The 55677-nt window shown below is 72.6% G+C and carries 54 protein-coding genes (1 of these 54 cut by a window edge); 12 read left to right on the top strand and 42 right to left on the bottom strand.

What is annotated here, in order from left to right; genetic code table 11:
• Positions 1–10 precede the first annotated feature (10 nt).
• The 16 genes from ACA514_RS08775 to ACA514_RS08700 all read right to left on the bottom strand — a co-directional run bounded on the left by ACA514_RS08775 (position 11) and on the right by ACA514_RS08700 (position 16770).
• Positions 11–2332 carry a hypothetical protein gene (locus tag ACA514_RS08775; RefSeq protein ID WP_375040518.1) on the bottom strand — a complete coding sequence of 774 codons (2322 nt, stop codon included), beginning with the start codon at positions 2330–2332 and terminating at the stop codon, positions 11–13.
• A gap of 20 nt (positions 2333–2352) precedes the next feature.
• Entirely contained in the window at positions 2353–3423 is a 1071-nt protein-coding gene (locus ACA514_RS08770) for a hypothetical protein (protein WP_375040517.1), read from the bottom strand.
• Between the two features lie 49 nt (positions 3424–3472).
• Complete coding sequence (locus ACA514_RS08765) at positions 3473–4093, bottom strand: hypothetical protein (RefSeq protein WP_375040516.1); 621 nt, start codon at positions 4091–4093, stop codon at positions 3473–3475.
• Entirely contained in the window at positions 4086–7220 is a 3135-nt protein-coding gene (locus ACA514_RS08760) for a LamG-like jellyroll fold domain-containing protein (protein ID WP_375040515.1), read from the bottom strand. Before ACA514_RS08760 ends, ACA514_RS08765 begins: the two co-directional genes overlap by 8 nt.
• The gene (locus tag ACA514_RS08755) at positions 7217–8524 is read right to left on the bottom strand and encodes a baseplate J/gp47 family protein (RefSeq protein WP_375040514.1); all 1308 of its coding nucleotides are present in this window, start codon (positions 8522–8524) and stop codon (positions 7217–7219) included. Before ACA514_RS08755 ends, ACA514_RS08760 begins: the two co-directional genes overlap by 4 nt.
• Positions 8525–8531: 7 nt before the next feature.
• Complete coding sequence (locus ACA514_RS08750; RefSeq protein WP_375040513.1) at positions 8532–8966, bottom strand: hypothetical protein; 435 nt, start codon at positions 8964–8966, stop codon at positions 8532–8534.
• A complete protein-coding gene (locus tag ACA514_RS08745) occupies positions 8963–9289 on the bottom strand; it encodes a hypothetical protein (protein ID WP_375040512.1) in 327 nt (108 codons plus the stop codon). Before ACA514_RS08745 ends, ACA514_RS08750 begins: the two co-directional genes overlap by 4 nt.
• On the bottom strand, positions 9289–11013 hold the full coding sequence (locus ACA514_RS08740; RefSeq protein WP_375040511.1) for a hypothetical protein: 1725 nt from the start codon (positions 11011–11013) through the stop codon (positions 9289–9291). Before ACA514_RS08740 ends, ACA514_RS08745 begins: the two co-directional genes overlap by 1 nt.
• A 40-nt stretch (positions 11014–11053) precedes the next feature.
• Positions 11054–11422 (bottom strand): hypothetical protein, encoded by a 369-nt coding sequence (locus ACA514_RS08735; protein ID WP_375040510.1) that lies wholly within the window; start codon positions 11420–11422, stop codon positions 11054–11056.
• A gap of 33 nt (positions 11423–11455) precedes the next feature.
• The gene (locus tag ACA514_RS08730) at positions 11456–11962 is read right to left on the bottom strand and encodes a hypothetical protein (protein WP_375040509.1); all 507 of its coding nucleotides are present in this window, start codon (positions 11960–11962) and stop codon (positions 11456–11458) included.
• A gap of 9 nt (positions 11963–11971) precedes the next feature.
• Positions 11972–12175: a hypothetical protein gene (locus ACA514_RS08725; RefSeq protein ID WP_375040508.1), complete on the bottom strand. Its 204-nt coding sequence runs from the start codon at positions 12173–12175 to the stop codon at positions 11972–11974.
• A gap of 5 nt (positions 12176–12180) precedes the next feature.
• A complete protein-coding gene (locus ACA514_RS08720; RefSeq protein ID WP_375040507.1) occupies positions 12181–12573 on the bottom strand; it encodes a hypothetical protein in 393 nt (130 codons plus the stop codon).
• 10 nt (positions 12574–12583) lie between these two features.
• Positions 12584–13720, bottom strand: a complete 1137-nt coding sequence (locus ACA514_RS08715; RefSeq protein WP_375040506.1) for a hypothetical protein — start codon at positions 13718–13720, stop codon at positions 12584–12586.
• 70 nt (positions 13721–13790) lie between these two features.
• The gene (locus ACA514_RS08710; RefSeq protein WP_375040505.1) at positions 13791–14621 is read right to left on the bottom strand and encodes a hypothetical protein; all 831 of its coding nucleotides are present in this window, start codon (positions 14619–14621) and stop codon (positions 13791–13793) included.
• A 116-nt stretch (positions 14622–14737) separates the two neighbouring features.
• A complete protein-coding gene (locus ACA514_RS08705; RefSeq protein ID WP_375040504.1) occupies positions 14738–15745 on the bottom strand; it encodes a hypothetical protein in 1008 nt (335 codons plus the stop codon).
• A gap of 203 nt (positions 15746–15948) precedes the next feature.
• Complete coding sequence (locus ACA514_RS08700; protein WP_375040503.1) at positions 15949–16770, bottom strand: ATP-binding protein; 822 nt, start codon at positions 16768–16770, stop codon at positions 15949–15951.
• Positions 16771–17042: 272 nt separating this feature from the next.
• On the opposite strand from ACA514_RS08700, the gene ACA514_RS08695 reads away from it, so the two are divergent.
• Together ACA514_RS08695 and ACA514_RS08690 are read left to right on the top strand one after the other, a co-directional pair.
• Entirely contained in the window at positions 17043–17759 is a 717-nt protein-coding gene (locus tag ACA514_RS08695) for a GAF and ANTAR domain-containing protein (RefSeq protein ID WP_375040502.1), read from the top strand.
• A gap of 110 nt (positions 17760–17869) precedes the next feature.
• Positions 17870–18646 (top strand): GAF and ANTAR domain-containing protein, encoded by a 777-nt coding sequence (locus ACA514_RS08690; RefSeq protein WP_375040501.1) that lies wholly within the window; start codon positions 17870–17872, stop codon positions 18644–18646.
• Positions 18647–18712: 66 nt separating this feature from the next.
• Here ACA514_RS08690 and ACA514_RS08685 read toward each other — a convergent pair whose 3' ends face one another.
• Together ACA514_RS08685 and ACA514_RS08680 are read right to left on the bottom strand one after the other, a co-directional pair.
• A complete protein-coding gene (locus ACA514_RS08685; protein WP_375040500.1) occupies positions 18713–19432 on the bottom strand; it encodes a GAF and ANTAR domain-containing protein in 720 nt (239 codons plus the stop codon).
• 58 nt (positions 19433–19490) lie between these two features.
• Complete coding sequence (locus tag ACA514_RS08680; RefSeq protein WP_375040499.1) at positions 19491–19868, bottom strand: STAS domain-containing protein; 378 nt, start codon at positions 19866–19868, stop codon at positions 19491–19493.
• Positions 19869–20605: 737 nt separating this feature from the next.
• Between ACA514_RS08680 and ACA514_RS08675 the strand changes: the two genes are divergently transcribed.
• Positions 20606–22510, top strand: a complete 1905-nt coding sequence (locus tag ACA514_RS08675) for a hypothetical protein (protein WP_375040498.1) — start codon at positions 20606–20608, stop codon at positions 22508–22510.
• A gap of 30 nt (positions 22511–22540) precedes the next feature.
• On the opposite strand, the gene ACA514_RS08670 is transcribed toward ACA514_RS08675, so the two are convergent.
• Positions 22541–24976 carry a glycoside hydrolase family 2 TIM barrel-domain containing protein gene (locus ACA514_RS08670; protein ID WP_375040497.1) on the bottom strand — a complete coding sequence of 812 codons (2436 nt, stop codon included), beginning with the start codon at positions 24974–24976 and terminating at the stop codon, positions 22541–22543.
• 136 nt (positions 24977–25112) lie between these two features.
• Here ACA514_RS08670 and ACA514_RS08665 point away from each other — a divergent pair, with 136 nt between their 5' ends.
• On the top strand, positions 25113–25688 hold the full coding sequence (locus tag ACA514_RS08665; RefSeq protein WP_375040496.1) for a TetR/AcrR family transcriptional regulator: 576 nt from the start codon (positions 25113–25115) through the stop codon (positions 25686–25688).
• 57 nt (positions 25689–25745) lie between these two features.
• Here ACA514_RS08665 and ACA514_RS08660 read toward each other — a convergent pair whose 3' ends face one another.
• The gene (locus tag ACA514_RS08660) at positions 25746–26708 is read right to left on the bottom strand and encodes a MerR family transcriptional regulator (RefSeq protein WP_375040495.1); all 963 of its coding nucleotides are present in this window, start codon (positions 26706–26708) and stop codon (positions 25746–25748) included.
• Between the two features lie 82 nt (positions 26709–26790).
• Between ACA514_RS08660 and ACA514_RS08655 the strand changes: the two genes are divergently transcribed.
• Both ACA514_RS08655 and ACA514_RS08650 read left to right on the top strand, forming a co-directional pair.
• The gene (locus tag ACA514_RS08655) at positions 26791–27195 is read left to right on the top strand and encodes a hypothetical protein (protein WP_375040494.1); all 405 of its coding nucleotides are present in this window, start codon (positions 26791–26793) and stop codon (positions 27193–27195) included.
• A 58-nt stretch (positions 27196–27253) separates the two neighbouring features.
• The gene (locus ACA514_RS08650; RefSeq protein WP_375040493.1) at positions 27254–27919 is read left to right on the top strand and encodes a metallophosphatase domain-containing protein; all 666 of its coding nucleotides are present in this window, start codon (positions 27254–27256) and stop codon (positions 27917–27919) included.
• Between the two features lie 23 nt (positions 27920–27942).
• On the opposite strand, the gene ACA514_RS08645 is transcribed toward ACA514_RS08650, so the two are convergent.
• The 17 genes from ACA514_RS08645 to ACA514_RS08565 form a co-directional block, all read right to left on the bottom strand.
• Positions 27943–29838, bottom strand: coding sequence for a hypothetical protein (locus ACA514_RS08645; RefSeq protein ID WP_375040492.1), 1896 nt, complete (start codon positions 29836–29838; stop codon positions 27943–27945).
• 76 nt (positions 29839–29914) lie between these two features.
• Positions 29915–30994 (bottom strand): ABC transporter substrate-binding protein, encoded by a 1080-nt coding sequence (locus ACA514_RS08640; protein WP_375040491.1) that lies wholly within the window; start codon positions 30992–30994, stop codon positions 29915–29917.
• 103 nt (positions 30995–31097) lie between these two features.
• Positions 31098–32249, bottom strand: coding sequence for a lactonase family protein (locus tag ACA514_RS08635; RefSeq protein ID WP_375040490.1), 1152 nt, complete (start codon positions 32247–32249; stop codon positions 31098–31100).
• Positions 32250–32349: 100 nt separating this feature from the next.
• Positions 32350–33204 (bottom strand): ABC transporter permease, encoded by an 855-nt coding sequence (locus ACA514_RS08630; RefSeq protein ID WP_375040489.1) that lies wholly within the window; start codon positions 33202–33204, stop codon positions 32350–32352.
• A 97-nt stretch (positions 33205–33301) separates the two neighbouring features.
• Positions 33302–34888 carry a carboxylesterase/lipase family protein gene (locus ACA514_RS08625; RefSeq protein ID WP_375040698.1) on the bottom strand — a complete coding sequence of 529 codons (1587 nt, stop codon included), beginning with the start codon at positions 34886–34888 and terminating at the stop codon, positions 33302–33304.
• Positions 34888–35604 carry a GntR family transcriptional regulator gene (locus tag ACA514_RS08620; RefSeq protein WP_375040488.1) on the bottom strand — a complete coding sequence of 239 codons (717 nt, stop codon included), beginning with the start codon at positions 35602–35604 and terminating at the stop codon, positions 34888–34890. Before ACA514_RS08620 ends, ACA514_RS08625 begins: the two co-directional genes overlap by 1 nt.
• A 93-nt stretch (positions 35605–35697) precedes the next feature.
• Positions 35698–36558 (bottom strand): amidohydrolase family protein, encoded by an 861-nt coding sequence (locus ACA514_RS08615; protein WP_375040487.1) that lies wholly within the window; start codon positions 36556–36558, stop codon positions 35698–35700.
• A gap of 19 nt (positions 36559–36577) precedes the next feature.
• A complete protein-coding gene (locus ACA514_RS08610; protein ID WP_375040486.1) occupies positions 36578–37558 on the bottom strand; it encodes a hypothetical protein in 981 nt (326 codons plus the stop codon).
• Between the two features lie 30 nt (positions 37559–37588).
• Entirely contained in the window at positions 37589–38455 is an 867-nt protein-coding gene (locus tag ACA514_RS08605) for a hypothetical protein (protein ID WP_375040485.1), read from the bottom strand.
• A 10-nt stretch (positions 38456–38465) separates the two neighbouring features.
• Positions 38466–39602 carry a DUF3500 domain-containing protein gene (locus ACA514_RS08600; RefSeq protein WP_375040484.1) on the bottom strand — a complete coding sequence of 379 codons (1137 nt, stop codon included), beginning with the start codon at positions 39600–39602 and terminating at the stop codon, positions 38466–38468.
• A complete protein-coding gene (locus tag ACA514_RS08595; protein ID WP_375040483.1) occupies positions 39590–40429 on the bottom strand; it encodes a hypothetical protein in 840 nt (279 codons plus the stop codon). Before ACA514_RS08595 ends, ACA514_RS08600 begins: the two co-directional genes overlap by 13 nt.
• Positions 40429–42069: a thiamine pyrophosphate-binding protein gene (locus ACA514_RS08590; protein ID WP_375040482.1), complete on the bottom strand. Its 1641-nt coding sequence runs from the start codon at positions 42067–42069 to the stop codon at positions 40429–40431. The genes ACA514_RS08595 and ACA514_RS08590 overlap by 1 nt, the downstream gene beginning before the upstream one ends.
• Complete coding sequence (locus ACA514_RS08585) at positions 42066–43094, bottom strand: amidohydrolase family protein (RefSeq protein ID WP_375040481.1); 1029 nt, start codon at positions 43092–43094, stop codon at positions 42066–42068. Before ACA514_RS08585 ends, ACA514_RS08590 begins: the two co-directional genes overlap by 4 nt.
• Before the next feature lie 11 nt (positions 43095–43105).
• On the bottom strand, positions 43106–43960 hold the full coding sequence (locus tag ACA514_RS08580) for an HpcH/HpaI aldolase/citrate lyase family protein (RefSeq protein ID WP_375040480.1): 855 nt from the start codon (positions 43958–43960) through the stop codon (positions 43106–43108).
• A complete protein-coding gene (locus tag ACA514_RS08575; RefSeq protein WP_375040479.1) occupies positions 43957–44550 on the bottom strand; it encodes an SRPBCC domain-containing protein in 594 nt (197 codons plus the stop codon). The genes ACA514_RS08580 and ACA514_RS08575 overlap by 4 nt, the downstream gene beginning before the upstream one ends.
• A 16-nt stretch (positions 44551–44566) precedes the next feature.
• Positions 44567–45361: an ABC transporter ATP-binding protein gene (locus ACA514_RS08570; protein WP_375040478.1), complete on the bottom strand. Its 795-nt coding sequence runs from the start codon at positions 45359–45361 to the stop codon at positions 44567–44569.
• 207 nt (positions 45362–45568) lie between these two features.
• Entirely contained in the window at positions 45569–46816 is a 1248-nt protein-coding gene (locus ACA514_RS08565; RefSeq protein WP_375040477.1) for an MFS transporter, read from the bottom strand.
• Positions 46817–47220: 404 nt separating this feature from the next.
• Between ACA514_RS08565 and ACA514_RS08560 the strand changes: the two genes are divergently transcribed.
• The 4 genes from ACA514_RS08560 to ACA514_RS08545 all read left to right on the top strand — a co-directional run bounded on the left by ACA514_RS08560 (position 47221) and on the right by ACA514_RS08545 (position 50071).
• Positions 47221–47601 (top strand): VOC family protein, encoded by a 381-nt coding sequence (locus tag ACA514_RS08560; RefSeq protein ID WP_375040476.1) that lies wholly within the window; start codon positions 47221–47223, stop codon positions 47599–47601.
• Positions 47602–47639: 38 nt separating this feature from the next.
• The gene (locus tag ACA514_RS08555; protein ID WP_375040475.1) at positions 47640–48101 is read left to right on the top strand and encodes a pyridoxamine 5'-phosphate oxidase family protein; all 462 of its coding nucleotides are present in this window, start codon (positions 47640–47642) and stop codon (positions 48099–48101) included.
• A 512-nt stretch (positions 48102–48613) separates the two neighbouring features.
• A complete protein-coding gene (locus ACA514_RS08550; protein ID WP_375040474.1) occupies positions 48614–49261 on the top strand; it encodes an ATP-binding cassette domain-containing protein in 648 nt (215 codons plus the stop codon).
• 549 nt (positions 49262–49810) lie between these two features.
• A complete protein-coding gene (locus ACA514_RS08545) occupies positions 49811–50071 on the top strand; it encodes a hypothetical protein (RefSeq protein ID WP_375040473.1) in 261 nt (86 codons plus the stop codon).
• Between the two features lie 76 nt (positions 50072–50147).
• Here the strand turns inward: ACA514_RS08545 and ACA514_RS08540 are convergent, their stop codons facing one another.
• Together ACA514_RS08540 and ACA514_RS08535 are read right to left on the bottom strand one after the other, a co-directional pair.
• Positions 50148–50468 (bottom strand): DMT family transporter, encoded by a 321-nt coding sequence (locus ACA514_RS08540; protein ID WP_375040472.1) that lies wholly within the window; start codon positions 50466–50468, stop codon positions 50148–50150.
• Positions 50468–51196, bottom strand: coding sequence for an SDR family NAD(P)-dependent oxidoreductase (locus tag ACA514_RS08535; protein WP_375040471.1), 729 nt, complete (start codon positions 51194–51196; stop codon positions 50468–50470). The genes ACA514_RS08540 and ACA514_RS08535 overlap by 1 nt, the downstream gene beginning before the upstream one ends.
• Before the next feature lie 108 nt (positions 51197–51304).
• On the opposite strand from ACA514_RS08535, the gene ACA514_RS08530 reads away from it, so the two are divergent.
• Positions 51305–51922 (top strand): TetR/AcrR family transcriptional regulator, encoded by a 618-nt coding sequence (locus ACA514_RS08530; RefSeq protein WP_375040470.1) that lies wholly within the window; start codon positions 51305–51307, stop codon positions 51920–51922.
• Positions 51923–52350: 428 nt separating this feature from the next.
• Here the strand turns inward: ACA514_RS08530 and ACA514_RS08525 are convergent, their stop codons facing one another.
• Positions 52351–52653 (bottom strand): hypothetical protein, encoded by a 303-nt coding sequence (locus ACA514_RS08525; RefSeq protein ID WP_375040469.1) that lies wholly within the window; start codon positions 52651–52653, stop codon positions 52351–52353.
• A 262-nt stretch (positions 52654–52915) separates the two neighbouring features.
• Between ACA514_RS08525 and ACA514_RS08520 the strand changes: the two genes are divergently transcribed.
• A complete protein-coding gene (locus ACA514_RS08520; protein WP_375040468.1) occupies positions 52916–53299 on the top strand; it encodes a hypothetical protein in 384 nt (127 codons plus the stop codon).
• Between the two features lie 900 nt (positions 53300–54199).
• Here the strand turns inward: ACA514_RS08520 and ACA514_RS08515 are convergent.
• Positions 54200–54556 (bottom strand): VOC family protein, encoded by a 357-nt coding sequence (locus tag ACA514_RS08515; RefSeq protein WP_375040467.1) that lies wholly within the window; start codon positions 54554–54556, stop codon positions 54200–54202.
• Between the two features lie 693 nt (positions 54557–55249).
• Positions 55250–55677: the 3' portion of an AraC family transcriptional regulator gene (locus ACA514_RS08510; RefSeq protein ID WP_375040466.1), read on the bottom strand. 517 nt of this gene lie beyond the right edge of the window; the window shows 428 of its 945 coding nt (coding positions 518–945); its start codon lies off the right edge, out of view; its stop codon occupies positions 55250–55252.

Raw genomic sequence — 55677 nt, 5'->3', positions numbered from 1 at the left:
GGTGCCGTCCTCACAGGAACGGGGAGAGCAGGTGCAGGAGCCGCAGCACGACCGAGTTCTCCCGGGAGAAGGCCAGTCGCAGGTTCGACGCGGTCAGGGCGAGGCCGGGGTCGGTCTGCCGCTCGACGACGTGGTCGATGGTGATGACGACCCGCTGACCGTTCAGCATCAGGTAGGGGGCGCCGCCGGCGAAGACGCAGCCCGCGTCCGTGAACAGCGCGCGGGCGACGGGGTCGGCGGCGACACGGCGCCAGAAGCGGTTCCGGTGGAGATCGAAGAGGGCGCGGCTGTTGCCCGCGGTGAGGACGGCGGTGTCGCCGGTGCGCGCCGCCGCGTCCCACAGCCGCGCCAGAACATCGATCGCGCTGTCGGTGAACCTCTTCGCCAGGAGCCGTCCCAGCGCCGTGACCTGGGTCTGCGTGAGACCGGTCGCCGTTTCGGGCGACGTGGTGACGACGCCCTGGCCCGGCGTGATCGCGACGGTGGACGGCGACTCGTCGAACGTCCCCGCCGAGAAGCCCGCGTCGTCGGTGGGTTCGGCATCGGTCCGGCCCGCGCCCGGGACGGTAGCGCCGCCGATGCGCGCGCCCGACTGATCGACCACCGTGACGCCGACCACGCGTGCCGCGGCGCGTCCGGCCTGAGCGGCCGCTCCCGTCCTTGACACCGCCGCCCGACCCGCCGTGGCCGAAGCCGAAGCACCGGTGGCGGGCGCCCGGGCCGCCGAGCGGGTCGCGGACGGCAGCCGGGTCTCCGCCGCGGCGGGCGGAGCCGGGGGCGGAGTCCGCGGCACGGTCGGGGAGCCGAACCCGCCGGGCGCCTCCAGTACACCAGCGGACGATTCGCGTGCCACGAGCGCGACTCCCGGACGTCCTGCCCCGATCCCCGGCACGCCGAGCCCGGAGTCCACGCCCTCCATCACGGCGGACAGCGGCCGTCCGAGACGGCGCGTGGTCAGCGCCAGCTTGAGCACCACCCTCTGCGCGGCCTCGCTGCCGGCGGTCACCGCGATGCGCGAGACGGCCCGCAGCAGCACGCCGCCGAGCTTGAGCGCGGCGTGCGCGAGGAGCAGGTACTCGATCGGCCCGAGCCCCTCGTTGACGAGCCCCTCCTCGCTGTACCAGAGGCTGACGGCATCCCCGTCCGGGCCGTGGATACGGTGCTCGCGGAGCCCGCTGGACCCGGAGACCAGGTAGTAGGCGATGACCTGCGCGCCGTCGAACTGCGGGACGGGCTCCAACTCGTTCCAGTTGGCGACGAGGTACTCCTCGAAGGGCGTCAGCCGTCCTCCGACCATCTGCGTGAGCCAGGCGTGCAGGGCCTCGCGCGTCATCTCCCACCTGTTGTCGGGGACGGAGAAGCGCTTGTCGGCCTGGTCCCCCGGGCCGGGGATCACCACGGTCCGGTCGCGCAGCACGGCTCGGGTCCGGTCGCCGACCGTGATCGGCCTGCGGCGCTCCTCGAAGCTCAGCGTTCTCCAGTAGTCCGGCTCCTCGGGAACCGGGCCGAACAGCATCCGGATGGTGTCCGCGCTGAGGTGGGCCGAAGGAGCGGGGCGAGGCATGCCCGGCACGGGGCGCACTCGGTCGAAGAAGCGATCGAGCCCGGCCCGCCGCAGCCCGTCGAGGAACGCGGCGTAGCCGGTCGTGGAGCCGTACTGGTCCACCACCTGCTTGAGCAGGGCGAGGTCGCGGTCCGAACCGATCTTGAGGAAGAGGATCGCCTCCACCAGCACCCGCACCTCGAACGGCACCGCGGCGGCGGTGCGTGCGCGCGGAGGCCCCGCCCCGGGGCCGGCGGCCGGGGGCACCGGTCCTTTGGCATCCGGCGGACGGGCCGGCGGGTTCGCCGAGCCCGCCGGACGTGGAGGCGCAGGAGTCCCGGCACGAGCGGCACCCGCTGCGCCGGTCGGGCCCCGGGCCCCGGCCGGACTCCCGGTCGAGCCCGCCGCCCCAAGCACGGCCGGCGCGGCCGTTGGCCGGGGTGCGGGTGCCGCGACGGGAGTGGTCGCCGAATGGAGCGGGATTCCCGCGATGCCGGACGGGGCCCCGAGGTCCGGCAGGCGGTCGGAGCCGCGCGGGTCCGGCCCGGCGGGCGCGGCGTGGCCCGAGAACCGCGCCGCGCCGCTGCCCGCGGTGTCCGCGCCGGGCCAGGGCCACGCCTCCGGCTCCGCATGGGAGCCGGGCGGGTGGCGGTCGGCCAGGAGCCGTTCCACCTTCGCGATCCGCACCGCGACGGCCCGTGCCAGGGCGTGGCCGAGCGCGTCCAGCCGGTCCGGCGTCGGCTCGCCCACCACGTGCACGGCGACCGGGACGTGGCAGTTGATCTCCATGTCACCCCCTCGGGCGCGGCCTACAGGTGCAGGTTGATCGACGCGGACGCCGAGCCGGTGCCGCCGCGGGTGTCCGTGGCGGTGATCGTGAAGTCGAACCGGCCGGTGGTCGGCAGCGGGATCCGCGCCTGCCAGGTCGACCAGTCGCCCGCGGCCGCGGTGTCCTGGGCCTGCCCCGAAGGACCGGAGGAGACCGCGTACGACACCCCGGTCACCCCCGACTGCGCGCCGGACGTCGTGCCGTTCAGCGTGAGGAGGAAGGGCAGCGAGGTGACCGTGACATCGGTCGGGAACGCGCCGATCGTCACCGCCGGCGGCGTGCCGTCGTGCGCGACGATCGTGCGGGTCTGGCTCGACGTGCGGCCGTCCGGGTCGGCGCACTGCACGGTGATCGTACGGGGGCCGAGCGGCGCGGGGGCGAGTACCAGCGTCGTGACCAGCCGGGACCCGGTGAACGACTGGGTCGTGGTCGTCCCGTCCTTGGTGATCCCCACCGCGAGCGGGTAGTACTGGTCGGGCCCCGTGGCCAGCTCGACGGTGACCTGGCCGCCGCCGGGGCCGAAGTCGACGACGGTCCCGTCGGCGGGCGACACCCAGTTGAACACCGGAGGGCCGGCCGGGGTCACGTGGACGGTCACCGGCGGGGCGCTGATGTGCGCCCCCTCGTCGGTCACCCCCGCCGCCGTCAGCGCGTAGTCGCCGGGGTGCGGGAACCGCACCGGGTAGGTGCCCCCGCCCCCGGTGTGGTCCCTCATCGACTCGACGCCGGCGACGTCGAGCAGGGTCTCGACGTAGCGGACGACCTGCTCCTCGTCCCAGCTCAGGTCGGCCGGCAGCCACGTCCACTGGACGCCGGCGTCCGCGTTCACCGTGATCGGGGCGGGTGCGGCCGGCGTCACGATGGACGGCGGCCGGATGGTCACGCTCGGCGCCCGGTTGGGGCCGGGCTGCCGCGGCGTGCCCAGCTTCGGCGCGGCCGTCCGGGCCCGCGAAGGCGCGGGCGCCTTGGCTCCGGAAGGCGCGGGCGCCTTGGCCGCGGCGGGCGCGGGCTGCGCGCCGTCCGCCGTCGTCGTGGTGTTCTTCTTGACCATGAGGACTCCATTCGAAGGGGCGGCCCGGGGCCGCCCGGCACGTGCGGGATCAGTTGTTGTAGGTGATCTGGAACGACACGAGGGTGACGGGATCGCCCGTCCCCACCCCGCTGCTCGCCGCGAGGACGTAGCGGAAGTTCGCGAGGTCGACGAGGCTGACCGCGCTGTTGGGGATGGACTGGGCGGTGTTGAGCGGGACGGTGCTGGTGTCGAAGGACGTCACGTTCTGCAAGGTGCCGTCGGACACCGAGATCCGGCTGAAGAAGAAGGCCGTGTTCTGCCCGGCGGGCGGGGAGCCGTGGCCGCGGACGCGGAGCGAGGTCAGCCGGACGTGGTCGGGCAGCGTCAGCGGCACCACCCCGTTCGGGCCGCCGGCCTGCGGCGCGACGGCGATTCCGGAGGTCTGCAGGGCCCACGGCGTCGCGGTCCCGACCGGCTGGAGTGTCGGCGCGACCGAGAGGGTGACGCTGGGCGGGACGGTCGGCACCCGCGCGCCGAGCTGGTCGAGTTCGGTGCCGATCTGCGTGACCACGGTGGACACGCCGTGCAGGTCGCTCTCGATGGTCTCGAACCGGATGTTGAAGCCGTTCGTGCCGCCGGCCTCGACGCGGTCGACGTTGTCCACCCAGTCGAGATGGTGGAATTTCGGCGTGTAACTGAAGTCAGCCACGGCTGTTGCCCCTTCGCGTGGGTGGCGTCGCGCTGCGGACGCGGAACTTGGGAAAGGTGAAGTCGGGGTTGACCGCGGCCAGATCGCCCCGGACCTCGACGGTGTGGTCCCGGATGATCTGGGTGCTGACCTCGATGCCCACCGGGTGCAGGGCGTTGAGGATGTTGAGGATCAGGTCGTACTGGTCTTTGGAGATCACCGTGCCGGGGTCGTCCAGCTCGGGCCGCAGGCCGACCCGGAAGGTGTACGGGGCCGGCAGGTCGCCGAGCAGGTAGTCGGCCTGCACCCAGGCGAGGCCGGCGGCGTCGCCGCGCAGGGTCGTGGACGGCTGCCGGGGGTTGCCGAGGGTGACGCGGGCGGTGTCGAACGCGCCCCTCGCCCAGCCGAGCCTGACCTGGCCGGCACCGGTCGCGGCGCCGGTCAGCGCGGGCTCGATCGTGAGGCCGAGCGTCGCGCCCTCGTCCAGCTCCATGACCAGGCCGCCGTCCGTGCCGGCAGGGCCGCGCACGACGACCAGCTCGCCCGGCGCCTGCCGGACGATCACGTTGGCGCCGTTGTGCTCGACGTGCCCGAACCCCACGGCGTGGGCGATCGCGGCGAGGGGGCCGGGCGCGAGGACGGTGTGGTGCAGGGTCAGCGTCCTGCCGTGCGCGGCGAACTCGTCGCCGCCCGGCTTGAACGCCGAGGTCACCGCGAGCTGCCCGCCGGGTGAGAGCCGGGCCAGTTCGGCGAGCAGGGTGTCCAGCAGTTGCGCCACCGCGGGTTGCATCAGGTGGTTGTTCGGATCGGTGCCGTAGTTCACCTGCTGTTCGTTGTGCTGCCTCAGGAACCGCTGGTCGAAGGACTCGCCGATGTCGCTCACCACCGCGACGGGCGCGCCGAGCGCGCCGTCGCCGGCGATCGTCTGCTTGTCCGGCAGGTCGGGCAGGCCGAGGCGCAGCGGCCGGCTCGCCGCCGCGGTGCGCCTGCCGAGGCCCACCTCCGCCTTGACGATCAGGCCGCCGGGCGCGGTCGCGGTCAGCGTCGTGGTCGAGGCCGGGTTGCCCGGCGCTCCCGTCGTGGCCAGGGTGCCGCGGCCGGGCCCGTCCGGAACGGTGCGCCAGCGCAGCGTGGACCCGGGGGGCGGCGCGGGCCGCAGCGACAGGGTCACCGGGGACCCGACGTCCAGGTCGGCCGGGCCGCCCTGGACCGGGTCGATGTCCACGGCGAAGTAGTCGCCCGGCGCGTTGGCGGCGTAGACCTGCGCCCCGTCCGCTTCGGCGTCGGGTCGGAAGCACACGTAATCGAATCCGGCGCGGTGGGCCAGCGCGGCCAGCCGTCCCGGCGCGATCGTGCCGTGCCCGAGCAGGACGGCGCGCCCGGTGGCCCGCAGGTCGCCCGCCCGGGGGTCGAACGCGACGCTGACGCGCAGGCGCCCGGCCGGGCCCGGCTCGGCGGCCGCGAGCGCGACCAGCCGGTCCAGCGGCGCGGCCAGGCCGACCTGGACCAGGTGCGGGTCGGGCGGGAGCTCACCGGGGGCGAGGTCGCGCGGCGGCGGAGCGGTGAAGTCGACGTCGCCGCGGTCGTAGCGCAGCAGGAAGGCCGGGTCGAACGCCTCCTCCTGCGCCGCGGTGCCGACGGCGTCCGCCTCGTCGACCCGGCGGCGGCCCGCCGCGTCGATGCGCTCGCCCTGGAGGAGCGCGACCGGGCGGACGTGCACGAGCCTGGTGCCGCGCGCCAGCGGCGCGTTGGCGTCCTGGACGACCAGCGGGTCGTCCAGCCCGCCGATCCTGCCGACCAGCTCGTTCAGCGTCGCCGTCAGGTTGGCCGGGGTGGGCAGCGCCCAGCGCCGGAACACCCGCAGGCGCCTGCGGTAGTGCTCGTCCGCCTCGCCGAGCACCGGCGCGAAACCGGTCCTGGCGGTGGCGGAGATCCGGACCTCGTCCACCACGCCGCGGAAGCCGCTGCCGCCCGGCCCGATCCGCAGCGGCGCCGTGTTGTGCACCCCGCCGGACGGGGTGAACTGCGCGCTCGCCCGCTGCACGCCGTCGACGTAGAGCCGGACCGCCTTGGCGGCCCCGTCCACCACGCCGGCGAGGTGGGTGAACGCGTCCGTCGGCAGGCTCACGTCGGCGAACAGGGTGACCGGCGTGGTCCCGTCGGTGACCAGCAGCCGGGGGTTGCGGGCCACGCCCCGGCCGAACGCGCCGACCGAGAGCACCCAGCCCGCCCCCGCGCCGCCCGGGGCCGGGTGCCGGAACAGCACCTGGCCGTCGTCGGCGCCGGCGTCGGGCCGGACGAAGCACTCGAACGTCGCGCTGCCGTTCGCCGCGATGTCGAACGCGGGATCGGTGGCCACCTCCACGACGGCGTCGGCCGAGGCGAAGCCGAACGCGGCGCCGTACCGTCCGGCCGCGCCGAACCGCACCGTTCCGTGCGGCACGCCGGGGTGGCCGGTACGGCCGGGGTACTGGCCGGTGACGTCGCGCGCCTCGGTGGCGCCGCCGCCCGCGTTCCCGGCGGCGTCGTCGAGGTGGTAGAGCGCGACGGTGTCGGCGTCGAACCCGTAGGGCAGCGGCGGGAACCGCGGGACGCCGAGGTCCGCGCCGATCAGGTCGAGGCTGCGGCCCGTCGCCGACGGCAGGTGCCGCTGGGCGACCGTGCGGGCGAGCCGCTCGCGCAGCTGGTCCCGCTCGCCGCCGAGCACCCACAGCACCTTCGCCGTCGTGCCCAGCAGGACGGTCAGCCGCAGCGCCTGGTCCGCGGGACGGTCCGCCGAGGCGGGCGTCACCGTCAGCCCCGTCACCCGGACCCCCGCCGAGGCGGGCACCCCGAGCACGACGGACGTGCCGGCCGGTGCACCCGCCGGGAACGCCGCCTTCGCCTTCCCCGGCGGGCCGCCCTGCTGGGTGAAGGCCGCCTCGACCTGGAGGCCGGCCGGCACGTCGGCGGTGACGGCCAGCACGTGGGCGGGCTCCGGGGTCCGGCCGAACGCGGCCTGGTGGTCGGTGTAGTCGTACGGCGCGACCACCGCCTTCGACGGGTCGGCGCCCGGCGCCAGCGCCAGGTCCAGAGTGTCGGCGCCGCGCCCGAACGGCGTGGTCAGCCGCCGCGCCATCCGGGTCGCGGCGAACGCCGGCGCGGTCATGAGGACACCAGCGTGAGGTCGATGGCGTCGCCGCCCGGCGAGAAGACCGCCAGCTCGGTCGGGCCCATGGGCAGGTTGTCGCCCACCGCGGCCTCGGCGACGGCGCTCTGGTGCGGCACGCCGCCGAAGGTGATCCGGCCGAACGCCGGCGGGACCCGGCGCAGGTGCAGCCGCTGCACGTCCACGACGCCGGGCTGCTCCACGAACGCCCGCACGACCTGCGAGTACAGCACGTCGCCGCCGAGCCGCCCGCCGCCGATGTCGGTGGCGAGCCGCTGCCTGATCTGGGCCAGCAGGGCCGCGCCGTCCGATCCGGGCTGGACGACCACGGTCGCGCGGACGCCGACCTCGATGTGGTCGGCCTCCACGATGTTCGGGTGGATCCCGACCGGCCGCACGGCGTCCACGGCCGCGCGGACCCGTTCGAAGATGCCCTGGACCGGGCCGACGGTCCGCCAGGGCGCGCGGAAGTCGTGCGCGACCACGACGTCGAAGAAGTACGGCTCGCCGATCCGCCTGGCCTCCGAGCTGAACGCGCGCTGGTCGAAGGCGAACGTGGCGAAGTAGCTCTGCGAGACGTCCACGCCGCCGAGCGGGTCGGACAGCACCACGTCCAGGACGCCGCTGACGCCGAGCGCCGCCTGCGCGACCGCGTCCACGGTCCACAGGTTGCGGGCGAGCCCGGCGAGCCGGGCGCGGTAGACGTCGTCGGGCTCGGTGCGGGTGCCGCCGGTCGTCGCGGCGGGGTTCGTCACGGTCAGCGTGGCGCCGCCGAAGTCGGCGAGGAAGATGGCGCGGTACGTCGGATCGACGTCGACGATCGCGTTCTTCGGGACGTCGCCGCCGTGCCCCGGCTCGAAGGCGACCACGCCGACCGGGACGTTCGTGTTGTCGTTGTCGAGCGTCACCGTGGCGGTCGTGCCGAACGCGCGCACCGGCGGCGCGGTGACCACGATGGTGCCCTCGGGCACGATGTACCGCCTGGCCTGCGCCGGGGCGGTCAGCGTGAACAGCACCTCGCCGGTGCTCGGCAGCGACGGCCTGGGCAGCCCCACGTCCTCGCCGAGCAGGTCGAGGTCGTGGCCGAACGCGGTGGAGACGAAGTTGCCGTAGTAGAGGTCCTCCATCCGCTTCCACAGCTCGCCGTCCTCGGCGGCGGTCACCTCGAGGATCTTGCGCAGCGGGCTCGTGTTGGTCAGGTCGATGTCGCCGAAGACCGCGCGGGCCCGGTCGAACGACTCGCCGAGGATCTGGTCGAACGGCTTCAGCACGAAGCCGTCGTCGGTCACTCCGAAATCGGTCATCGCCGGTTCACACCCCCACGTCCACCAGCAGCGTCAACGGGTCGCCCGCCACGGTGTCCAGCGCGACCCGGACGGTCCGGACGCGGCGGCGGCGCGCGTCGTCCGCCGCCGGCGCCAGGGCCGGGTCCGCCGCGAGCAGGTCGGGGTCGTCGTCGAAGACGACCTCCCGGATGTCGCGGACCCGCGGATCGGTGCCGAGGGTCCGGACCAGGTTCAGTTGCACGAGTTGCTTCACCCGCGACACGGGGTTGGCCTGGGTGAACGCCTGCGCGATGTCGAGCCCGTACCCGGTGTTGAACGGGTCGGAGCCGAACGGCGTGAGCACGCGGAGCGTCAGGGCCTGGCTGAGGTTGGCCACCGACTCGACCTCCTGGAGCCGTCCCGCCGTCACTACCAGGTCGCCGTCGTCGAGCAGCAGGCTGCGGCCGAACGAGGTGGTCATGCTGCCTCCAGTTGTGTTTGGCCCGCGTCGGTCGCCAGCCACTGGCCGGCGTTCGTCGACCCCTGCGCGGTCGCCAGCATCACGGGCTGGCCGCCGAGCGCGAGCGTCGTGCTGACGCCCGCCGCGATCACCGTGATCTGCGTGCACGGGACGGGTTTGAGCTGGCAGCCGAGGAACGCGCCCGCCAGCAGGTCGCCCCGCACCAGGACGGCGGCCCCGCCCACCGTCAGCGCGCGCTGGCTCGCGTGCGCGACCAGGACGCCCTGGTGGACGCATTTCACGGTGGACGCCTCGGTCAGCACGGCGCTCGGGAACCCGGGCATCACGTCACCGCCACCGAGGAGCCGTCGAGCTTCATGCTGACGCTGCCGTTGGTGAGCGTGATGGGCTGGTTCGCGGTGCTGATGGTGACCGCGCCGCCGGAGTCCACGGTGATCGTCGTTCCGCTCTGGTGCTCGATGGTGATCGAGTCGTCGGTGGGCGGGTCGGGCCGCTCGCCGACCTCGGGGAGGGCGTCGCCGCCCACCAGCACGCGGAGCGCGGCGACCTGGATGATCCGGTGGCCGGCGGCGTCGGTGAGGTCGTTGGCGCCCTTGCCGCGCGGCAGGCCGTCCTCGCCCAGTTCGGTGGGGAGCGCCAGCCAGTGGTCGCCCGCCTGGTTGGCTGGCCGCTGCTGGACTGGGTTGTCGGGCCAGACGAAACCGGTGACGACCGCGTCGTTGACGTCGCCCCGGTTGTGCGCCAGGACGGCCCGCATCCTCGGGTACACCGGGGTCATCAGCCCGGTGCGGTGGAACGCGAACGGCGACGCGATCGGCTTGCCGAGCAGGTCGACGTCGGTGCCGACCGGGCTCGCGACGCTGGGCGCGCTCACGCCGTCCTCGGGCGCCTGCCCGTAGTGCAGTGAGGCCAGGTGCTTGCCGTCGGCGCCGGGGGCGTACGCGGTCACCTCGCCGAGGTCGACTGCGGGATGGTCGTCGCGCTCGCGTTCGACGGCGTCCAGCAGGCGGTCCACCACGGCCTGCACGCCGGTCGCGACCTCGGCCCGCTCGCCCGGCGCGGCCGCGATCAGCCGCAGCTCGGCGGTGTAGCCGGAGTCCGCCCGGAAGCGGTGGACGACCCGGGCGAGCCGCAGCGGACCCGCCGGCACGCCGGACAGGCCGGTGACGGCGGCGGCCTGCCCGACCCGCAGCCGGGGATGACCGAGCACGGTCAGGTCGAGCGTGGTGCGGACCGGCGGCGTCGGCGCGGGCGCGAGCCCGGACGCCGGGCCGGAGGCACCGCCGGGGCCCGGCGGTGGGAAGGCCGCGCGGACCGCGGTGTCCTCGGCGGTCGAGCTGCTGAGGGAGACCAGGTTGGTGTCCGGGTCGAACACGACCGGCGCGGGGTCGGTGGGCGCGCCGACCGCGCGGCCGAGGAAGACCTTGCCGTCGCGTACCACGAGCGGTTCGCCCGCGCGGGCCGCGAGCGCGCCGAGCGCCTCGAGGACGGACCCGGTGCGGACGGTGAAGTCCGCCAGGTCGCCGCCCAGGGTGGAGCCGTCGGCGAGCGGGACGCCCGCCGACGCGGCCAGCGCCCCGGCCAGCTCGACGGCCCTGCCGCCCGCGGGGCGGTCCAGCTTCGCGGGCGCGTTGCGCAGCAGGTAGCCGCCCTCCTCCTGGCCGCGCAGCACGGTGCGGGACAGGCCGTCGTCGCCGACGCTCCCCGTCACCGACATGACCCGTCCGACCAGCACCTCCCCCGGGCCCGTCCGGGTGGACGGCTCGTCGAAGTAGCCGAGGTGGACGGTGGCGTTCAGCGCCCCGGCCGCGTGCGTGTTCTTGATCAGGTCGGTGATCTGGGCGGGCAGGTTGACCAGGCCGATCTCGAAGGTGTCGGCCGCCGCGCCGTCGGCCATCGTCACCGTGATGTCCGCGTCGATGATCAGCGACCCGCTCAGCACGTCGTTGGACACCGTCAGCGGCAGGCCCAGCCCGGTCCGGCCCGCGACCGCGCCGGCCGCGCCCGCCGGGCCGATCTCGACCTTGTACCAGAGCACGAAGCTCATCCGACCTCCCCCGTCCGCCCGGCGGCGGTCGCCGGGGCGCTCATCTCGGCGCCACCCCGCCGACCACTTCGGACCCGAACGCGCCGGCCCCGTTGAGGTTGCGCGGGTCCAGCCGCAGGGTCGTGAACGTCAGCGCCAGCTCGGCCGCCAGGTACTCCACCCCTGGCACCAGCTTGCGGCGCAGGATCGGGACGGCCCCGTCCGCCTCCTCGCGCTCGACCGCCAGCACCAGGAAGGCCTTCGCCGCCGGAAGCTCCAGCGGCCCGGCCCGCGGGCCGTCGAGGACCTCCTCGGCGACGTTCGCGTACAGCCGGAACCCGTAGTCGCGGCCGGCCAGGGCCAGCCGGAACGCCTGCGGGAAGCCCTCGTCGGCGTCGATCGGCAACCGGAGGAACGTACGCGTCGCCACTGCCGCCTCCTTTCTCGTCCATGTCCTGGACGGCTACAGCGCGCCCAGCACGGTGCGGGCGACCGGATTGGGCGCCACGGACCCGGGCACCAGCGCCGTCCCGGCGCCGACGGCCAGGTCGGCCACCTCGCCGAGGACCGCGGTCAGGCTCGACCTCGGCACCTCGAGCAGCGTGATCGACACGTCCAGGGCGTCGCGCTTGGCGACGCTCTGCGTGAAGTGCAGCTCGGTGATCTGCATGTCCAGGCTGATCGTCAGGCCGGACACCACCGGGATGCCGGAGGGCAGCAGCGCGGCCGAGGTCGCCACCAGCGCCCGGGACGTGAGCGCCAGGGCCTCCAGCAGCTTCTTGGCCGCCAGCCGGCCCGGGCCGGTCAGCAGCGCCTCGATGGCGATCTTCTTCTTGGTGGGCTGGGTGGCCTGCAGGAACCGGCTGCCCATGATCCGCTCGATCTCGTAGCCCTCGGTGATCGTCATGCTCTGCACGAAGAGCAGCGGCACCGGTCCCACCAGTACGGGAACGTTCGTCCCCACCGTCATGCCTCCTCCTCACAGCCGGCTGGCGAGTTCGGTGTCGAGCCGCTGGAACACCAGGTCGGCCAGCCGCTCGCCCTCGCCGTCGGGCAGCGACCCCACCGCGTGCATCTCGACCGGGAAGTAGTAGTTGACGACGCCCCCGGCGTCCGGCCCGGACCCCTGGTCCTCGTCCCGGCCGCCCGCCTCCCCGGTGGCCGCGGCGTCCGCGGCGTCCACGGCGGCTACGCCTCCAGCCCGACGTCCAGCGCCAGGCAGGTGAAGCTGGCCTGCGGGATGCCGTCGATCACCACGTTGCTCGGGTTGGCCGAGGTGACGACGCAGCGGGCGAACTTGATCGAGTTGAACGACCAGTCGGTGCCCTTCTTCTCGGCGACGACCACGGCGAACTCCCGCCCGCTCGTCGCCAGCTCCGTCAGGTCCGCCACCGCCGTGGCGGTCGCGGGCACCGCCATCACGAACGTGAAGGTGAACGGCTGGCGGACGAAGCCGACGTTGTCGGCCTCGATGCTGTGCAGCACCGTGTGCGGCACGTTGAACGTCGGGGTGAAGCTGGAGATCGGCGTGATCGTCGCGTCCCCGAGCTTGACCTCGAGCCGTGTGTTCCAGTCCGGCATCGGTGCTCCCCTAGTCGAACTTCAGCGTGATGGAAAGCCGGTGGATGGCACCGGCGTACTGGATCGCCACCAGGATCTGGACCAGCCGCTGCACCTCGGCGTTGTGGATCTGGTCGGCCTCGGACGGGCTGAGCGTCGCCGGGTCCTTGTCCAGCAGGGCCAGCAGCGGCAGCACGATCTCGAAGCCGTTCAGCACGTCGCTCTGCACCTCGGGGGTGAGGATCGCCTCCAGCTGCGCGATCAGCGCGCGGAGCCCGGAACGGCTGATCCGCACGTTGCCGATCGTCTTGATCAGCTGCGCGTTGATCCGGAAGTTGAGGTCGTCGACCTTGCGCACGATGTCGACGTACTTCTTGCCGCCGGGGTTCGCGGTGTAGCCCTCGCCCAGGTAGACCCCGCCGCCCGGGATGATCGACGGGCTGGTCAGCCAGTTCACCCCGTGCCCGGCGGGGCCGGACTTCGGGTCGTCCTCCGAGCCGTTCAGGGCGTCGATCTGGGCCTGGGTGAACGACGGGCTGGTGATGTTGACCGGCTTCAGCAGCAGCGAGATGTGCGGCTCGTAGCCGGCGATCGTGCCGGCCACGGCGGCCGCGGCGTCCTGCGTGCTGCGGTGGGCGACGTACACCATCCGCTCGCTCGCCAGGGTGCCCGTGACCGGGGCGGGGTCGGCGGAGTCCTTGGGCAGCATGGCCACGCCCATCCGCTGCCTGCCGTCCCCGCCGGTCTCCGACACCGCGACGACGTGCTTGGCCAGCGAGACCAGCGCGCCCTCCGGGGCGTCCACCTTGCCGGTGGTGGCGTTCAGGGGCGTGTTGGCCAGCACGACGAGCTGGACGTCCAGGCCGGCGACCACGTCCAGCGCGGCCTTCCAGTCCGGGGTCTGCTCGTTCACCCGCACGCCGGTCACGCGCGACGGGCCGGGCGACTGCCCGAAGGCGAGCGCCACGGCCTCGCCGAGCTCGCCGGGCGCGCGCCGGCGCGCCTCGGCCGGGTCGGTGAAGTCGACCGGCACGTTCACCACGAGCGCGTCGGACGGGGGCGTCTGGGGCAACGCGACCTTGCCGATCACGGCGACGTTGCCGAATGCCCGCACCGCCGGTGCGAACAGGTTGACCAGCGGGTTCACTCGAATGTAGCGGACCGTCATCTGCCTCTCTCCAATCTCTGTCGAGCTGATGGGCGATGGCGTTCAGTGGGTCTGGCCGGTGCGCCGGGGCTCACGGGGCCGCGTTCAGGAACAGCGCGGCCACGCCCGCCCTGGCGAAGAGCTGCTCGACCGCCGCGGCGGTCGTCCCGTTGTCCGCGGGGCCCGACGCGGTGAAGACGACGGCGAGCGCGTACGGTGCGGTGCTCTCCACCGGGACCGCGGTCGTCGTGGCGCCGGTGAGCGACCTGCTCGCCGCCCGCACCGCCTGCGCCGCGCGCAGGCCGGCGGCGAGGTCGAACGGATCGACGGCCACCGCGGCGAGCGTGACGTCGAGGACGTGCCGGTTGGCCGGGTCGGCCGGGTCGAACGGGCCGGCCGCCCGCAGGCGCACGGTCGTCAGCAGGTACCGGAACGCGTCGCGGAGCTGCTCCACCGTGCTGATGCCGTGCTCGGCCATGAACGCGTCCAGGTCGACGAGCGGGAAACGCCGGCGGAACTCCTCCAGCGTCGCGAACCCGTCGGCCGACTCGGCCGAGACCGACTCGGCGCCCGCCGGATGGGTCTCGCCCACGACCGTCACCCGCAGCCGGGCCAGGATGTCGATCCACGCGGGATCGCGGGTCCTGGCCTCGTCCAGGGTGAGTTCCGTCCGGGTGTAGCTCGGCACCGTCCGCGTCCAGGCGCCCACGGTGCGGTCCGTCGCGAACAGCGGGCGCTGGAGTTCCAGCTCGCCGACCGCCAGGTCCCCCACCTGGTCGATCCGCGCCGCCGACAGGTCGTAGGTCGCGGCCAGCAGCGTGCGGAGCGTCCGCCCGGTGGTGTCCCCGGCGGGCTTCAGCAGCGTCCCGAGCGCGGCCGGGTCGCTCAGTGCCAGCATCACCCGGTCCCGGAAGGTCGTCATGCGCGCGTTCCGATCGGCTCGCCGCGCGTCCCGGGACCGGGACGCGGGCGCGGCACCGGGGTCCGCGGCGGAGCGGCGGGCCCCGGTGAACCGTTCTCGCTCACTGGGGTCCCCTTCTACAGGTGCAGCGTGATGGTCGAGCTCGCGGAGGCGGTCCCCCCGCGGGTGTCCGTCGCGGTGATCGTGAACGGGAACGTGCCGGTCGTGGGCAGCATCACGTTCGCCCGCCAGGTCGACCAGTCGCCGCCGGGCCCGGTGTTCACGGCCGCGCCCTGCGGGCCGTTCGTGAACGCGTAGGAGACCCCGGTGACGCCCGACAGGGCGCCCGGCGTCCGGCCGGTCACGACGAACTCGAAGGGCAGCGACGCCACGGTCATGGGGTCGTCGAAGTGGTCGATCGTCACGGTCGGCGGCGCGCTGTCGCGGCCGACGACCGTCCGGGTCTGCGTCGTCGAGCGGCCGCCCGGGTCGGCGCACGTCACCGTGATCGACCGCGAGCCCGCCGGCGTCGGGCCGAGGGCGATCGTCTTGAGGTACCGGGTGCCGCTGTACTGCTCCATCGTGGTCACGCCGTCGCGGGTGATGCTCACGTTGAAGGGGTAGAGCTGGTCGGTCCCGGTCGCCAGCTCCACGGTGACCTGGCCGCCGTTCGGCCCGAGGTCCACCGGGGCCCCGTTGGCCGGCGCCACCCACGTGAAGGCCGGGTTGCTGGGGGCGGCCACCGGCACGTTCACGGGCCCCTGGGCGTGGATCTGGGTTCCGCCGGTCGTCACCCCGGTCGCCGTCATCGTGTAGGTGCCCGGGTTCGGGAACGTCACGGGGAAGACCACCCGGTTGTTGTTCACCGAGGCGCTCTGGTCGTGGATCTCCTGGTAGTTCTGGATGCTGAGGATCATCTGGTTGAACGCGACCGCCGGGACCGCGTTCCAGGTGTTGTTCCTCCACTGCCAGGCGGTGCCGTGGTCGACGAACACGGTGACGTTGGCCGGCGTGCCCGTGACGGTCGGCCCCGTCGGCCGGTCGAGGGAGATCGACGGGGGCACGTCGTCCGGCGGCGTCGTGATCGACTCGTCCGGGATCGTCGCCGTCTCGTTGCCGAGGTGCGGCAGTTCGTTGATGGTCACGGATGCTCCATTCGGCTCACGGCGGCCGGTCACGACGCCGCCCTACTCAGGAAGGCGTTCCATCCCGTTCCATCCCGGTCCACCCGGTGTCACATGAGCAACGCGGCCATGTCCCACGACCGGAGCGGCTCCCGCGCCACGCCGGCCCGCGGGCTCTACGCCCGCACCGCGGGCCTCCCTTTGCGCCGACCGCGGCCGTGCCGTCAGGTACTGGTGAGCATCGGATGCGGCGGGCCGGCGGTGGCGGGGAAGGCGGTCTGGGTGCTGTCGGCGTCCGGTGCGCCATTTGCCGGGGGTCGCAGAGGCCGGCGGAACCAGACGGCCTTCCCGGTACTGGTCAGGTACCAGCCGCAATCGGTCGACAGTGCCACGAGCAGCGCCAGACCCCGTCCGCCTTCGTCGTCGGCCCCGGCGCTGCCGGGCACCGGTGGGACGGGGCTGGTGTCGCCCACCCCGCACACCAGCTGGCGGTCGTCCAGTATCAGCTGCACGGTGACCGGGCCGCGGCCTCCATGGCGAACGGCGTTGGTGACCAGCTCGCTGATCAGCACCATGCAGACGTCACCGTGGCCGTCCAGACCCCTGTCGCTCAACGCCGCGCGGACCAGCGCCCGCGCCCGGGCGGGCAGCCGCTCCGCCTGGTCGGCGGGCCGGTGCTGGGACAGTTCCCACCGCCATGACGCCACCGTGCCGCCGGCCGCCGGGGCCGTCGGCACCGCGGCCGCCGCGTCGGGCGGCGGATGCTCCGGCGGTGCTGCCGCGTCCTGCGGCGTCGCCTGGCTCTCGTGCGGCGCGGCGGGGTCGGGCGCGGCGGGGTCGGGTGCAGCGTTCAAGTCGTGGTGGACGCGGACCATGACCGCTTGGCGCAGATAGGCCTGCACGCTCATCGCGCTCAACGCCGCGGCCTGGACCAACGCCGCGAGCTGCGATCTGGAGACCGGGATCGAGGTGGCGTTCCCCCGCTCGTCCTCGGCTCGGACCGGGGCGGGGGCGGTCGGCGTCGTGGGGTGATGTTGGCGTCGCATATCAGCAGCCCAGTGGAGGGAGCGCGGGAGCCACCGGGGTCTGGAGCGATCACCCACCGCAGCATCACGCCCCGCCATCCGGCTTCGATGGCGGACAGGCATGCGTGGTGCCGCCTTGAGCCGACTCTACGCCGCCTGGCGGCCGGTGACCGAACTCGAGGGAATATCGGTCCGTCCGTTCCGCCGACCGCCCCGTCGGGCGGTGGATCGGGGCCCGCGGGCGTAGGTTGGGATGCGGGTTCCTCCAGTCAGGGCAGGCGGTCGATGGTGTGGTGATCGGCGGTGACGAAGCGAGGGTGTGGGCGCTGATCGCCGAATCCGCGCGGCGGCGCTCCGCCGTGATCTCGGCGCAGGACGCCTGCGCTGCGTGCGCGCGGGCGCTGGCGCCCGGCGGCGTGGGGGTGTCGCTGATCGCGGGCGGCCGGCTGGAGCCGGTGCATGTGGCCGGAGAGCTGGGCCGGGAGTTGCTGGAGGCGGAGCTGACCAGTGGTGACGGGCCGTGCGTGGACGCGGTGGCCACCGGTGGGCCGGTGCTGGTGGCCGATCTCGCCGATGCCGCCAGCGGCCGGCGGTGGCCGATGTTCACCGCGACCGCCCGGGCCGCGACGGTGCGCGCGGTGTTCGCCTTTCCCCTGGTCAGCGGGGCCGCTCGGCTGGGGGTGCTGGTGTTGTGCCGGGACCGGCCCGGCGGGCTGGAGCCGGGCGAGCACACCGATGCGCTGATCTTCGCCGATGTGATCCTGGCGCTGCTGTTCAACGACCAGGCCGGGCTGAGCGGGCGGCCGCTGCCGTCCGAGGCGCTGGCGCTGGGTCCGGAGATCCACCAGGCCGCCGGGATGGTGTCGGTGCAGCTCGACTGCGGGATCGAGCAGGCGCTGGTGCGGCTGCGCGCCCACGCCTTCGCCCACGAGGTCGCGTTGACCGAGGTGGCCCGGGAGGTGGTGGAACGCCGGCTGCGGTTCACGCCCGACGTCTCCTCGCAGGGATGAGCACCGGGGTTGCCGCCATGCGGGTTGCGGCCGCAAGCCTGAGCCGGAAGGGCGTTTGCGACCGTGCGGTGTGCCTGCTCCAGTGGTGGCCGCGGGCGTAGGCTGCGGGCATGGACACAGATACGGCGCCCGCTGCGCCGCGGCGGGTGGCGCAGGCGTTCGTCGCACTGGCCGACACGCTGGTGTCGGAGTTCGATGTCATCGACTTTCTGCAGCAACTGGCCGAACGGTGCGTGGAGCTGCTGGAGGTGGACGCGGCCGGGATCCTGGTGACCGACCAGCGCGGTCATCTGCGGTTGATGGCGGCCTCCAGCGAGCAGACGCGACTGCTGGAGCTGTTCCAGCTGCAGGACGAGCAGGGGCCCTGCCTGGACTGCTTCAACGGCGGCGTCGCGGTGCACTGCGCGGATCTGCGTGGTGAGGATGCGGTGCGGCGGTGGCCACGGTTCACTGCCGAGGTCGGCCACAGCGGGTTCGCGGCGGTGTCGGCGCTGCCCATGCGGCTGCGCGCCGAGGTGATCGGCGCGATGAACCTGTTCCGCGCCCGGCCCGGCGCCATGCCCGAACAGCAGATCGAGCTGGCGCAGGGGATGGCCGATGTCGCCACCATCGGGCTGCTGCAGGAACGCGCGCTCCGCCAGAGCCAGATCCTGACCGAGCGACTGCAGAGCGCGCTCAACAGCCGGGTGGTGATCGAGCAGGCCAAGGGCGTGCTGGCCGAACGGCACGAATGCTCGATGGACCAGGCGTTCGCCGCGCTGCGCCGCCACGCCCGCGACCGCAACCGGCTGCTGACCGAACTGGCCCATGCCGTGGTGACCCGCACTTTGGACCCGGCCGAGCTGGATCATCTGGCCGCGCGCTTGCCCGGCGGTTCTCCAGGCTGAACGGTCACCGGCACGCGTCCGTCGGCAGCGCGGTTCGCCCACGGCGGCCGGCTCGCCCCGGCGCGGTCACCGTTCGGACTCGGGCTCGTGGCCGTCTTCCAGCATCAACCGGCGTTCCAGGACCTGCCGGGCCAGCTCGGTGAGCGGCCGGTCGTGCAGGAAGGCGTAGGCGCGCAGCCGCACCAGCGCCTCGGCCACATCGACGTCCAGCTGGGCGGCCAGCATCCCCGCCGCCTGATGCACCGCAGGCGGGAAACCGTGCGGCGGCTCGGCACCCGACGCGGCCGCCGGCGCCGTCGGTGTCGGATGCGACCGGAACGCCACCCCCGCGGCCACCGCCGCGAACGCCTGCGCATCCCTCATCTCGTCAGCGGTCAGCGCACCGGTCCGGCGGCGGTAGAAGTCGATGGCGCCGACCCGTATCCCCGTCACCTGCAGCGGGAAGGCGAACACCGCCCGTATTCCCAGGCCGGCCACCGACGACGCGAACCCGGGCCACCGTCCCGCCCCGGCGTCCAGATCATCGACCAGCACCGCGACGAGGCCGGTGTAGGCATCGGTGCACGGGCCCTGCCCGCAGGTCAGCTGCGCCTCCTCCAGCAGGACGCCCACCCGGTCCGAAGCGCACGCCAGCTGCCGGATCCCCGGCGCCGACACCAGCGTCGTCCCGAACCCGTCGGCGCCGATGGCCGCCGTGCCCGCCGCGCACACCGTCTCCAGCGGCACCGGCCCGCCACCCGCCGCCGACTCGGCCGCCTGCCGCCACGCCCACTCCTGCCGGTCCATACCCGAACCGTAACCCTGCGCGGCCTCCGCGTCCTGGTACCCGAAGGCCGCAGGGCGGTCACGCCATACCGGAATGAGGCAGAAGGCGGTGGCGCAGGCCGGTGATGGAAAGTATCCGCCGCACAGCGGCCGAAGGATCGGCCAGCCGCAACGCGATGCCGTGGTTGCGCGCCCGATTCTGCAAGGCGACCAGCGCGCCCAAGCCGTGAGCGTCGATGAACGACACGCCGCCGGTGTCGATCACCACCTCGTCGACGGCCCCGCCGACCGCCGCCTGATCACCGCTGCGGTCGCCGCGGGGGCGCGCCATTTGGATGAACACCGCGTCCAGGCAGGCCAGCAGTTGCCGGGAGGTGGCGATGTCCAGTTCTCCGGTCACGGCGATGGTGAGCGTGCCGTCGAGGTACCGGGTCGCGAGAGTCAGGACGACGTCCATGTCGAAGGTCCCATGCGCTGGTGAGCAGTCAGGTCACCGACCGCCGCCGGCACCCCCGCGCACAGAGGCGCGGGAAGGCGTGCGGCCGCCGGGTTGTCTCTGACGTGGCGCAGGGTCTGGACGACACGAAAGATCGCGATGCGGTTCTGCGGAACACCCACAGTATTTACTTTTCGTGTTCACTCTCGTACATACGGCAATGTACCGAAGTGGACGACGCCGCCACAGGCGAACACGGCATCCCCGCCGAGCCACCTGGTCCCCGCGACCAAGCGGCAGGCGACTTCGAGCAGCTCCGTCGCACGGTTGGAACGGGCCGGAAGGCGGTCGTGGAACGGGCTGGAACGCCTTCCGGGTGACAGGTCCGGCGGGTTCATGGCCCCGCAGGACGCCACCGACGAAGTCCTGCGAGGCCGGCGCTACCCCGGCCTACCCGTCATGACCTGCAACATCGGCTGACGGCGTCTCCTGCGGGCCGGACGCGACAGCGTGTCCGACGTCCGCGCGCTGTGCGCCACCCCCCGGCCCGTGCCGGTTCCGGCCACATCCGACCGCGCCGCGGGCTGAACCCGGACGAGATCGCCGCCGTGCCCTAGACATCGGCGGTCTCGCACGGGGGTGCAGCTGTGAGGACATTGCTAGAACCGGGTCCGGTCGTCGCGGGGAACGATGACCTGGACGACGGTGGTACGGAAGACGGAACGGCCTCCTTACTGGCAGGCGAACGGGCACTGCTGGTGGACGGCGACCCGTGGACGGCCCGCGGCCACTTCGCGGCGGCCTACGGCCAGGCCGAACGCGGCGGCGACCCGCACATGCTCGCCCGGGCGGCGCTGGGCCTGGGCGGGCTCTGGGCGCAGGAGCAGCGCACGGTGGCGGACGCGGCGGCGACCCGCACCCGGCAGCGCGCGGCGCTGAGCCGCCTGGACCCCCGGTCCGTGCTGGCGCTGCGCCTGCGCATCAGGCTGACCGCCGAGCAGGCGTACCGCACCGGGGATTCCGGCCCGATCCTCGCGCAGGTCGCCGAGGCCCGCGTCGTCGGGGACCCGGTCGCCAAGGTTGAGGCCCTCACGCTGGCGCACTACTGCACCATGGGTCCCGGGCACGGGCCGCTGCGGCTGGAGCTGGCCCAAGAGCTGATCGGCGAGGCGTCCGGGACGGGCCGTCCCGGCGACCTGCTGGTGGGGCTGCTGCTGCACACCGTCGACCTCTTCCTCGACGCCCACCCGCACGCCGCGCGCAGCCTGGCGGAACTGCGGGAGCTCCTCGCGAGCCACGAGCACAAGGCCGTCCGGGCCGTGGTGGAGGTGATCGAGGTGATGCTGGACATCCGCGCGGGCCGGCTGGCGGCGGCAGGCGCGCAGGCCGAAACGTGGGCCGAGCGCGGCGCCATGGCCGCGGGCGTCAACGCCAGGGCCTGGTACGGCGGGCAGCTCGGCACGATCCGCTGGTTCCAGGGCCGCATCGCCGAACTGCTGCCGATGCTCTCGGACCTGGTGGACTCCCCCACGCTCAGCGAGACCGACTACTCCACGTACGCGTCCCTGGCGCTCGCCGCGGCTTCGGCGGGCGACCGCCCCCTGGCCACGAGCATGCTCGCCCGCCTGCGCGGCCGCGGGCTGGCCGCCCTTCCGGAGGCGGCGAGCTGGCTGCTGACGATGTACTGCGTGGCCGAGACGGCCTGGCTGCTCGGGGACGCCGCGGTCGCGGCCGAGGCGGCGGTCCTGCTGGCGCCCTACGTCCGGCTCCCGGTGATCGCGGGGCACGGGATCACCTGCCTGGGCTCGGTCCACCACTCCCTGGGGATGGCCGCCCTGACCACCGGCGACGCCGACGGGGCGACCGGGCACCTGCGCGCGGCCGTCCACGACAACACCTCGCTCGGGCACCGGCCCGCCGCCGCGCTGTCGCGCGCCCGCCTCGCCCAGGCGCTCGCGCTTCCCGGCCGGTCGCAGGACCTGGCCGCTGCCGAAGCGGAGCTGGTCGTGGCCGCGAAGGAGGCCGCGGAACTGCACATGCCGCCGCCGCCCGGCATCGAACGAGGCACCGTACGTTTGCGGGACGACACCGGCGGCGCGCCCGGCCGGGGAACCACGGTGGTGTGCCGGCGCCGCGGCAAGCGCTGGGACGTCGAGCTGAGCGGACGGGTCGCGGCCGTCGACCACTGCGTGGGCCTGGAGTACCTGGCGGTGCTGATGGCCAATCCGGGCCAGGAGATGCCCGCGGCCGAGCTCGCGGCCGGCCACGGCGGGCAAGGGCCGGCGGGCTCCGCGACGCCCGCCCAGCCGCTGCTGGACGAGGCCGCGAAACGCCAGTACAAGCAACGGCTGGCCGAGTTACAGGACCAGGCCGACCAGGCCGACCTCGCCGACGAGCCGGACCGCGCCGCGGAACTGCGAGGCGAGCGGGACTGGCTCATCGGGGAGCTGGCCTCGGCCACCGGGCTCGGGGGCCGGGCGCGCCGGTTCGCCGACAACGACGAACGGGCCCGGATCGCCGTGGGAAAGGCGATCCGGCGCGCCCTCGACCGGGTCGCCGACTCCGACCCGGTCCTCGGCGCCGAGTTGCGCGCCCATGTGCGGACCGGGGTGCGGTGCTGCTACCTCGGCCCCCGGGCGGAGCACACAGGTGGTCGTCCATGAGAAACGGCGGGCCCTGCCGGATGCTTCGCTTCATGTAACGGTGACGGAGGCTTCGGCAGGTCCACAGTCGGGGGCGGAGGCGCGGAGGTGGATCTGTCCCGTTCCGGTGGGGCGGAGGATGGCCAGGGCACGGCCTTGGTAGGTGTGGTGTTCGTTGGCGTCGAACCGCTCTTCGGAGGCGGGGCGGGCGCTGCCGAAGCCCAACAGGACACCGTCTCCGGAGACCTCCAGGGTCACCGGCCGGTCGGCCGCGGTGTGGGGAATGCCGTCGAGGTCGGCCAGGGTGAGGGTGACGTAGGCGAGGTCGCCATGGGCGGTGGTGATGGCGAGGCGGTCGACTTCGGCGCACACCTGGAGGGGGCCGCTGGCCGAGCGCAGAAGGTGCCGGCCGGTCTCACTGCCGTTCTGGTAGGCGATGGCGAGCAGTTCGCCAGGCTCGTAGACAGTGTCGAACTCGGCGCGGAACCGGTGTTGTCCACCGGCCGGTTCGCGGCCGAGGGACCGGCCGTTCAGCAGCAGTTCGACCTCGTCGGCGGCGCTGTAGACCTCGACTTTGATCGGCTTGTCCTCGAACCCCGGCCAGGTCCAACTGGAGAGCGTGTCGCTCCAGGTCCACGGGGTCGCGGCCCAGGTCTCGCCGTGGTGTTCGGGGTTCTGGACGGCGATGTAGGGCGCGGTGCGCAAGCCGAAGACGATCTGCCGGTAGTAGGAGGCGGGGCGGCGGTGGCCGGTGATGTCGATGTCGCCGCACCCGGCCAGCAGATGGGGGTACGGCGCGAGGAAACCAGGGGGCGCGTCGGCCGTCCGGTACTGGGGGCGGCCGATGCCGACCTCGCCCAGGTAGTCCCAGCCCGTCCAGGTGAAGTCGCCGATGACGTGGCCGTACCGCTTCACCAGTTCCCAGTTGGCATCGATGCGGGTGGGAAAGGTCTCGGTGCCCACGATGATCCGGTTCGGGAACAGGTCGCGGTCCAGGGCGTAGCGGCCGTCCGAGTAGTTCATCCCCGCGACGTCCAGCACGCCGTAGGACTCGGCGGTCCGCTCGGTCACCAGTTCCGAGGCGCCGATGAGGTTCATCATGTCCCCGGCGTCGGCCATGAGGGCGTTGATGCCCGGCTCCTCCTGGTCCTGCGGGCCGGTCTGTGCCAGGTCCGGCAGCACGGCGAGCAGGTTGTTGATCCCGTTGGTGACGTAGCGGGTGCCGTCCAGGCGACGGACCTTCTCGGCGAGCCTGCGTCCCAGGGCGGCTCCTGACGGTGAGCCCGTCTCGGGGATCTCGTTGCCGATGGAGTAGCAGATGACGCTGGGGTGGTTGACGTCCTTGGCGACCATCGCCTCCAGGTCGCGTTCCCACCATTCGGGGAAGGCGAGGCTGTAGTCGAAGCCGCTCTTGGCCGAGGTCCACACATCGAAGGCCTCGTCCATCACCAGCATGCCCGAGCGGTCGCAGGCCTCCAGCATCGCCCGGCTCATCGGATGGTGGGCCATGCGCAGGGCGTTGAATCCGGCGTCCTTGAGGATCTCCACCCGCCGCTGCTCGGCGCGGGCGTGGGTGGCCGCGCCCAGCGGCCCGTTGTCGTGGTGGACGCACGCGCCGCGCAGCTTGACGGTCTCGCCGTTGACGCGCAGCCCGGACCGGGGGTCGAGCTGGAGCGAGCGGATGCCGAAGACGACGGTCTCGGCGTCCACCACGGTGCCCTGCTCGGTGAGCGTGACGTGACACGAATACAGGGAGGGCGACTCGGGACTCCACAGTGAGGGGCCGAGGACGTAGAGACGCCGCCGGCCGGTCGCGGGCTCGCCGGGCAGCACCGTGACCTTCGCGGTGTCGGTGGCGACGACGTCCCCGGCGGCGTCGCGGATCTCGGCCGCCAGGTCGAGGGTACGGATCTCGATCGAATCGTTGTCGATCGTGGCCGCCACCTCCACCACCGCCCGGTCCTCATCGATGTCGGGGGTGGTCACGCGCAGGCCGTCGGGGGCGATCCGCACCACTTCGCCGACGAGCATCCAGGTGTCCCGGTAGATGCCCGCGCCGGTGTACCAGCGGGAGTCCTGGTGGACGCGGGCCTCGACGCGCACCTCGTTGTCCTGCCCGAAGCGCAGGAAGCGGTCGGTGTCGATGCGGAACCGGGAGTAGCCGTAGGGGCGCTGGCCGGCGTAGTTCCCGTTGACGTGCACAGTCGCGTCCCGGTAGACGCCCTCGAACTCCAGGAGGATCCGCTTGCCCCGGTGCTCCGGCGGAACGAAGAAGATCTTGCGGTATTCGAAGACGCCGCCGGGGAAGTAGGCGCGGGCCCCGGCCTCCATCGCCTGTGCACCGTCCGGGGCCGTCCGGTCCTGCTCGATCATCGCGTCGTGCGGCACCGTGACCGGCCGGAACGGGACGGCGGGACCCATCAGCTCGGCGAACGGGTTGACCCCGGCCCGGACCTGCCAACCGTCATTGAAGGTCGTACGGATCATGGGACTTCCCTCTCGTCCGGCATCGCCGCGGAGACCGTCCGCGGGGCGGCGGCCGACCCTTATCTACCAAACCGTAGATAAGCTAGGCCGGTAGCATGACCGGCGTCAATCCCCGTCCCACAGGAGCCGCGCACGCATGCCCCCCGCCTCAGGCCGCCGCCGGCTACCGCTCAGCGAACGTCGCGAGGAGATCCTGAAGGCGGCCACCGAGCTCATCGCCTCCGCCGGCTTCAACGGCGTCCCGCTGGAGGCGTTCGCGGCCGCCTGCGGCATGACCAAGGCCGGCATGCTCCACCACTTCCCCTCCAAGGACGCCCTGCTCATCGCGGTCCTCGAACGCCGCGACGAACTCGATCTCACGACCGTCGCCGGCACGCTGGAACCCGCACCGGACCCGGCCTCCGCCCGCGCCCTCATGACCGCCTTCGTCCAGCGCAACCTCACCCAGCGCTCGATCCTGCGGCTGTACGCCGTGCTGGCCGCCGAAGCCCTCAACCGCGACCACCCCGCCCACGGCTACTTCCAGCAGCGCCTGAACGACGGCCGCGCCATGCTCCAGCATTACCTCCTGGCGTGGCACCCCCGCCCCGACCTGGCCGCAGTCGAACTGATCTCCTTCCTCGACGGCCTGCAACTCCACTGGCTCGGTGACGACCGCATCGACTTCCTCGCCCAATGGGAACTCTTCGCCGACCGCTTCTTCACCACATGACGGAAATGCCAGGCCGCGGGCGTGGCAGGCCCGCGGGCCCGGTCCGCCCGCGCGGCTTCATGGGCGCTCGTCAGTGCCGGAGACCACGCCGAGCGCGTCCAGCGCCGCGGACACGGACGTCGCGACGACCACCCCGGGCGGGAGGCGTTCGCCGTCCCAGCCGGGCCCGCCGACCACGATCCGCAGCGCGGGACGCGTGACGGGCAGGCCGGCGAGCCAGGACGGGTCGCCGGTCTCGGCGGTCTGCGACCAGACGAACACCGAGTGCGCCGCGGCCCGCTCGATCGCGGCCGCCAGGGCCGGCGCCGGCACCCGCGCGCCCAGCATGAGCCTCGCCGCGCCGGCCTCCGCCAGCGCGGCGGCCAGCGCGAGGAGCGGCAGGCTGTGCTGCTCCTCCGGAGCGCACGCCAGGAGCACCGGCCTGCGGCCCTGCCGGCCCGGGAACCCAGCCTCGGGCGGCGCCACCGCCACCAGGCAGCGCGACACCACCGCCGACAGCAGGTGCTCGACCTCGACATATCTGCCGGTGGCCGCGTGCTTGCGCCCGATTCCGACGAGCACGGGCACCAGCACCTGGTCCCACGCCGCCGCGACGCCCCCGGGCCGCAGGGCGGAGCGCACCGCGTCGGTCATCGCGAGTTCGTCCAGCGCCATCGCCGCGCGCGCCAACTCCCTGACCTGCTCTGCCCGCGAGGCGTCATGCTCGGCGGCCGGGGCGTCGAACGGGATGCGGTCGCCGTCGGCATCGTGGGCGTGCGGCGCCGCGGGTTCGTCGGACGGCGTGTCCAGGGCGGCCACCGCCGCTTCGGCCGGTCCCGTCCCGGCGCGGACGAGCCGCCGCATCGTCTCCAGCCGGGCGACGTCGGCGGAGGTGTAGCGCCGGTCCCCGGCGGGACCGCCGCCCGTCGGCCCGACACCGTACCGGCGGTCCCAGGTGTCCAGAGTGGAGACCGCCACGCCCAACCGGCGCGCCACCGCGTCCGTTCCGAGCCTGGCCTCTCCGTCTGCCGCATCCCCCATGCCCACCCAATACCCCGGCCGAGCAGGTCCACTAACGGCTCCGACACGCTCTTGGCCGAGGTGAGGACCACTCCGTCCACCGATGCTGCCCTCTTCCCAGAGCACGCTGCTGATCCGTACCGACTTCTCCGACCAGGACGCTTGGGAGGCTCTGCGCACGGCCGTCCGAACGCCGAACGAGGACGGTTTCACCGCCGAGGCGGCCTTCATCGACGACCGCGCCTACCAGGGCCTGGAAGCGCAGGAGATTCTGCCGCTCGTTCCGGAGAACAGAGGTCACCGTCTTCTGGCGTTGGCGGACGGGATCACGCTGGCCTCTCCGGAGATGCCCCTGCTCGTCATCGACCTCGAAGGCGAGCCCCCGGGGCTGATCCGGGTCGTCACCGCCGAGTTCTGGTCGATCGAGAACAACCTCTCGCTCTACAACATGGACTTCGATGAATTCGCCGGATCGGTCGACGCCGACGGCACCCACCGGGGCTTCTGACATCACCGCCTGCGGCGACGGCCGAAGCCGGCATCACCTGACCCAGTACGCTTTTCGGATGCGCATCGTCGCGGTCGCCGACACGCACACCTTCCATCGCGAACTGGCCGTCCCCGACGGGGACGTCTTCGTCCATGCGGGCGACCTATGCCGGCGCGGCGATGACCTCAGGGAACTCGAGGACGCCGCCGACTGGCTGCACGCCCTCCCCCACCGGGCGAAAGTCGTCGTCGCGGGCAATCACGACCGGATGCTCGAGAACCGGCCCGGCCAGGCCCGCGCCGTCCTGGCCGAGCGCGGCGTCCACTACCTGCAGGACAGCGGAACCGCGATCGACGGCGTCACGTTCTGGGGCAGCCCCTGGCAGCCGGAGTTCAACGACTGGGCCTTCAACCTTCCCCGCGGCCGCTCCCTGGCCGAGAAATGGTCCATGATCCCCGACCGGGTCGACGTCCTGGTCACGCACGGCCCCCCGCTGGGCATCGGTGACGCCGGTGCCCTGCCGGGCCGCCACGGCTGCGCGGACCTCCTGGCACGGGTGCGGCAGGTGCGCCCCAAGCTCCATGTGTTCGGCCACGTCCACCAGGACGGCGGCCTCTGGCACCACGGCGGGACGGCCTTCGCGAACGTCACCACCTGGGAGTGCGAACGCGGCCCCACCGTCATCCGGCTGGACCCCTCGGGCGCGGTCGGCGAGGTCGTCCCCGCCGCCCGCACCCGCTGAACACCGCAGGGCCCCTTCTCAGATCATTGGGAAAGGACGTCCTGCGTGAGGTAGAGCGGCATCGAGTCCTCCCACTGGCTGTCGGTCAGCAGTTTCTTGTCGGAGCCGTCCGCCTTCATGCTGAAGATCTGGCCGTAGGGCTGGAAGGTGTTGTCGTACAGCGCCGCTTCCTGCCGGAAGCCGTACATGCCGCTGTTGTAGAGGATGCGGCCGTCGTAGTTCCAGACGGCGTGGCCGTCGTTGGCACCGCTGCTGGTGAGGACGCGAAGGCCGGTTCCGTCGGGGCGGATGGTGCACACGTCGAAATTGGTCGCGCTCGTCTTGCGGGTGAAGAGGATGAGCTTGCCGTCCGCAGACCAGTCGGGCAGGTTGTCGAACTCGTTCGTCAGGACGCGCGTCGCTCCCGTCGTCAGGTTCAGGATGCGGAGGCCCTTGTTCTCCGCGCCCCACACGCGGTAGACGATCTCGTTGCCGTCGGCCGAGTAGCTCGGGAAGCCGGCGTTGGCCGTGCCGTCGGTGAGCTTCTCCCAGGTCGATCCGTCGCTGCGCACCCGCGCGACCACGGCCGTCATCTCCGCGCGTTCCTGGAACCAGCCGCCCAGGCCGAAGGCGATCCACTCGCCGTCCGGCGACCACGCGGGCCGGAACGCGCCGGCCAGCCCCTTGGCGATCAGGACCGGGTCGAGGCCGCTGGTCGCGTTGTCGAAGACGACCCGCCGGTCCGTGCCGTCGGGGCGCAGGGTGACGATCGAGGAGTTGCCGAGCTGCTTCTCGGTGATCGCGAGGCGGCCCTGCCTCGACAGGACGGGGAACACGTCGCAGTGCCGGTACTCCCAGTTGGAGTCCCAGCTGTAGAGCGGCGTGTCGATCGGACGCGGGGTGAAGCCGACCTTCTGGTAGATGACCGACTTCCCGTCCGGCGTCCAGACGGGCGAGCGCAGTGCCCGCTTGACGGCCGGCCGGGACCCGCCGGTGTAGGCCAGGCCCTCGTCGGCCCCGCCCTTGACGAGGTAGCCGATCTCGGTGGCGCTCACGTACTGGGGCGAGACCTTCAGGTTGGGCCCGGAGGTGTGCTCGACGCGCGCGCCGGTCGCGACGTCGACCGAGACGATCTGCGACTCGACCTTCCCGATGCCCTCCGGGCGGTGCGCGAGCCAGGTGCCCTCGGTCGTGATCTCGTAGAAGACGATCCGGCCGCCGTCCGGCGACCACTTCGGCGAGCCGAGGCAGTACCCCGCCTTGGCCGCGACCTGCCGGAAGCCGCTGCCGTCGGGCCGGATGACGTAGACGCCGAGCTCCTGCGTGTGCTCCCAGCCGCGGCCGTCGTCATGCCCTCGCCACGCCGTGCCGCGGTCGCTGGAGAAGGCGATCCACCGGCCGTCGGGCGACCAGGACGGGCGGAAGTGGCCGTCGGGGAGGGCGGGGTCGCCGGCGACCGCGGAGCCGTTGGTCAGGCAGCGCAGCGCGCCGGTGCGCAGATCCATCACCCAGATGTGCGCCTTGTGGTCGCCGCGAGTGGACACGAACGCCAGTTTGGTCCCGTCGGGTGACAGGACGCCGGAGTCGTTCATGGCCGCGTCGACCACCAGGGGCTCGATCCGCGTGCCGTCGATACGGGCCCGGTAAAGGCAGGAATTGCCGTCACCGGTCCGTTCCGAGGTGAAGACGACCGACCGGCCGTCGGCGGAGACGCCGGCGTTGTAGTCGTATCCCGCGGTCGCCAGCAGTTTGCGCTCGTTCGCGCCGTCGCTGTCGGCGATGTAGAGGTCCGACGTCGACGGTCCGATCCGGTTCATCAGCATCACGCCCTTCCTGCCGGCCGCGGCCGCCGCCACGGAGAAGGGCTTGGGCAGCAGAGTGGCGCCGACCGTCGCCGCACCGGCCGCCAGGAACGTCCTGCGCCTCATGCTGGTGTCCATCGCTCTACGCTTCCTTTCGCTCGCCCCCCGAGCTTTCTTCGGAATGGCGGACGGGCCGTTCCCGCCGCCGCTCATCTCACGATTGGCCGCCGGCCGGCAGGTACTTGTTGGTCCAGTTCTCCGAGGAGACCTCCGCCCCCTTGGGCAGCGCCCCCAGCGAGTTGACGAAGGCGAGCGTCTTGTTCCATCCGGCGGCGTCCATCGAGCCGCTCTTCGGCCACTCGACCAGCGCGACGCTGCTCCTCAGCACCTCGTCCGGGACGCCTTGCTGCACCTTCCTCGCCACGTCCATCACGGTGGGGTCGCTCTGGTGCGTGGCCAGGTAGTTGTTCGCCTCCTGGACGGCCGCGACGAACTTCTTGGCGGCACCGGCGTGCCCCGACAGGTAGCTCTTGGTCGCCACGACGACCTCTCCGTAGCCGGCCTGCGCGGCGGCCCACATGGGCGCCTTCTTCGGGTCGGCCACCACGATGCCGTCGCCCTCGTTCTGGACCTGGAGCGGGATCGGCTCGGAGGTGATGAACCAGTCGATCTGGCCGCTGCTGAGCGCCGCCTTGTCCGCGGACGCGCTCGGCAGCGTCACCCACTTCACCTTGCCGGGGTCGACGCCGTTCGCCTTGAGGAACAGGCCGGCCTCGGCCTTGGTGTTGGCGGAGCTGACACCGCCCTTCGAGTCGGACAGGGCCTGGGCCACCTGCGCGGCCGGGGTCTCCGCGGTCAGCTTGTGCGCCGCCGCGAACTTCTTGCTGACGACGAGGCCGAGCGGGTTGCCGAGGCCGGACACCGCGATCGCGACCTCCGGGACCTTCTTGGCGAGCGCGGAGGTGAAGCCGGTGGGGCTGTTGTTGAGGAACTGGACGGAACCCGACTGGAGCGCCGAGGTCCCGGTGGACGCGGTCGTCGTGACGAACTTGACCTTCAGGCCCTGCTTCTTGAAGTAGCCGGCGGAGTCCGCCAGCTTCAGCGGCATGTCGAAGATGTTGCCGTTGCTGCCGACCGTGACCGACGTCAGCCCGTCCGAGTCCGAGGAGCCGCCGCACGCGCTCAGCAGCGCCGAGCCGAGGAGCAGAGCGGCCGCCGGCGCGAGGACGCGCACGGGCCGGCGGGTGGGGGACGTGCCGCCGGCGGGGCCGGGAAGTGTGTTGCGGTGTGCCATGAGGATCTCCTGTCACCAGGGTCGGGGGTGGGAAGCGGCGTTCTTCAGGTGGTGGGTCGCGCGGCTCGGGGGAGGCCCGGGCGGCCGCGGCCGGTCCGTACGGTCATCCGTCAAGGAAGGTGAGGCATGCGGGCGCGGGGAAGGCGACCGGGTCGCCGGCGGCGGTGAGGGCGCCCGTCCGGCGGTCCACGGCGAAGACCGTGACGGTGCCGCTCGCCTGGTTGGCGGCGAGGAGCCACCGGCCGCCGCGGTGGAGGGTGAGGCTCCACGGTTTCAGTCCCCCGCTGGGAACGCGCTGGACGAGCCTCAGCCGGCCGGTCCGCTCGTCGGCGGCGAACACCACCAGGACGTTCTCGCCCCGGCTGGAGGCGTAGACGAAGCGGCCGTCTCCGCTCAGGGCGAGCTCGGCGCCGCTCTTGGTGCCGGTGAAGGCGTCGGAGTCGAGCGCCAGGCGCTGCCGAGGCGTCAGGATGCCGTCGCGCCAGTCGAGGGTCTCCAGGTCGCCCGACAGCTCGTTCAGCACGTACGCCGTCCGGCCGCGAGGGTGGAACAGGACGCGGCGCGGCCCGGAACCCGGGGCGGACGCGTACGACCCGGTGCCCGGGGTGATCGCGCCCGTCGAGCGGTCGAAGCCGTGGACGAAGACCCGGTCGGCGCCGAAGTCGGCCACCAGGGCGTGGCGTCCGCTCGGGTCGATCGTCACGTGGTGGACGTGGGGGCCGTTCTGGCGGGGGTTCGGTCCGCTGCCGGTGTCCCTGACCACCGAGACCGGCGGTCCCGGCACGCCCTTCGGAAGCGGCAGCGAGGCGGCCAGGCCGGCCTCGAAGTTGGCGACGAGCAGCGCCCGCGACGGCCGGTCCACGCCGAGGTGGGAGATGCCGCCGCCGGCCGTGCCGCCCTCGTCGGTGCGGACGGCGGTGCCGGTCCGGGTCAGGGCGCCGGTCGTCCGGTCGATCGCGTAGGTGTGGACGATGCCGCCGTCCTCGCTGCTGCCGACGTACAGCAGGGGCCTGGCCGGGTGCGGCGCGGTCCAGTTGGACGGGGCGTCGCCGACCGGGCCGAGCGAGGTCAGGGTGCCGCCGTCCGCGTCGAAGCGGGCGCCGTAGATCTGGGTGCCCTTCCATGGGCTGACGAACAGCAGGTCGCCGCGGCGGGCGGCGGCCCGGGCGGCCGGGGCGCCGGCCAGCAGGGGCGCAGCGGCGGTCGCCGCCACCGCGCCCAGGACGGTCCGGCGGGTCGGGTGTGATTCGGGCATGACGGGACTCCCAGCCGCGGCCCGCGGGCCGCGCAAGGTGATGGTGGGGTGGGTGCGAGCGGGCCGGTCGGGGTCGGCCCGTCCACGGGGGGGTCGGGCCTCAGCCCTTGCGTCCGCGACGGCGGCCGGCGAGGCCGAGCCTCCTCAGGGCGTACGCGTCCAGCGAGCTCAGGATCCCGTTGAGGATGAGCGTCATGACCACGAGGACGATGAGGCCGGCGAACTCGTTCGGCGCGTCCAGGTTGCTGGCGGCCACGAACAGCTCGTGGCCGACCCCTTCCGCGGACGCGATGAACTCGGCGCCGATGACGCCGAGGATGGCGAGCGGCCCGCTGGTCTTCAGCGCCGCGAAGAACGGCGCCGCCAGCGTGGGGACGGTGACGTAGCTGAGCACGTGGTGCCTGCGGCCGCCCATCACCTGGACGACCTCGACGAGCTCTCGCTCCCGCAGCCGCAGGCCGAGATAGATGTTGTAGAAGACGACGAACGCCACGCCGGTGACCGCGATGGCGATCTTGGACCAGATGCCGATGCCGAAGAACAGCAGGAACAGCGGGGCCAGCGCGATCTTGGGAATGCCGTTGACCGCGGCGATCAGCGGCTCCAGGACCTGACCGGCGAGGCGGAAGGAGCCGAGCACCAGGCCCGCCACCGTTCCGAGCGCCACCCCGATGCCGAAGCCGGCGAGGATCTCGATCGACGTCGTCCTGATGTCGGTCCAGCCCTGCGCGGACTGCAGGAACGTCCACAGGGCGTCGACGACGTCCGTCGGCTTGCTGACGGCGTACTCGGGCAGGACGGGCCCGCTCAGCACCTGCCAGAGGACGCCGGCGACGGCGATCACGGCGACCCGCAGCAGCACCACGGTGGCCGTGCCCCGCCACCGTTCGCCCTGCCCCCCGGGCTCCGTCTCCGCCTCGGTCGCGCGTTCCGCACTTCTGGTCGCGGTTACCATGGTCCGCTCCTCCTCTACCATGTCCGGCAGCGTGACTGCAGGTACTCGTTGGTCCGGTCGTTCCGATCGGTCCGGTCGGGTCCGGTCACCGGGCGTCTCACCAGGCGTCCCGGGTCTGGAAGAAGCGCTTCCAGAACGCGAGCCGGGGCGGTTCGGCGAGCGGGATCGGCCCGAACCCGCCGCCGACCTCCATCACCGCCTCCGAGTCCGGCGTGCAGGCCGGCCAGTGCGGGACTCCGGGGCCGTTCGGGTCGCCCGAGGCGACGAAGTTGGCCCAGTAGGTGGACATCGTGTCCGCGATCTCCCGGTCCTCGGCGGTCCATCCGGCGTCCTCGGGGGCGAGGTTGCCGAAGACGAAGTCGATCTCGGAGCCGTGGGAGGCGCGCCGGTAGTCGCGGCCGGGGGCGGCGGACCGGTGCGTCCAGAAGTAGGTGCGGACGGGCCGGGTCGCGTGCCGCGACCAGTCCGCCGCCCACAGCCAGGTCGAGATGCGGGCGTTGTCGCGGATCGCCGCGCTGCTGGCCCGCGCGGCCTCCTGGTCGGTCGCGGCGGGGTAGAGCGCGAGGAACTCCGCCGCGAGCGGGCCGAACTTCTCGTGCGCCGCCGCGACGAAGGCTTCGAGGGTCACGTGCACCGCCGGCATCCCCGGGCGGCGGCTCCGCTTGCTCTCCGAGCGGTACGCCGCGAACATGTCGTCGGGCACGGCGCCGCTCTCGTCGAGGTTGTTGCCGGCGAGGTAGTGGACGTCGTTCTGCAGTCCCCTGCCGTAGGTCTCGTCGTAGCCGGCGGGGAGCACCCAGCCGTCCACCACCGGGCGGAACAGCGGCGGCTTGCCGGAACTGCCGGTGTGCACGGCCGTGTCGACGGCCCCGCCGCCCATCAGCTTCTGCCACGGCAGCTCGCGCAGCTTGGCGAGCGTCCCGGCGCCGCGCTCCTTGGCGAAGTCGGCGCCCGCCTGCTCGGCGTCGTGCAGCAGCCGGTAGGACGTCGAGAGGTAGCGCAGCTCCGGGTCGCGGGAGTAGCGGGCGTGGCTCTGCGCGATCGCCCGCTGGAACAGGCCCCGGGCCGGCGGCGACATCGCCAGGAAGTTGACCGTCCCGGCGCCGGCCGACTGCCCGGCGATCGTCACCCGGTCCGGGTCGCCGCCGAACGCGGCGATGTTGCTCCGCACCCACTTCAGGGCCGCGATGCAGTCGAGCAGCCCGTAGTTGCCGGACGCGCCGTGCCCGGACTCCTCGCTCAGCTCGGCGGTGGCGAGGAAGCCGAACGCGCCGAGCCGGTAGTTGAAGGTGACGACGACCAGGCCCTTGCGCGCGAGGTTCACGCCGTCGTGGCGGGGATCGGCGCCGGTGCCGAGTCGGAAGCCGCCGCCGTGCACCCACACGAGCACCGGGCGCCTCTCGTCGGGGGACTCCGCGCCGGTCCACACGTTGAGGGTGAGGCAGTCCTCGCTCATCGGCAGGTCGAGGCCGGCCAGCTCGCCGCTCGGCGGCTGCGGGCAGACCGGGCCGAAGGCGTGCGCCCTGCGGACGCCCTCCCACGGCTCGGCCGGCCGCGGCGGCCGCCAGCGCAGGTCCCCGACCGGTGGGGCGGCGTAGGGGACGCCGCGGAAGACGGTCACCGACCGGTCCCGGCTCTGGATCCCCTCCACCGGCCCCGACTCGGTCGCCACCGGATGTCGCATCACGTCGTTTCCCGATCAGTGGTGGTTTCAATGGCCGATTCCCGGGCCTGGAGCAGCAGGGCACGGCGGGCGGAGGCCACGTGGTGGCGCATCGCGGCGACGGCCGCGTCCGGGTTGCGCGTCACGATCGCCAGGAGGATGGCCTGGTGCTCCTCCAGCGACCCGCCGCGCGGATGCCGCGCGGACAGGTTGCGGTACTGCCGCATGACGAGCGGGTACAGCAGGGTGTCGTACGCCCGGGCCAGCGTCTGCTGGTGGGCCGCCTCCTTCACCTGCTGGTGGAACCGGCGGTTGCACTGCGAGTAGGCGGCCTGGTCGCCGCGGGCCTTGCAGTCCGCCATCTCGTCGAGGATGCGGCGCAGCGCGTCGATCTCCTCGTCGGTGGCCCGCTCGGCGGCCTTGCCGGCGAGCGCGGACTCCAGCGTCTCGCGCGCCTCCAGGATGTCGAGGGCCTCCTCGACGGTGAAGCTGCGCGTGCGCACGCCGCGGTTGACCTCGCTGGTGACGAAGCCCTCCTGCACCAGCCTGACCAGCACCGCCCGCATCGTGCTGCGCGAGACGTTGAACATCCTGGTCAGGTCGGCCTCGGTGAGCCGCGTGCCCGGCGCCATGCTGCCGGACAGCAGCAGCGAGCGCAGCCCCTCGTACGCCTGGTCCTGCCGGGTCTGCGAGGTGCGGCCCGGCTCGGCCACGTCGTCGTATTCGCTGGAGTCCATCGTGATCATCCGTTCATTTCCGCCTGCCGGCCGCCGCCGGTCCGATACCGCCCCGAGTAGGGGACGCTCCCATACTCGGAGCCCGCGTCCGGATCAGTGAGCGGCCTTCCCGAGCGCGGGGTACAGGCGGCGCGCCGTGCCGGCGAAGATCTCTGCCCGATCGTGCTCGGGCAGGGGCGCGAGGACGTCCTCGGCGAGCGCCAGCAGCTCCGGCAGCGGCTGCTCGGCGGCCGGGCAGTTCGACCCCCACGCGATCCGGCCCGCGCCGAACGCGGCGACGACCGGTTCGAGGAACTCGACGGCCCGCTCCCCCACGTCCCGCAGCCGCTCCAGGTTCCGGTGCGTCAGCTTCAGGTGGAGGCGCTCGTGCCTGGCCAGCGCGGCGACCTCCTCCCCCGCCTTGGCCGGGGACGCGGCGATGTCGGGGTAGCCGATGTGGTCGAGCAGCACCCGGACGCCGGGGAACCGGTCGAGGACCTCCTCCGCCTGCGCGGTCGCGGGGCCGAGCCGCATCTGGAGGCAGACGGGCACGTCCAGCGCCTCGGCCTGCTTCCAGAACGCGTACGACTCGGGCGCGGCGAACCACTCGCCCTGGGTCTGCATCGTGCTGCCGGTCGTGAACAGCCGCACGCCGGAGAGCCCGCCCTCGCCGACGGCCTCCGCCAGCGCCGCCGGGGCGTCGGGCCGCAGCGGGTCGAAGGTGCCGACCGCGACGAACCGCCCCGGCTCCTTGCGCGCGCTGTCCAGCACGTACGAGTTGTCGTAACCGTAGTTCGTGGTGGCCTGCACGAGGACGGACTGGGCGATGCCGGTCTCGTCCATGCGGGCCACCATGCCCTCGGCCGTCACCGGCCGGGTCGCGGCCCAGTCGGACTGCTTCCCGCCGAGCGGCGCCCTGGGGTAGGCGGCCGGGTCGGCGGAGATGATGTGGCAGTGCGCGTCGACGACGTCCACGGTGGTGTCTCCTTTCGGGTCAGGCGTCCGGGTAGTCGCCGGCGGCGAACAGCGCCTTCGGGTCGGCGGGGAAGTCGGCGTCGAGCAGGCCCTGCTCACGGGAGTAGCGGACGAGCGCGGCGAGGGTCGGCTCGTTGCGGTCGATGCCGTAGGGGGCCGGGTCGCCGTCGATCTGGGCCGCCTGCTTGGCGAAGCGCTTCTGCGCGGTCCAGCCGGGGTCGGCGGCGACCTGGCGCCGCTTCGCGTCGGCCAGCGCGGCGTAGAGCCTGGTGGGCAGCTCGGGGTCGCGCTCGACGAGTTCGGTGCGCAGCGCCACGACCGAATGCAGCGGGTAGATCCCGGTGCGGACGTAGTGGTCCACGCCCAGGACCTCGGCGTCGGCGAACAGCGGGTACGGGCCGTCCCCGCCGTTTCGTGAGCTGCTGCTCTCGGGCTCTGCGGCGGCGGTCCAGCCCGCGCGGGGGGCGCCGGCGCGACCGGTGCCGGCGTTGCCGGAGAACGCGGCGTCGATCTCGCCGGCCCGCAGCAGCTCGCCGAGCGAGCGGCCGTCGGTGACCCGCTCCACGTTGGCGGGAGCGCGGCCCTCGATGTGGTCCTCGTCGTCGACCACCCAGGTGATCGCGCCGACGTTCACTCCGTACTCCTCGGCGAGGATGCCGCGCACCCACACGCCGGTGCTCACCGTGTACGCCCGGACGCCGACGCGGCGGCCCTCCAGGTCGCGCGGCACGCGGATCCCGCTGTTCGCGGCGCACTGCACGTCGCCGTGGTGGAACCGCCGGTTGAGGAAGACCGGGACGGCGGTGAGCGGCACGCCGGCCTGCACCGCCATGAGGTACGAGACGGGCGCCAGTTCGCACACGTCGAACTCCAGGTCGCGGATCATCCGCCGGTAGGCGCCGATGATCGGGCGTACCTCGACCGGCTCGACGTCGTAGCCCGGCACGTCGAGGCCCGTCGCGTGGGGGTAGTCGCCGAAGGCGACCGTCAGCTTGTCCATTGCGGTACTCCTAGGAAGTCAACGGGGAGGTCAGCCGCCGAGCCGGGCCGGGGGGACGCCGAGGGCGGCGCAGGACGCGTCCACCAGCTCGTCGAACTCCACCGGCCGCGGCAGCACGCCCTGCTCCAGCGCGTACGCCGCCGCCCGCGCGACCACGCCGCGCATCGCCGCGAAGCCGACGGGATTCATGTCGACGGGCTCGGTGCCGCGCGGGAGGGACTCGACGGCCTTGCGCATCGCGTCGTACGCCGCGCAGACGGCGCCGGAGTGCTCCCGCGCCGCCTGCTCGGTCACGGCGAGCACGTGGTTGACCGGGGCGAAGCCGTTGGCCCGCGACCACTCGGCCGCGGCCTCGCGCGCGTCGGGGACCGCGGTGCGGATCCGGTCGTCGTCGGGGAGCTCGTTGCCCATGATCCCGAAGTCGAGGCGTCCTTCCAGGAAGTCGGCCTGGAGCTTCGCGCCCTCGGGGGCCCGCGTCACGAAGCCGGGGTCCCGCGCGCCGTCGACGTGGGCGCCCTCGTAGGTCGTCCAAGCGACCTTGCGCAGGTCCACGCCGTACTGCTCGGTCAGGAAACCGCGCATCCACACGCCGGTCGTCTGGCTCCACGACCGGACGCCCGCGCTGCGGCCCTCGATGTCGCCGACCGTCAGCTCCCCCATCGTCACCAGCGTCTGGTGCTGGTAGCGGCCGAGCGCGGTGACCGGCAGCAGCACGACCGGCCGGCCGTGCGCGACGGCCTGGAGCAGCGTCACGATCGCCAGCTCGGCCAGGTCCACCGCCTGGTCGTTCACGAAGCTCTTGGACGCCCTGTGCACCGGCTTCACCGCGAGCCGCTCGGCGCCCGTGGCCTCGACCGCGGCCCGCGCCAGGTCGTCCCGTCCGATGACCAGTTTCATTCGATGCCCTTCAGTGCCTGTGGAAGCGTTCGTGGTGCTGCCGCAGCAGGTCGACGCCGTAGTCGTTGCCGTTCGGGGTGCGCACGATGGTGTGGATGTGGTGCCGCATCGGCTCGTCGTTGTCGAACATCACGCCCCACTGGTGCTCGAACTCGACGAGGAGCACGGGGCTGTGCAGGCGGTAATAGAAGACGTCGCCGGGGTCTCCGGCCCACCCGAAGAAGGTCTCCTGTCCGAGGACCTCGGCCATGCGCAGCTCGGCGTGGCCTTCGCCCGCCCGGCCGACGTAGAGGCCCAGGAGGTCGACGGCGGTCTCCCGCTGCTCGACGGTCAGCTCACTGAGCGGCAGGCCCGCGTAGTCCAGCTCCCAGTTGTCGCGGAAGGCCCCGGCGTACAGGTCGGGCGGCAGCTCGTCGGCGAGGACCGCGCGGTTCTGCTGGGCGTCGGTGAGCCCGGTGAACAGCGCCCGGCCGATGGCCTCCTCGCGGCGGAACGCGGCCGTCCCCGCGTACTTCCCGGACCTGGCGATCACCGGCTCGGCGCCGAGGAAGGTCGGGGTCAGCACCATCTGGTCGCCGACGAAGACGCAGTTGACGTTCACGTGGTGCCCGTCCAGCTGCCAGCCCCACGGACCGCCGCTCTCCGGCTCGCCGTAGACGCTGAACCAGTACATCCACTCGTTGAGCAGGTGCTCCTCGCCGCGCAGCTCGCCGATCGTCAGGTTGAGGTGCATGAGGTCGACGACCTGCCGGTAGCCGTACGGGCTGAGGCTGCGGCGCAGGATCGTCATGATCGCGCGGCGCTCGGCCTCGCCCAGGTCCTCCATGCACAGCCCGTGGCGCAGGAAGTAGCGGGCGCCGTTCGCCCAGTGCCGCCACGTCACGTCGTCCATCGGGAACCGGCCCTCGGCCAGCTCCTTGGGCGCGAGCAGGGCGAGGTAGTCCTCGGCGGCCTGCCGCTGGGGCTTCACGTCGAGGCCGGTGGCGCGCAGCGGGAACAGGCCGCGCTGGATCCCGTCCGAGGTCGCCACGCCGCGGAACGGCTCGGCCGCGGCCTCGCGGCGCCACGCCACCTTCTCCAGCAGCGCCGGCGTCCACTCGTCGGGCTTGCGCGTGTACGCGCCGGTGCGGTGCCTCAGTCCGACCATCGGGCTGCTCCTCTCTCGATCTCGGCGATGTCGACCGGTGTGCGGACGAGTTCCTGTTCGGCGGCGTACCGGCCGCCGATCTCCAGGGCCTTCGCGAGCGGCTCGCTCCAGCCGGCCGCCACCGGCGGCTCCGCGCCGGCGGTCGCCTCCTTCAGTGCCGCGTAGAGCGCGTCGACCGCCTCGGGGTCCTCGTCCAGCACGGCGTTCCGCACGACGACGACGTGGTTGACCGGGATCGTGCCGTGACGCTCCACCCAGGCGCGGCCGGCCGCCTCGGCGTCCTCGATCAGCGGGACGAGGCCCGCCCCCTGGCCGCCGGCGGCGCGCGGGCCGAGCACGGCCGCCGCCACGTCGCCCGCCTTCAGCAGGTCGCCGACCTTCTCCGCGGCCGACCGCTCGACGTACGGCGGTTCGGTGTACTGCGCGACGTGCGGTTCCTCGGTGGTGACCCAGGTGACGTCGGCGGCCTCCACCCCGTACTCCTCGCGCAGGAGGCCGCGCACCCACAGGCCGGTGGTCTGGCTGTAGGAGCGGACGCCGACGCGGCGGCCCGGCAGGTCGCCCGGGGAGAGCGGCGGAGCGTCCGGGAGGCGGGTCAGGGAGCGGTGGTGGGTGCCGCCGATCATCACGACCGGGAGCAGCGTGACCGGCACGCCGTAGTCCCTGGCCTGGAGGTAGGTCGCGAGCGCCATCTCGCAGACGTCGAACTCCAGGGCGCGCACCATCCTGGCGAACGCCGGCGGCAGCGGCTTGAACTCGATGAACTCATGGCCGGGAAGCTCTTTGACGGCGCGAGTGTGCGGGTGGTCGCCCAGAACGATCCTCATCAGACGTCCTCGCCGTACCAGAGGCGCCGGTAGGGGACGCTCAGCACCTCGCGCGAGATGCGGACGTCGATCACGAACGGGCGCGGGTCCGCGACGTACTCGGCGACGGCGGCCTCCAGCTCGGCCGCGCTCCGGACGGTGGCGCCGCCGCCGCCGAGTGCCTGCGCGACCCCGCCCAGCTCGGGGTTCGGGATGACCGCCAGGTCCTGGGCGAGGCCCTTGGCGCCCAGCTTGTGGTACTCGGCGCCGAGGCCCTCGTCGTTCATGACGACGACCAGCATCGGCAGGCCGTAGCGGCAGGCCGTCTCGAACTCCGGCAGGTGCATCAGGAAGCTCGCGTCGCCCTCGACCACGAAGGCGGGCCGTCCGGTCGCCACGATCTGGCCGATGGTGAGCAGCGGGGCCTGGCCGATCGCGCCGAACATGCCGTAGTTGGACGTCACCTGGCGGGACCGCTGGAACAGCATCGTGCCGAAGTCGGTCTGGTGGCCGCTGCCGAGTACCAGGTCGAACTCGCGGGGCATCGCCGCGTCGAGCACCTTGACGGCCTCGCGGGGGTCGATCCGCCCGGGCTCGTCGACGTAGTCGATCGGGGCTTCGAGCCAGCCGGTCAGCCGGCCGCGGGTCTCGGCGGTGTGGAAGCCCTCCAGCCGGGTCGCGCCGAGGGCCCGGTTGAGCTCGGTGACGGCGGTGACGGCGTCGGCCTGGATGTAGCAGTCGGCGACCCGGCCGTTGCCCATGACGATGTTCGGCGCCGAGTCGATCTGCACGTAGCGGGCCTCGGGGTAGAGGTAGCCGTGCTCGGTCGTGTAGTGGTTCAGGCTCGCGCCGACCGCGATGACGCAGTCGGCCTCCTGGAGCAGCTCCTGCGCGGGCTTGCTGCCGAACAGCCCGGACAGGCCGACGTGGAACTCGGTGCGGTCGCACAGCCAGTTCTTGGCCTGGAGCGTGGTCGCCAGCAGCGCTCCGGTCTTGGCCTGGAGCTCGAGGATCTCCTCGCCGGCTCCGGCGCGGCGGGCGCCCCGTCCGGCGATGACGACGACGCGCTTGCTGCCCTCGATCAGCTCGCGGGCCGCTTCGATGCGGGCCGGGTCGGGCAGCGTCCGGGACGGCACGAGCAGCTCGTGCGACGGGACGTAGTCGCCGGGCTCGTAGTCCTGGGTCTGCACGTCGAACGGGGCGCTCAGCATGATCGGCCGGTTCTCGGTGCGGGCGAGGTAGAAGGCGCGCTGCACGGCCTCCTCGGCCTGGTCGGCCTTCGACAGGTGGACGAAGCCGCACTCGATCGCGGCGGCGAACCGGCGCTGGTCGAGGTACTGCACGGCGCCCTCGTCGCCCCACGGCGTCTCGCCGCAGAACGCGACCAGCGGCGTGCCGGCGCGGCTCGCGCACAGCATGGACGTGGCGAGCTGCGAGACACCCGGGCCGCTGGTGGTGGTGACGACGCCCGGCCGTCCCGCCGCGCGCGCCCAGCCGTCGGCCATGCCGAGGCCGGAGCCCTCGTGCCGCACCTCGTACAGGCGCACGTTCCGCTTGGCCAGCGCGTCCATCCAGTGCATGTTGGCGTCGCCCATCATGCCGAAGACGTCGGTCGTGCCTTCCTGGACGAACGCCTCGGCCATGGCCTCGTAGGCCTTCACTTGGTGACCCCCCTGGTGTTCAGCCGGCTGAAGACGCGCAGCGCGTTGCCGCCGTACACCGCGTCGCGGTCCTCATCGGTCAGGTCGATGCCGTCGAGCAGGAACTTGACGTCGTCGAAGTTGCGGCCGGTCTCGGGGTCCACGCCGCGCACGGCGCCGATCATCTCCGAGGCGAACAGCACGTTCTTCGCCGGAATCACGTCGAGGAGCAGTTCCAGGCCGCGGCGGTGGTAGACGCAGGTGTCGAAGAAGACGTTGCCGAGCACCGCCTCCTCCAGCGGCGGCAGGCCCTTGTCCTGCATGAACCCCCGGTAGCGCCCCCAGTGGTAGGGCACCGCGCCGCCGCCGTGCGGGATCACGAGGCGCAGCTCGGGGAAGTCCTTGAACAGGTCGGACGTGCACAGCTGCATGAAGGCGGCGGTGTCGCCGGCGAGGTAGTGCGCGCAGGTCCCTTGCAGGGCGTCGTTGCGCGACATCGCCACGTGGATCATCGCCGGGACGTCGAGCTCGACCATCTTCTCGTAGAGCGGGTAGTAGACCTTGTCGGTCAGCGGCGGCGCCTGGTAGAAGCCGTCCGACGGGTCGGGGTTGAGCAGGCAGCCGACGAAGCCGAGTTCCTCGACGCAGCGCTCCAGCTCCGCGGCCGAGTTGCGGATCGAGGTCTCGAGGCCGTCTCCGGGAGACTGCGGGAGCTGGCAGGCGCCCACGAACCGGTCGGGGAACAGGCCGCAGACGCGGGCGACCAGGTCGTTGGCGACGCGGGACCAGTCGAGGCTGGTGCGCTCGTCGCCGTAGTGGTGGGCCATCTTGCCCGCGCCCGGCGAGAAGACCGTCAGATCGGTTCCGCGCTCGGTCTGCAGCTTGAGCTGGCCGTCCTCGATGGCCGCGCGGATCTCGTCGTCGCTGATCTCCAGCTCGTCCGGGCTCACCCGGACGCCCTCGCCGAACGCCTTGATCTGCCGCTCCCGCCACGCGCCGAGGGCCTTCGGAGCGGTGGTGAAATGGCCGTGGCAGTCGATGATCATCAAAGTCCTCCTCAGGCGCGGCCGGTCAGCTCGCGGCCCCGGTCGAGCCCCGGGTACGAGCGCACGGGAAGGGTCATCAGGAAGCGGTAGCCGTCCTTGACGACCTGCTCGACGTTCCCCGCCGTCACGTGCGGGTGGCCGACGGCGACGCCGCGCTCGCCGCAGACGTCGAGGACGCGGCGCTTGCATTCGAGGAGCTTCGGGTGCTCGTACTGGCGGGGGATGCCGAGCTCCTGGCTCATGTCGCCCTCGCCGACGATCACCAGCCCGATACCGGGGACCCGGTCGAGGATGTCCGGCAGGTTCCGGATGCCGAGCTGGTCCTCGATCATGAGGGCGACGAGGATCTCCCCGTCCGGGTCCAGCGGCCAGACCCCGCTTCTCGCGTAGTACTCGTCGTTCGTCAGGCCCCAGTAGCGGGCGGCCGCCGCGGGGCTGTCGCCGCGCACGCCCGCCGGCTCGTAGCGGTCCGCGTCCGGCAGCCGCGGGTAGCGGCAGGCGGCGACGGCGTTGTAGGCCTCCTCCACCGTGGAGATGTGCGGCCAGACGATGCCGTAGGCGCCCAGGTCAAGGGCCTGCTTGGCATGCCACTGCCCCTTCTCGGCACCGTTGGTGGGGATCCGCACCAGCGGGGTCACCGCCGGGGCGACGTCGCCCGCCGCCGCGATCTGCCTGCGGTTGAGCAGGTACTGGAGGCTGTCCTTGAGGCCGACGACGTCCCAGGGCTTGTGCTCCATCTCGAAGATCAGCCCGTCGTACCTCGCGGTGCTGAACTCCAGGGCGGCCGCCGGGTCCGGCGGCGCGAAGGACGCGAACGCGTGCTCCCCCGCCTCCAGTGCCCGGATGACCCCGTTGAGCCTGGTCACGCCGTACCTCCTTCACTGGTCCGTTCCGAACGCCTGTTCCACAGCGCCGCCCACCAGGCGCGAATGCGGGCGGCCAAGGTGGCCGGCCTCTCCGGCGCCACCGCCGCCGAGGCCGCCGCCGCGGCCGGGGTCTCCGGCTCGGCGGGCCCGGCGCACAGCCCGACCAGCCGCGCCGAGAAGTCCTTGGTCATGCGGGAGACCACGACTCCCGCGCCCGCCTCGATCAGCGAGGTGAGCTTTCCGGTCAGCCGGACCTCGCCGTCCATGGCGACCTTCGAGCCGGTCCCGTCCTCGACGACGCGGAAGCCCGCCTCGGCGGTGAAGCGGGTCGCCGCCTGGCCGTCCTTGCCGCGGGCGGTGAGCCGTCCCGCGAACTCCGCCTCGTCCAGCTCCAGGTGCACGCGGGCGCCGAACCGGACCCGGACCGCACCGAACTTGACGACGAGCGTCCCGTCGAAGGAGCCGTCCTCGTGCTCCTCGCCGAGCTCGGCCCCGGCGATGCAGGACACGACGTCCGCGGGGCTGGAGATCACCTCCCACACCCGTTCGCGCGGGCTCGGGACGGGGATCGTCTCGGTGATCGTTATCAACGTTGAACCTCGGTCTCTACGCGGTGGCGTCGGACATGTGCAGCTCGGACTTGAAGAGGCTCCACAGGTCGTTGTAGAGCTCCGCGAACTCGGGCGACTCCACGAGGGAGCCGATGCTGCGGGGCCGCTCGAACGGCACCTCCAGGACCCGCCGGACCGTGCCGGGGCCGCTGGACATGACGACGACCTCGTCGGCGAGGTAGATCGCCTCGTTGAGGTCGTGGGTGACGAAGACGAGCGTCCCGTTCTGCTCCTCCCAGAGGTTGAGCAGGTCCTGCTGGAGCTTCAGCCGGGTGATGGCGTCCAGCGGGCCGAACGGTTCGTCCATCAGCACGATGGACGGGTCGTAGATGAGCGCCCGGGCGATGGAGACGCGCTTCTGCATGCCGCCGGACAGCTCGCGGGGGTAGTGGTCCTCGAAGCCGGTGAGCCCGACGAGCTTCACCCAGTGGTCGATGCGCTCGTCGCGCTCCGCCTTCGGCACCTTGCGGAACTTCAGGGCGAGCCCGATGTTGGCCCGCACGCTCAGCCACGGGAGCAGGTTGGCCTGCTGGGTGACGTACGCGGCCGCGGAGTTCACGGCGTTGACGCGCTCGCCGGCGAAGTGGACCTCGCCCTTGGTGGGGGCGAGCAGTCCGGCGGCCAGGTTGAGGATCGTGCTCTTGCCGCAGCCGGACGGCCCGATCACCGCGACGAACTTGCCGCGGCCGACCTGGAGCGAGACGTCCTCGATCGCCGGCCGGCGCGCGCCGGGGAACCGCAGCGTGACGTTATCGAAGCGGAGGGCCTCCGCATGTGGGTTGGTCGACATCGTTCCCCTCCCTGACCCCAGCCGGATTGTCCGACAAGCGATGCGAGGAACGTAACATGCCGGACACCTCCCAGCAAGGATTCAGCAGGAAGACAGAGGATTGTCCAACAAGCCAGCCAAGGGTTCATCGGGGATTGTTAGACAATGGGGCCGAGCCCACGGGCGGTCGCCCCGCACGGGGCCGCCTGCCCGCAGGGGCCGCCGGCGCTACGCCAGGCGGCTTCGCGCCCTGAACGTGAGGTACAGCGCGAGCGACGTGGCCGTCAGGGCGGCGGCGACCAGGAAGACCCGACCGGTCCCGACCACACCCGCGACGGCGCCCAGGCCCACGGCACCGACCGCCTGGGACAGGTACATCGCCATGAAGAACGTCGAGTTGGCCCGCCCGCGCCGCTCCCTGCCGGCCACCAGGACGGCCAGGGCGTTCAACGTCGGCTGGGCGGCCCCCATCCCCAGCCCGTACGACGCGCCCGCGAGCATCAGCACGAGCAGGTTCGGGCACCACCAGACGCCGACCTGGCCGAGGACGAGCAGCGCGATACCGGGAGCGAGGACCCACACCGTCCCCCACCGCCGCTCGATGCGTCCGGCCGTCAGCCTGGACACCGCGAGCATCAGGCCGCTGGCCACGAAGAACAGGCCGGAGTTGCCGATGCCGCGTCCGAGGGCGTAGGCGGCCATGAAGGTGTTGATGCCGGCGGTGCCGAACATCAGCAGGAACATCACCGACGCGGGCCGCCAGGCGTCCCGGTCGACAATGCGGGTCCACAGCGGCCGGGACGGCTGGGCGCCTCGCTTCGCCGGGCCGGCGTCCTCGGCATCGCGCCGCGGAGCGGCCGCCACCCGCCGCGCGTCCACCCGGGCGGCGGCGGAGCGGAGCGGGATGCGGAGCAGCACGTTGACCAGGCCGCAGCCGAACGCCACGGCGAACGCCCACCGGTACCCGCAGGCACTGCGCAACTCCAGGGCCAGCCACGGCCCGAGCAGCTGGGCCACGGTCTGCTCCACGCCGAGGTAGCCGATGCCTTCCGACATCCGTCGTTCCGGAATGAGGTCGGTGGCCAGGGTCATCACGGCGGTGCCGTTGAGGGAGAACCCGACGCCCTGCAACGCCCGTGCGGCCAGCAGCGCCCAGACCGGCAGCGCCAGTACGTACAGGCCGGACGCGGCGCAGTACAGCACGGAGCCCACCACCATGACCGCGTACCGCCCGCGGTCGTCGACCAGGCTCCCCGACAGCGGCCGCAACATCACCGCGGCCATCATGTAGAAGGTGGTGGTCAGCCCCGCCACCGCAGGCGACGCCCCCTGGTCGAGCGTGTACAGCGGCACCAGCGCGATGAGCATCTGGGTACCGGTTCGCAGCAGTCCGTTGGCCGCCATGAGGAGGACGAACGGGAATGTGAAGATGCGTTCCCGCCTCACGTCGGCCATCGCCTTCCGCGTGTCCGCCACCACGTCCCCTTCGCTCACGCCCTCGGCCTGTCTCGCAGCAGGCGTCACGAGACAGGCCCGCGCCCGCTCCCACGTCTCATCGGTCTTTCGCAGGTTCACTGCCGCCTCGGGCGGCGACCGGCGGCTCGCCGTCGGCGAGGATAACTCATTAGTTTCGTTAACAAAATTCCTCGCGCGCACCGACGGGTCCGGCAGCCGCCGGACGGCCGCACGACCGTTGCCTACGACCGCTCGGGCATGTTCACCGTCCCCAGACACGTCACCCGACTGCCCGGAATGGGGCGGAATGGGCGTTCGCATGACAGCCCCGAGATGCCGTGATTTGCTGGAATGGCGCCATTTCGGGTGCGCGGATCGCGCATACAGAAGCCCGAGAGACCGCATAAGCGAAAGGACGCCCTGCCGTGGAGTTCAAGCTCGAGCTGGTACCGATCCCCGTGTCAGACACGGACGGTTCGATCGCCTTCTACACCGAAAAGCTGGGCTTCGAGCTGGACCACGACATCAGCCCCGCCGACGGCCTCCGGATCGTGCAGGTGACGCCGCCCGGTTCCGCCTGCTCGATCGGCTTCGGTGAGGGGTGGGTCGGCACCGCACCCGGCTCGATCCAGAACCTGCATCTGGTGGTCTCCGACATCCACTCCGTCCGGGAGGAGCTCGTCAAGCGCGGACTGGAGATCAGCGAAGTCGACGAGATGTCCGCGCCCGGGAAGCCCACCGTCTCCTACGCGTACTTCCAGGACCCCGACGGCAACAGCTGGGCGCTGCAGGAGATCAGCGGCTGACCGCTTGGAATGTCGGTGCCGGCGGGCACACTGTCCGCATGGCGACATGGAGGCAATTCGAAGAGGAGGCGGCCGATCTCGCCGCGACGGTGCGGGCCCGGTTCGAAGCCCAGAAGACGCACGTCCTGGCGACGCTGCGCAGCGACGGCTCGCCGCGGGTGAGCGGCTCGGAGGTCGACTTCCAGGGCGCGGACCTGTCGTTCGGCTCGATGCTGCACGCGGTGAAGGCCCACGACCTGCAACGGGACGGCCGCTGCGCGATCCACGCGCATCCGGCCGACCCCGAGCACGGCGGCGACGCCAAGGTCGCCGGCGTGGCGATCGAGATCACCGACCCGGAGGAGAAGAAGGCCTACACCACCGGCGACGAGCCGCCCGGCGACTTCCACGCGTTCCGGCTCGACCTGCGGGAGGCCGTGCTGACGTCGGTCGAGGACGACGAGCTCGTCATCCAGAGCTGGCGGCCGGGCGGGGGCGTCCGCACCATCCGCCGCAAGTGACCCCGGCAGCGGAGGCCACCGCCCGCCTCCGGCCACTCCGGACCGAGCTTCCCAGCCGGCTTTCCCACGTGGGCGGAAGCGCTGCCGTCCACCCGGTTCGTGGCCCCCACCGATCACCGGCGGACGCCACGACCCAGGACGGCCACGTCGCCGGCTTGGACGACGGTCAGGACCTTGAGTCTCTGCCGATGCCCCCTTCGGCCGTGACCTGCACGACGGCGGGCGATGCGCACGAGCCAAGGGTCGTCTGCTGGCGTCAGGATGCCCGGTTGGCGGCTTCTGCGAAGGCAGGGAGGAGGGGCCTCTCCGCGCGCCTCATAGATCATGCCCATGCCGACGGCGCCGACCTTCCCATGAGGTCGACTCATGGACGGCCGGGCGAAGTCCGGATGATCTTACGGAATGCGAACGGCCGCCCAGCTCAGCCGCCTACCGGCGGGTCACCTCCATAGCCTCGTACCACGCGGGCACTCCGGGACGGCCGGGCTCCGCACGGTGTGAGGGGAACGAGGATGAGCACAATCGTCGTCGAGGCACGCGACCTGCGCGTCGGCTGCGACGGCCGGGCGGCCGGGGGCTTGTCGTTGGCGGTGCCGGAAGGCGGGATTCACGCGTTGCTCGGCCGCCCGGGTGCGGGCAAGACGCTGTTGCTGGAGGCGCTGGCCGGACTCCGGCGGCCCTCCGGCGGACGTGTTCGGCTCCGGGGCGCCGATCCCTACGCCGAGCGGGGCGGGCTGCGGATCGGCACGGTGTGGCGGGACGGCGGGCTCTTTCCCGGCCTCACCGTCACCGAGATCATCGAAGGCTGGCGCCGCTGGACGCTGGATCCGCTGACGGCGGACGAGGCGCTCGCGCTGACCGGCCTGGAGAGGGTCGCCGGGGTGCGGTTCGAGCGGCTGACGGCCGGTGAGCGGCGACTGCTCGACCTGTCGCTGGCGATGGTGGACCGCTCGGACGTGCTGTTCCTGGACGAGCCCACGTCCGGCCTGGATAGTGGAACGGTCCAGCAGGTCTGGGCGACGCTGCGGCGCCTGTCCGCGGCCGGTACGACCGTGCTGCTCACCACCCGCGACGCGGCCGAGAGCCGGTGGGCCGACCACGCCGGCGTCGTCGGCCGGGACCGCTCCTTCGCAACCGGCTACCACCTCGGCGCCGCCTGACCGACGGCTGTTGAGCGCGGAGAGGTCGCTTCGGCGAAGCATGCCGTCGTTGCGCTCCGAACGCGCCTTCGGATACATCCGGGCCCGGGACTCTGACGAAGGACCGGCGGACGCCCCTGACGCGCCGCCGGTGCACCGCCCTCGTCGCCCCGTGCGCCGCGAGCATCCTGGCCTGCTCCCCGCCGCCTGAAGGCACTGGCCGTGGACGCCGAGCAACCACCCGGCGGCGAAGAGCGGTTCCCGCCCGACAGCGGCTTCGCCGCGCGCTGTAGCGGCGCAGCCCGCGGGCACCACCGACTAGCTGACCGAGACCGACGCCAGCAGCGTCGTGCTGATGCCCGTCTTCCTCGACGGCGCCGTGGCGGCAGCGGTCACCGCCCCAGACGCGGCGACCGCGTCCGATGGGACCCGACGACGTCGCCAGGCCCAGCCGAGACCGGACCTCAGAACTGACGAACCGGGCAGGAAGGCCGTGGCCGGATCCGGCCGTCTCGTAACCCGATCGCTCAAGATGGATGTCTTCGTCCAAGAGGCGGACAAGGGGGACCTATGGCGAGGACGGAGCTGCCCGACGACGTGCAAGCCGAGACCCGGCGACGCCGCAGACGGTGGCTGGCGCTGCTGGCCGTGCTGCTCGTCGCCGCGCTCGCGCTGGCCAGCCCCCAGTATCAGCTGGCGCGTCTCCTGGGGGCCGCCGCCGCCCTCTGGTCGGTGGCCGGGCTGGCGTGGGTGAACATGCCCGCCATGGACTTTCGGAGAACTGAGGCGCGCATCCGGGCCGAGGAACACATTCGAGGCCGCCAGGAGTAGAGGCCGGCGAGGGCCGCACCGCGTTCACCGAATACTTCGCCGCCCTCCAGTAAAAAGTCGGACAGCCCCTCGCATCTTAAGAGCGCTCCAACACTTGCAGGCCGATCACGCCGACGACGATCAGAGCGAGGAACGCCAGCCGGGCCGGCGACGCGCTCTCACCGAACGCGACCATGCCGACGAGCGCGACGCCGAGGGCCCCGAGGCCGACGAACACCGCATACGCCGTCCCGACCGGCAGCGTCCGAAGCGCCAGCGACAGCACGACGACGCTGAGCAGCGCCACCGAGAGTCCGATGACAGTCGGCCAGAGGCGCGTCAGGCCGTCCGACTGCTTCAGCGCCGCCGCCCACACCAGCTCCGTCAACCCCGCGATCAGCAAGAAGATCCAGGCCATCAGGCTGCGTACCCCCCGTCCACGGCGATCGCCGCACCGGTGACACAGTCCCCGCCCGGGCCCGCCAGATGCGCCACCATCGCGGCGGTCTCCTCCGCGCGCCCGTACCGACCGAGTGCCGTGAACCCGCGCTCGAACTCGGCGTCCGGGGAGCCGGCGGGGTTCATCTCGGTGTCGGTCGAGCCCGGCTGCACCACGTTCGCGGTGATCCCGCGCGGCTTGAGATCGCGGGCCAGGCCCCGGGTGAGCCCGGTGAGCGCCGACTTGCTCATCGCGTACAGCGTCCAGCCGGGGTAGGGGACGCGCTCGGCGAGGCTGCTGCCGATCGTGATGACACGCCCGCCCCGCCCGAGGTGCCGGGCCGCCGCCACGAAGGCCGCCCGCACGTGAATCGCCAGGGTCAGGTCAAGCTCGGCGAGCGACACCTCCTCCAGCCGCCCGTAGGGCGCGATCCCGGCGTTGTTGACCAGGATGTTGAACCGCCTCAGCTCGGCCGCCGTCCGGTCGACCGCCGCGGGGTCGGCGGCGTCGGGGTCGGCGGCGATCGCCGGCCCCCGCCCGCCCGCCGCCTCGATCTCACCGACGACGCCAGCGGCAAGTTCCGGAGCCCGCACATAGGTCACCGCGACGCCCGCGCCGTGTCGCACCAGTCGCCGCGCGATCGCCGCGCCGATGCCGCGTCCGCCGTCCGTCACCCGGGCCGCCCGCCCCGCCAGAACCGCCGTCATCCCGACTCCTCGCCACTAATCGGAGAAACTTCCGCTTACCGAGCTTAACCGGAGAGGTTTCCGGATACAAACCCGTTACGCTGGTAAGCCGTGCCGAGAGGGGGCTGGATGCGGGAGCTGCCCGTCGTCGGGCGTCCGCCCGCCGAGCGCGCGGACGCCGCGCACAACCGCCGCCGCATCCTGCGCGCCGCCGCGGAGGTGATCGCCACCCGCGGGGCCGAGGCCGTCTCCATGGACGAGGTCGCGCGGGCCGCCGGGGTCGGCGTCGGCACGGTGTACCGCCGGTTCGGCGACCGGGCACGCCTCGTCTACGCCGTGATCGACGACCGCGAGCGCGACTTCCAGGCCGCCTTCATCCAGGGCCCTCCGCCGCTCGGCCCGGGCGCCGCGCCTTCCCAGCGCGTCCGCGCCTTCCTGCACGCCCTGGCCGACCGCACCGAGGCTCAGGCCGACCTATTGCTGATGGCCGAGTCCGACCCGCCGGACGCCCGCTTCCGCGACGGTTCGTACGGCCTCTACCACCGGCATCTGGCGATGCTGCTCCGCGAGATCCGCCCGGACACCGACGCCGCCTACCTGGCCGATGCCCTCCTCGCCCCCCTCGCCGCAAACCTGTTCCTCCACCAGCGCCGGACGCGCGGCATGCCCCTCGACCGGATCAAGGCAGGCCTGGACGCCCTCGCTGGAAGCCTCACCGCACGACCCGGCGCTGCGCCCGCCGAGTGACCGGGTTGATCATCCATCGGAGTGCCCCGTCCGCGCTGTCGGTGAACTCCGGCGGACGCCGGCTCACAGACTTGGCGCCGGCAGGGTGCGCCTGGTCGATGAGTGCGGCGCGGTCGGCGGTGCCGTCCCAGCGCAGCCACTCGCGGGCGGCCGAATCCGAGGGCGGCGCCCGCGGCGGTGGTGAGCACCGCGGATCGGTCGTTTGTCGCCGAGATCGCCGAGACGGACCGTCGTGATGGCGTGCCTGTTCAGTGGGCCGGTGCCTGGCTCATAGCGATGACGTCGCAGGTGCCGAGGTAATGGCCGAAGTCGCCCAGAGTCCCCCCGCGCGGGTCAGGGTAGCCGTTCCAGTTCGACACCGGCCCGGTGTTCAAGTAGTAGTCACCGATGAAACCGGAGCGCTCCCCTCCGTTGTTCCAGACGACCCATCAGACGTAGGGGTCGCCGCCGACGCCGCATAGGCCGGAGGTGTCCTTTCCCCAACTGTCGATCGCGACATTGTCGCCGTTGTGCAGCGTCACCACGACGTTGAAGTCACGGTCGAGCACCTGAACGCCCGATGCTGGAGCCGAGGTGATCGTCGTGCAGGCGTAGGTGAAGCCGTTTCCCGGGGAGCAGTTCCATATCCCGGCGCCGGTCGCGTTCGACACCCCCGATAACCCCGACGCCGTCAATGCCGTCGCCGCCACCACGGCCGATACCCGCACGAATCGACGTCTTCGCGTTGTCATCTTCTCTTTCTTATGGAGGAGGCGCCGGCGGGGAGCTGAGCGTGGCCTTTCGCCTGCGCCGTCCCCACAGCGTGGCACGCGCCGGACTGCTCGACGGCGACCGGATACGGTCAGCGGCAGCACCGAGCGCGGGCGGTGGTGACGGGCCGGGGGTACGCCGGGCGGGACGCTGGTGAGGGCGTGCTAGGACCCCGATGGGGCCGTGCTGGACTCGCCGTTGGCAACTGGAGGGCCCGTCGTTACGGGGTCGGTCAGAATCGGGGTGACGACTCAAGATCGGGAGCCGGGCCCCAGGGACGAGCGCGGTGAGCCGGTGCAGCGGACCTGGCACGTCGACGTAACCGCCGCGGTGCACGACACCGCCTGGCTCAACGTCGACTACGACGGCCCTGCCCCCGAGGCGCTCTGGACCATCCGCGATCGGCTCCACGACATGCTGCGGTTGCAGGACGATGTCGGCGTCAGCGCGGCGGGCCCGGCCCGGCTGCGTCTGTCCTTCACGATGGCCGCCCCCAGCCTGCTCATGGCCACCGCCGCTGGCACTGACGCGGTGTCCAGGGCGTTCGACATGGCCCGGCTCTTCCCCGGCGAGTTGGTGGCCATGACCGTCATCGAGGTCGGCGAACTGGTGCCGGAGCTGTGGTGACCAGCGAACACTCCGGCGTCCTCTCCCCCGCGCCGCTGCTCTCCGCAGCTGGAGCGGAGAGCAGCGAGGCCACGCCCGATGCTCAGCCCGGCGCGGTCCCGGCTGACGGCCCGGGCGGCGACCCGCCCGGGGTCCGGACGTGCTGGAGGGCGGCGTCGTCGAGTCCTCGGCCCGGCGGCCGCCACGGCGACCAACAGGGCCGGCGTCCCCGTCGGCGGGGCCCAGGCGGCGCGGTCCGCTGAACAGCGTCCCGGTCACCGCGGTGCTCGCCAAGGCCGGCGACAGCGCCGGGTCGGAGCTGACGTGGCTGGTGGCGGGCTGGCTGCGGCCCTACTCCTCGGCCCACACCCGCGTCGCCTACGCCCTCGACCTGGCCGAGTGGCTGGACTTTCTGGCCGCGGCCGGCGGCGACGGTCCGCGCGACCCGCTGGCGGTCCGCCGCGCGACCAAGCCGCCGCGCTCGGACGGTGGCAAGACCGGCGCGCTGGCCAAGCCGCAGACCCGGGCGCTGTTGCGCGCCGCCGACCGGATGGTCGCCGACGCCGACGCCGCGCTAGCCGCGCGGCCGGACTCGCTGCGGCGGGCCAACCGGGTGCTGTACGCGCTGCGCGCCGGTCTACCTGCTGGCCGGCCTGGGCATCCGCGCCTCCGAGGCACGCACCCTGGACCTGGCCGACCTGGCCGACCTGGCCGACCTGGCCGACCTGGACGAGCACGACGGGCAACAACGCCGTGCGCGCATCACCCTCAAGGGCGGCAAGGAGCATCTCCGGTCCCTCCCCGCCCGGCTGGAGGAGGTGCTGGGCGAGTAGCTGGCCGTCAGCGGCCACCACCACCGGCCTGGCGGGCCGCCGCGCGCACGCTCGGCCCCGGGTCACGTCCCTCGTGGCGGTGTTGGGATCAGAGCAGGCAAAGACAGAAGGGGTGGCCTGCCGGGTCCAGGAAGACCCGGTAAGACGTGCCGGGCTGCTCCGGGTGTTTGGTCGCGCCGAGGTCGATCACTGCCCCCTCAGCGGCATCGAGGTCGTCAACGATCACATCGAGGTGCATTTGCTGGGGCCGCTCCTGGGTCGGCCACGCTGGTGGCGTATAACCATCCACCTTGTGGAAGGAAATGCACTGACCGAACTCGGCGCAAGCCGCTGCCCGGTCGACGGAGACGTCGATCTTCCAATCCAGCATCGCGCCGTAGAATCTGGCGAGCGCACCAGGATCGGGACAGTCGATAACGATGAGGGGCATGCGGGCGATGGCCATGTCGGCCACACTATCGACGATCGCGTTCCCAAGGCCTCACCATTCGGGGGATGTCATCCGGGTCTGTGGTGAAGGTTTTTGGTGGGGCGGGCCGTGGGGTTGGGCGGACAGATGCGGCTTTGATCGGGGCAGCGGGCTGCTAGCCCTCGCGTGGCTCCGGGCTGCCATGCTTGCCAGTGTCAGAAGGTCTGTGTGGCCGCTTCTGATGAGTCACAAGCGAGGTGGCGCGGCGGCTGGGGCACTCGGTACAGGGCCACCTGTGGGCCAAGAGGGCGCGGGCGACGGCTCCTGACCACGTATCCCCTGGTCATGCCCATGATCGCGGCGCCTTGAACGTTCACCATAGAACGACGTTCCAGCGCGCCGCCGGGTGGCCGGCGGGCAGCCTCGGTCCCATGCCGATGACGACGCGCGCCAGGACGCCGAGCACCAGGAGGAGCGCGCCAGGACGCCGAGCACCAGGAGGAGCGCGCCGCGCCGCGCGGACGGCGCCGAGCTGGCCGACCTCGCGCGAGCGCTGGCCGCACAAGGGCCGGGCCGGGGCCGGTAGTACCGGTGTCGCCGTCGCGGGCGGCCCGGCCCCGGGCCGCCCGCACGGCGACCCCGACGACTCGCTTACGCCCGAAGGGCGTCACAACCGGCTCCCCAGCCATGAACCACAAGACGGCGAGGGCAGCGGCGGGTCTTGAAAGGTCAGACCTGCGCCAGTCTGGTTCGGGCGGTTGATTCATCGCGGACCCGGTGCCGGTAGCGCAGGGGTGACTCTCCCACCTCTCGTTTGAACGCGGTGCTGAAGGCGCTCTCGGACGCGTAGCCCAGGTCGGAGGCCAGCGACGCGATGCGGACGTCCCGGTCGCGGAGAGCGCGTTGGGCCAGGAGCATCCGCCAGCGGTTGAGGTAGGTCAGCGGCGGTTGGCCGGACACCGTCCGGAAGCGTTCGGCGAAGGACGTTCGTGACATCGTCGCGGCGCGTGCCAGCTCAGGCAGGCTCCAGGGCCTTTCGGGTGCGGCGTGCATGAGGTCGAGCGCTGGGCGCAACCGCTCGTCGGTCAACAGCCGTAGCCATCCCGGGGGAAGTTCGGATTGGTCGATGTACGCGCGCAGGACTTCGAGCAGCAGGA

The organism is Actinomadura sp. NTSP31, from assembly GCF_041951385.1.
Lineage (GTDB): Bacteria > Actinomycetota > Actinomycetes > Streptosporangiales > Streptosporangiaceae > Spirillospora > Spirillospora napierensis.
The sequence above is the reverse complement of the archived record's forward strand: the minus strand, read 5'-3'. Positions and strand labels throughout refer to the sequence as shown.

Excerpts from the sequence above, each read along its gene's own strand:
- ACA514_RS08775 (WP_375040518.1), bottom strand. The coding sequence starts at position 2,332 with ATGGAGATCAACTGCCACGTCCCGGTCGCCGTGCACGTGGTGGGCGAG.
- ACA514_RS08770 (WP_375040517.1), bottom strand. The coding sequence starts at position 3,423 with ATGGTCAAGAAGAACACCACGACGACGGCGGACGGCGCGCAGCCCGCG.
- ACA514_RS08760 (WP_375040515.1), bottom strand. The coding sequence starts at position 7,220 with ATGACCGCGCCGGCGTTCGCCGCGACCCGGATGGCGCGGCGGCTGACC.
- ACA514_RS08755 (WP_375040514.1), bottom strand. The coding sequence starts at position 8,524 with ATGACCGATTTCGGAGTGACCGACGACGGCTTCGTGCTGAAGCCGTTC.
- ACA514_RS08750 (WP_375040513.1), bottom strand. The coding sequence starts at position 8,966 with ATGACCACCTCGTTCGGCCGCAGCCTGCTGCTCGACGACGGCGACCTG.
- ACA514_RS08745 (WP_375040512.1), bottom strand. The coding sequence starts at position 9,289 with ATGCCCGGGTTCCCGAGCGCCGTGCTGACCGAGGCGTCCACCGTGAAA.
- ACA514_RS08740 (WP_375040511.1), bottom strand. The coding sequence starts at position 11,013 with ATGAGCTTCGTGCTCTGGTACAAGGTCGAGATCGGCCCGGCGGGCGCG.
- ACA514_RS08730 (WP_375040509.1), bottom strand. The coding sequence starts at position 11,962 with ATGACGGTGGGGACGAACGTTCCCGTACTGGTGGGACCGGTGCCGCTG.
- ACA514_RS08720 (WP_375040507.1), bottom strand. The coding sequence starts at position 12,573 with ATGCCGGACTGGAACACACGGCTCGAGGTCAAGCTCGGGGACGCGACG.
- ACA514_RS08715 (WP_375040506.1), bottom strand. The coding sequence starts at position 13,720 with ATGACGGTCCGCTACATTCGAGTGAACCCGCTGGTCAACCTGTTCGCA.
- ACA514_RS08710 (WP_375040505.1), bottom strand. The coding sequence starts at position 14,621 with ATGACGACCTTCCGGGACCGGGTGATGCTGGCACTGAGCGACCCGGCC.
- ACA514_RS08700 (WP_375040503.1), bottom strand. The coding sequence starts at position 16,770 with ATGCGACGCCAACATCACCCCACGACGCCGACCGCCCCCGCCCCGGTC.
- ACA514_RS08690 (WP_375040501.1), top strand. The coding sequence starts at position 17,870 with ATGGACACAGATACGGCGCCCGCTGCGCCGCGGCGGGTGGCGCAGGCG.
- ACA514_RS08685 (WP_375040500.1), bottom strand. The coding sequence starts at position 19,432 with ATGGACCGGCAGGAGTGGGCGTGGCGGCAGGCGGCCGAGTCGGCGGCG.
- ACA514_RS08680 (WP_375040499.1), bottom strand. The coding sequence starts at position 19,868 with ATGGACGTCGTCCTGACTCTCGCGACCCGGTACCTCGACGGCACGCTC.
- ACA514_RS08670 (WP_375040497.1), bottom strand. The coding sequence starts at position 24,976 with ATGATCCGTACGACCTTCAATGACGGTTGGCAGGTCCGGGCCGGGGTC.
- ACA514_RS08665 (WP_375040496.1), top strand. The coding sequence starts at position 25,113 with ATGCCCCCCGCCTCAGGCCGCCGCCGGCTACCGCTCAGCGAACGTCGC.
- ACA514_RS08660 (WP_375040495.1), bottom strand. The coding sequence starts at position 26,708 with ATGGGGGATGCGGCAGACGGAGAGGCCAGGCTCGGAACGGACGCGGTG.
- ACA514_RS08655 (WP_375040494.1), top strand. The coding sequence starts at position 26,791 with ATGCTGCCCTCTTCCCAGAGCACGCTGCTGATCCGTACCGACTTCTCC.
- ACA514_RS08650 (WP_375040493.1), top strand. The coding sequence starts at position 27,254 with ATGCGCATCGTCGCGGTCGCCGACACGCACACCTTCCATCGCGAACTG.
- ACA514_RS08645 (WP_375040492.1), bottom strand. The coding sequence starts at position 29,838 with ATGGACACCAGCATGAGGCGCAGGACGTTCCTGGCGGCCGGTGCGGCG.
- ACA514_RS08640 (WP_375040491.1), bottom strand. The coding sequence starts at position 30,994 with ATGGCACACCGCAACACACTTCCCGGCCCCGCCGGCGGCACGTCCCCC.
- ACA514_RS08635 (WP_375040490.1), bottom strand. The coding sequence starts at position 32,249 with ATGCCCGAATCACACCCGACCCGCCGGACCGTCCTGGGCGCGGTGGCG.
- ACA514_RS08630 (WP_375040489.1), bottom strand. The coding sequence starts at position 33,204 with ATGGTAACCGCGACCAGAAGTGCGGAACGCGCGACCGAGGCGGAGACG.
- ACA514_RS08625 (WP_375040698.1), bottom strand. The coding sequence starts at position 34,888 with ATGCGACATCCGGTGGCGACCGAGTCGGGGCCGGTGGAGGGGATCCAG.
- ACA514_RS08620 (WP_375040488.1), bottom strand. The coding sequence starts at position 35,604 with ATGGACTCCAGCGAATACGACGACGTGGCCGAGCCGGGCCGCACCTCG.
- ACA514_RS08610 (WP_375040486.1), bottom strand. The coding sequence starts at position 37,558 with ATGGACAAGCTGACGGTCGCCTTCGGCGACTACCCCCACGCGACGGGC.
- ACA514_RS08605 (WP_375040485.1), bottom strand. The coding sequence starts at position 38,455 with ATGAAACTGGTCATCGGACGGGACGACCTGGCGCGGGCCGCGGTCGAG.
- ACA514_RS08600 (WP_375040484.1), bottom strand. The coding sequence starts at position 39,602 with ATGGTCGGACTGAGGCACCGCACCGGCGCGTACACGCGCAAGCCCGAC.
- ACA514_RS08595 (WP_375040483.1), bottom strand. The coding sequence starts at position 40,429 with ATGAGGATCGTTCTGGGCGACCACCCGCACACTCGCGCCGTCAAAGAG.
- ACA514_RS08585 (WP_375040481.1), bottom strand. The coding sequence starts at position 43,094 with ATGATCATCGACTGCCACGGCCATTTCACCACCGCTCCGAAGGCCCTC.
- ACA514_RS08570 (WP_375040478.1), bottom strand. The coding sequence starts at position 45,361 with ATGTCGACCAACCCACATGCGGAGGCCCTCCGCTTCGATAACGTCACG.
- ACA514_RS08555 (WP_375040475.1), top strand. The coding sequence starts at position 47,640 with ATGGCGACATGGAGGCAATTCGAAGAGGAGGCGGCCGATCTCGCCGCG.
- ACA514_RS08550 (WP_375040474.1), top strand. The coding sequence starts at position 48,614 with ATGAGCACAATCGTCGTCGAGGCACGCGACCTGCGCGTCGGCTGCGAC.
- ACA514_RS08545 (WP_375040473.1), top strand. The coding sequence starts at position 49,811 with ATGGCGAGGACGGAGCTGCCCGACGACGTGCAAGCCGAGACCCGGCGA.
- ACA514_RS08540 (WP_375040472.1), bottom strand. The coding sequence starts at position 50,468 with ATGGCCTGGATCTTCTTGCTGATCGCGGGGTTGACGGAGCTGGTGTGG.
- ACA514_RS08535 (WP_375040471.1), bottom strand. The coding sequence starts at position 51,196 with ATGACGGCGGTTCTGGCGGGGCGGGCGGCCCGGGTGACGGACGGCGGA.
- ACA514_RS08530 (WP_375040470.1), top strand. The coding sequence starts at position 51,305 with ATGCGGGAGCTGCCCGTCGTCGGGCGTCCGCCCGCCGAGCGCGCGGAC.
- ACA514_RS08525 (WP_375040469.1), bottom strand. The coding sequence starts at position 52,653 with ATGACAACGCGAAGACGTCGATTCGTGCGGGTATCGGCCGTGGTGGCG.
- ACA514_RS08515 (WP_375040467.1), bottom strand. The coding sequence starts at position 54,556 with ATGGCCATCGCCCGCATGCCCCTCATCGTTATCGACTGTCCCGATCCT.